Here is a 56,628-nt window from a genome sequence, read left to right on the forward strand (position 1 = left end):
CACGCTCAGACCCTGTTCCGCAAACCAGCCATGACAATCATTCATCAGCTGGATAACCCCGTCAGCACTGAACGATAAATGCTCGGCAACCTGACGGGACAACAGGGCACTGTGAAGCTTGTGATAGAGGGTAACCGGCGGTTGGCATTGATGAATCCAGCCGTGGCCGGCAAGAGGATGCCCAACTTGCTGAAGTCCGCGCAACCAGACCAAATCATCCCTGGACCAGTGCCTGCCCGGCACCACCAGCAATGTGACGGCCTGGGCAGGCAACGACAACGAGGCCAGCATGGCGCTGACCTGGGGACGGGTTTCCGGCATCACATCATGGATGCTGAGTAACGCTTTCAGACCGGTCATACCCTGCGCCATCCCACGACTTTCAGGCATGGTGACTGCTCAAGCGTCGCAGCAATGCCAGCGTTGGCGAAGGCAGGCTCGAAGGCACCGGTTTCATGGCGGCACAGTGCGCAAGCACCGATCCCCAGTGAGCAATGGCATCGTTGTTCATCACACAGGCTGCCTCACGGGCATCAAGGGCTTTTGCCTGGCGCTGGTTTGCGGACAATTCCTTGAGACGGTCCAGGGTCGCAGACAGGTTTTCCCCCTCTTCCATGATCCACAGACCACGAGCCAATGCAGGCCACTCATTGATGCCACAGGCGGGTGTAGTGATCACCAGTCGCTGTCTTGCCATTGCCTCCAGCGCTACGGTGCCGAAGGCTTCCACCGACGATGGCAGCACCAGTACCTGGCTGCGGTCAATGAGTTCCACCACCTGTGCACGGCTACACCAACCCAGCAAAGTGAGGTTGTCATGCCGTTTGCACGCTTCTTCAACCTTGCTGCGCAATGGACCATCCCCAGCCACTTCAAACTGGAGATCCGGGCGACAAGCAGCCAGCTCAAGGAAGGATTCAATATTCTTTTCCGCTGCCAGGCGGCCCACATAGCATACCCGCCGCACATCCCCAGCCAGCGGCTGAACCGGCGTCTGCACAAACTCCCGTGCCAGCGGTGTGCCGACCAACTGAGGGTTGCGCGCGCCCGCGGTTCGCGCCTGGGCAATCATGGATTCGCAGATGGTGGCCGCCGTTTCGCTGCCCTGGAACAGGGTGCGATTGACCCAGTTCAGAAAACCGCCCGCCAGACGCGCCAGACGCTTGCCCCAGTACAGTTCTACCAGGCGGTTGTAATCGGTCTGGAAGGTGACACAAACCGGGATACCCCACTTCTTGGCAATCCAGTAACCGATCATGGAGAAGATGCCGGGGCCAGGAATGACAATCACATGGGGCTTCATTTCCCATACCAGGGCACAGAGCTCCCTGATTTTTGGAAAGAACAGCCGCTGGGTCGGATCGCCGGGAATCGGCATGGAAACCCCCTGACAGGGATGGGGATCCTGCAGACAGGGTTGCACCAGCTCAACCCGCTCGACCTGGCCTTCCAGATGCGACACCAGATCCTGGAAATAGGCGCCGACGCCATTCCGACCTTTGATCGCATCCACCACAAAAAGTACTCGAAGCGTTTTGGTATCCATGGGGCGAGTATTCACCCCGGGTATGTCGAAAATGTGACACCAGGAAAACCGGTAGCATCAAGATGTGACAGAATTTTTCAGCGGTGAGACAGAGACTGAGTGATAGCGCGCCAGGAGGCGTTGGCGTCATTTCACGGGACGGGGAAAACCGAAACGCTCATACACCCAACCAAAGGTGGCGTTCAGGGTCTCCGCATCCACCCCCAGGTTTTCCAGCGAATAGGTATGAGCACTCTGGTATTTTCGGGCCTTGTGATCCTGCTCAAGCAGTCGGGTATGGAATGCCTCATCCACCTGCCAGCCAAAGACATCATAGAAGCCCAGCACCGTGGCGGCGGGCGCCTTGGTCAGTTCTTCCATCACAGACAACGATTGACGCTGTGATGGCATGGATTCCAAAGCAGACAACAGGTGCCGATAATAGTAGTCCAGCATGGCAAGAAAGCCCTGTCGCCAATAGACCGTGGTATCCCGCCCATCAAAGAGCTTCGCGCCGATAAGTATCGAGTTAATCTGTGACGGCACTGCCTGGTTCGGGCTGCGCAGGCAACCTATGAAACGGGCATCAGGAAAGCCTTCCGATAGCGTCTCCAGCCAGGGCGTAAAAGACGGATTTTTGGAGAGCAGCTGTTTGTGTTCGCCATGGAAGTAGAGATGACGTTGTATGAAACGGCGATAGGCGGTCATTACCCGCACCTTTTCCTCTGCGCTGCCATCACGGTCCAGGAATGTCAGTCGCCACAGTGCCGGTACCGGCACTACCAGCACCAGCAGGAAACAGCCCCATACCGGGATCAAACCCAGATAGTCCTCTTCCGGGTCAAGCAGCCCGGTCTTGTGGACATCATCCAGCCCCCCCAGCAGCCGTCGCTCCAGCCATCCCAGCAACCGGCCAAGAGGTCGCCCGACAGCACGATCCAGTCTGGCCAGCCCTGTCCAGAAGTAGCGCTGTGTAATGGACGGGGCAAACAGCAGTTCCCACAATGCGGTGGTGGTAAAGCCCTCATCCAGCGCTAACAACCGATGGAGAAACGTGGTGCCGCTACGCGGCACACCTACCACAAAGAGAGGTTCGCGCACCTGCACCCGCCGGAAATCGGGAAACAACACATGATCCAGCATCAAGCCAATGCCATTGATACCCTGCACCATCAGAAACAACGGCCAGAACACCAGCATGACCAGCCAGCGCTGCACTGAGCCCCCCTTTATCCTGCCCTCGTAATCCGGCAACCAGCTGGCGAGAAAGTAGCGCCCATAATCCCTGATCAGTGACAAAGTGCCTCCGCCTCTTCATGTCTTCGAGGTTGAACATGACACGCAGGTTACACCGTTAAAAAGTCACAAAAATGACACCTTGCCCTCTTGTATCCGGGTCATAGCGCTGTCATCTTTCTCGAAAACAATGTGACCATGAATATTGCGATGACACAGCCACTCAATGCATTCCATTCCCCCGCCCTGGTGGGCCACCGCGGTGCCCGTGGGGAAGCACCGGAAAATACCCTCGCCAGCTTTCAGGTTGCTGTGGAAGCAGGGGTCACGGAAATGGAGCTGGATGTACGGTTGTCATCCGATGGTCAATTGATTGTACTGCACGACAGTGACATCACCCGTACAACCGGCATGAAAGGCAATGTGCGTCAGTACACCCGTGCCCAGCTGGGCGTAATGGACGCTCGCCGTAACACGCCGGGCTGGCACAGCCCCACCGGCATCCCTTCGCTACAGGAAGTGGTGGATCTGTGCGGTCCTGACATGCGCTTCCAGTTCGAGGTCAAAGGGGCCGATCGCATCATCCTGCATCAACTGGCCCATCACCTGACACACATGATCCATGAACAGCAGCTGCAGGCCAGAGTTGTGGTCACCTCCAGCCATACCGGCTTCCTGCGCATGATGGCCACCATGGCACCGGATATTGAGCGGGGGTATGTCTGTCAGTACCGTTATCTTCAACCCACCCGGCGCGCACGGGCGCTGGGCTGCAGCTGGTTGATTGCCCACTACTCGCTGGTCACTCCGGCCTTGATGCGTCGTGCCCGCAAACGCGGACTGAAAGTCTCCGTATGGACGGTGAACGATCTCACTGAAGCCGACCGCCTGAGCCGCTTGAAAGTCGACAGCATCATCACCGACTATCCCACCAGCTTCGTCACCCACTTCCTACGCAAACACCGTTATGAGGATTCGGCCTCCGTCTGATTGTCCCCTGCCCCGGTTTCCAGCAACGGTTCCTGACTGAAAAACGCCTCTATCTCTTCCTTACGGGCCATGGCATCCCTGTAACCCATGTCGATCAGAGCCCCGGTGAAACCCGGCTCAAACAGCAGGTAACTCATGGCACTGGCTCCCGGGGAACGGGTGGCCCCCGACCCGCGGAGAAAGAAACGCAAGGTACGCGGCAATTCCTTAAGGTGCTCGGCGGCGATTTCATCGATGGGACGGGACGGATAGATTTTCAGCACATCCACTTCCCGTAAGGTAATGCCATGCTTGCGGCGGGCCCGCTCCCCCAGCGCTGAGAGGGTATGATTGATGCGCTCCAGCCGTTCCACATCCCCTTCCAGGGTGTCGACAAAAACACTGTTGAGCACATGGCCGAGCACCTGGGCCATGGACGGGTAACCACTGAGTATCCGCTGACGGCCAGCCGTGGCATTGCCGGAGACACCTATCACCAGCAGCCGCGAAGCGCCCAGATGCACCGCCGGGCTCAATGGCGCCAACTGGCGCAGAGCGCCATCGCCGTAGTAGCCACCATCCACCTTGCCGGCGGGAAAAAGGATTGGAATTGCCGCAGAGGCCAGCAGATGCTCGACCCCAATACGGGATCGCTTGCCCTTGCGACGGGCACGGACCCAGTCCGCCAGTTCCGGGGCACCCTGGAAAAAACTTTCCGATTCACCGGTGGCATAGTTGGATGCAGTAATGGAGATAGCGCGCAGGTGCCCCAGGTCAATGTTTTGCTGAATGCGCTGGAAATTGACCACAAGAGTCAACAGCCGCTGTAGGGGAAGATTATCCAGCAGGGCACTTCGATCCGGTGTGCGTCCAGTGGTAAAACCGGAAAACAGCCAACGCACGATGCCTTTGATACAGGCATAAAGATCCGTCCGGTATACCTGCTCTGCCGTCAGGTTCGCCCAAACCCGCTCAAGGCCACGTACCGCAGTGCGATAGTTTCCGGCATTGGCCGCCAGTGCTGCCGCATTGATGGCGCCAGCAGAAGTGCCGCAGATGATCGGGAAAGGGTTGGGTGTGCCACGATCCAGCAACTCGGCAATCGCCGACAGCACACCCACCTGATAGGCCCCGCGGGCCCCGCCCCCAGAGAGCACAAGCCCCCGAACCGGATCCTGTTGCGGCATTACGTCCCTCCTGATTAATGACTTCAGTATGCCGCGGGTACGACGTGGCTGCCACACCGGCGGGTAATGCTTATGTGATTCAGGGTCCTTTCTGATTTCGAGTTGCGAGAAGCGAGTTTCGAAACGCAGAAACGGTGGCTTCATAGGGGTTTTGCTCTTTCTCTTCGAGACTCGCTTCTCGCAACTCGCCCTCGTATCAGTTACGCCAAGATTCCTCTAGCCCGTCATATCGCTGTTGTCTTATGCTGGGCCACTCTCAAGGAACAAGGATCATGTGCCCCGTCACCCTCCGCCCTGCCCTTCCCAGCGATCTGGATGCGCTCACTGCACTGGAACAACGTTGCTTCGATTCGGACCGTTTATCCCGTCGCAGTTTCCAGAAATGGATCAATCGTCATCATGATGGCCTCATCGTGGCGCAAACCGATCAGCGCCAGCTGGCCGGGTACGCGCTGGTACTGTTGCAGCCGGGTACCCGTTTGGCGCGCCTGTATTCCATTGCCGTGGATCCAGCCCAGCGCGGACAACGACTGGGCGAACAGCTGATGGAAGCTGCCGAAGACTATGCCCATCAGGAACGACGACTCTACTTGCGTCTGGAAGTCCGCAAGGACAACCAGGGCGCCATCGCGCTTTATGAGAAACGTGGCTACCGTCTGTTTGGCCTGGCTCCAGACTATTACGAAGATCACCAGGATGCCCTGCGCTACCAGAAGCGGCTGCACTACCAGCCCGCCAACGACGCACAGCTTCACCTGCCCTGGGTGCAGCAAAGCACACCGTTTACCTGTGGCCCGGCCTGCCTGCTGATGGCGCTGGCGGCTTTGAAGGGACACACCCCGGACACCACCGAGGAACTGCTGCTGTGGCGAGAGGCCACCACTATCTACATGACCGCTGGCCACGGTGGCTGCCACCCCATGGGGCTGGCCATTGCGGCTCGCCGGCGTGGACTTGCAGCCACGGTGTGGTGCAACCAGAAGGGCCCCTTGTTTGTGGATTCGGTACGCGATCATGACAAGAAGGACGTCATCACCACCCTGCACCACTACTTTGTCAAAACCTGCAAGCAGGAAGGCATCGCCGTTAACTATCAGGACTTCACCGCAGACGATCTGGATAATGCCATCAGCGCCGGAAAAATTGTGCTGGTTCTGATCAGTACCTGGCGCCTGGATGGCCGCAAGGCGCCTCACTGGGTCGCCATTAGCGGCAATGATGAAGAATGCTTCTACATCCATGACCCGGACCCCGGGGAAGACCAGGTGCCGCTGGACTGCCAGCATGTGCCAATCACACGGGAAAAATTCGAGCAGATGCGTAAATACGGCCAGGCCAAATTGCGCACGGCGGTGGTGCTGGGGGGCTGAGAGTCGTTGAAAGTGTAAACTTGAAAAGCGCGAGCTTTACAGGGGGGCTTAAAGAATGCGGAATTTGCTTGTTTAGCCGGTTCAGCGCGGGCACAGCCTTTCTGTCCAGACAGGCCCGGTCCGCGCTTTTCAACTTTGAACTTTAAACGTTCAACCTACAAAAAAACCCGCACAAGGCGGGCTTTTTCTGCAAGGCACAGAACCTTACATCTTCATCACGTCGCGGCCCAGCGCAGCGGCTTTCTCGCTGTTCACTTTCTTGCTGTTCTCTTCACACTTGCCGCGATCTCCACCACAGATTTCGCAGCCTTCCTTAAGCCCCAGGTTAGCCAGGCCACCACAGGAGCCTTCCAGAGGCTTGTTCGACATAATCACGCCAATGGCCATACCGGCAAACAGGAGCCCCATAAAAATCACGGCCACTACAATAGTCATCAACATGTTACATCTCCTCCAGGATTGCTTCGAAGGCAGGCGTCATCAATTCTGTTACGCCTTCATCTGTTCTGACAATGAAAAACACCGCCAGTTCATGAGCCTTGGCAAACGCCATTCCGTCTTTCGGTCCCAGCACTGTCATTGCGGTTGCCAGGCCATCCGCCATCATGGCGCTTTCATGCAGTACTGACACCGATGCGAGCTTGTGCTGAACAGGGTAGCCCGTGCGCGGATCAATGGTGTGTGAATACAGTTTACCACCGGATTCGAAAAAATTCCGGTAATCGCCACTGGTCGCCACCGCCATGTCTCTGAGCGTCACAACCTGCTCCACCTCGCGAACCCCGGGGATCGGGCGCTCAACGGCAATCCGCCAGGGCTGGCCGTAGGGTTTAGTGCCGCGGGCACGCAGCTCCCCTCCCACTTCCACCAACCAGGAACGCAGACCATGCTTGTCCATGAGGTCAGCGATCTTGTCCACCGCAAAGCCCTTGGCAATGGATGACAGATCCACGTACACATCACCAGGTTGCAGAAGGCGAGCCCCATCAAGTAACAGGGCCTGCCAACCCACCCGGCTCATGGCTGCCTGTAACTGACTGTCTTCCGGAGGCTCGAAACGATCCGCTCCGGGCCCAAAGCCCCACAGGTTCACCAATGGACCCACGGTCACATCATAGGCACCACCCGTCATTTCAGAGATGGAAAAAGCGGCCTGCATCACCGTTACCGTATCCGCAGGCAAATCCATGATCGTCCCGCCAGGCGCCTGGTTGAACTGGCTGAGTACTGAATCCTCACGGTAAGTACTCATCTCCGCATTCACCTGCTCCAATGCGGCCTCAATATCCGCCTTGAGGGCATCAACGCTCTCATCCGGGTTGCCGGTAAACTTCACACTCCAACTGGTACCCATGGTGGGCCCGCTAAGCACAGAAAGGCGATTCTTGCTGTCGTCACAGCCGGACAGCAACAGCGTCAGGGAGAGAACCAGCAGGAGGCAGATGCGGGTCATGGTTCGGATCCGGTGGGTTGCACGAGTAGTTCAAAGTTTAAAGTTCAAACGAGGGAACCCCCGCCAGGAAATAATTTGAACGCGGGGTGCAGGGTCTGAATCCAGGCACTTCTGTAGCCACGGTTTCAACTTTAAACTTTGAGCTTTCAACTAAACCAAAAACGCCGGCCCGAAGGCCGGCGTCTCTTAATCAGCCGCCGAAATCATCCAGCAGGATGTTCTCCGGCTCAACGCCAAGGTCCTCAAGCATCTTGATGACCGACGCGTTCATCATTGGCGGTCCACACATGTAGAACTCGCAATCTTCAGGGGCCGGGTGGTCCTTGAGATACTGCTCGTAAAGCACGTTGTGAATGAAGCCAGTGAGCCCCGTCCAGTTATCTTCCGGTTGCGGATCGGACAGCGCCAGATGCCACTGGAAGTTGTCGTTCTCTTCTGCCAGCTGATCGTATTCTTCGGTGTAGAAACACTCGCGAACACTACGGGCACCGTACCAGAAGCTCATCTTGCGGTCAGAATTGAGACGCTTGAGCTGATCGAAAATGTGGCTCCGCATGGGCGCCATGCCCGCACCACCACCAATGAACACCATCTCGGCATCGGTCTTCTTGGCGAAGAACTCACCAAAGGGCCCGAATACGGTGATCTTGTCGCCCGGCTTCAGATTGAAGACATAGGAGCTCATGATACCCGGCTGGATACCCTGCGAGCCCGGAGGCGGCGTAGCGATCCGGATGTTGAACTTGAGGATGCCCTTCTCTTCCGGATAGTTGGCCATGGAATAGGCGCGAATCACTTCTTCGTTGTTCTTGCACTTCAGATCGAAGAAGTTGAAACGTTCCCAGTCACCGCGGTATTCCTCGGCGATATCAAAGTCAGAGAAATTGATATCGAACGGCGGCGCTTCCAGCTGCACATAACCACCCGCGCGGAAATCCACGTTCTCGCCTTCCGGCAGTTTCAGAGTCAGCTCTTTAATGAAAGTAGCCACGTTATCATTGGAGATAACCTCGCACTCCCATTTCTTCACCCCGAAGAACTCTTCCGGCACCTGGATCTTCATGTCCTGCTTCACGTTGACCTGGCAGCTAAGGCGCCAGCCATCGCGAATTTCACCCTTGGTGAAATGGCCTTCTTCTGTGGGCAGAATGTCACCACCGCCGTCCAGCACCTGACACTTGCACTGGGCACAGGTACCACCACCACCACAGGCGGAAGACAGGAAGATACCCTGATTCGCCAGGGTCCCCAGCAGCTTGCCGCCAGCCGGAGCATCAATGCCTTTGTCTGCATCGCCATTGATATCGATGCGTACGTCACCGGTTGCCACCAGACGGGAGCGGGCAACCAGAATTACTGCCACCAACGCCAGCACGATGGCAGTGAACATGACGACACCGAGAATAATCTCAACACTCATGATTCAACCCCTTCCTTACAGCTGCACGCCGGAAAATGACATGAAGCCCAGTGACATCAGACCCACGGTGATGAAGGTGATACCCAGGCCCTTGAGGCCGTCAGGAACATCGCTGTACTTCAATTTTTCACGGATACCCGCGAGCAGTGTGATTGCCAACGCCCAACCGGTACCGGCACCCAAACCATAAACCACGGACTCACCGAAGTTGTAGTCGCGCTCTACCATGAACAGGGACGCCCCCATGATGGCGCAGTTTACGGTGATCAACGGCAGGAAGATGCCCAGCGCGTTGTAGAGGCTGGGCACATACTTGTCCAGCGTCATTTCCAGGATCTGTACCAGCGCCGCAATCACGCCGATGTAACTCAGCAGGCCCAGGAAGCGAAGATCCAGCTTGGCCAGCTCGGGAATGCCAGTCCAGGACAAGGCGCCTTCGTTGAGAAGGTAGGTGAGCAGCAGGTTGTTCACCGGCACGGTAATGGTCAGTACCACAACCACCGCCACACCAAGACCGATTGCAGTCGAGATTTTCTTGGATACGGCGATAAACGTACACATACCCAGGAAGAAAGCCAGCGCCATGTTTTCAACAAAGACGGCGCGGACGAACAGGCTTACATAATGTTCAAACATTCCTCGTCTCCGTTAAAACGCGTCGCTGACACGGGTGTTGGGCTTCATTTTGAAGTCATCGGCTTCCACCTGGGCTGGCTTCCAGGCGCGAATTGCCCAGATGAACAGACCAATCAGGAAGAACGCGCTCGGCGGCAGCAGCATCATGCCATTGGTCATGTACCAGCCGCCGTCGGAAACCTTCGGCAGAATCTGGTGACCGAACAGGCTGCCTGCACCCAGCAACTCACGGGTGAAGCCCAGACCCAGCAGGATCACGGAGTAGCCCAGACCGTTACCGATACCGTCCAGGAAGGACGGGAGCGGCGGGTTCTTCATGGCAAAGGCTTCAGCGCGGCCCATCACGATACAGTTGGTGATGATCAGCCCCACAAATACCGACAGCTGCTTGGAAATGCTGTAGGCATAGGCTTTAAGGAACTGATCCACCACGATTACCAGCGAGGCAATAATGGTCATCTGCACGATGATCCGGATGCTCGACGGAATCGAATTACGGATGGTGCTCACGAAAAGATTCGAGAATGCGGTTACCGCGGTCAGAGCAATACACATGGTCACGGTAGTGCTCAGGTTGCTGGTGACCGCCAGCGCGGAACAGATACCGAGAATCTGCAGCGCGATGGGGTTGTTGTCGAAAATCGGACCTAACAGGATGTCCTTGGTTTTCTCCGCCATTACGCGTCTCCTTCCGGCTGGTCGCTGGATTCCACCGTGTTGCTGACGTCTATCACACTGTCCTCTTGCTGCATGCGCTGCAGGTAGGGACGGAAGCCGTTTTCACCCACCCAGAAGCGCAGCAGGTTGCTGACACCCTGGCTGGTCAGGGTAGCGCCCGCCAGGCCATCCACCTTGTGCTCGGCATTCGGCGTGTTGCTTTCCACGGTACCCTTGATGACCTGAATCTCAACTTCACCCTGGTCACCGTAAAGCTTCTTGCCATGCCACAGGGCTTTCCACTTGGGATTGTCCACTTCGCCACCCAGGCCGGGAGTCTCTGCATGCTCATAGAAGCCCAGTCCGGCAACCGTATTGGCATCCGGCTCCAGGGCCAGAAAACCGTACAGCGTGGACCACAGCCCATAACCGTGAACCGGCAGAATGATTCGGCTCAGATCGCCATTCTCATCCTTTGCTAGATAAACCTCAGCCACTTTGGCCTGGCTCTTGATGGAAGCCGTATCCACATCACCCGACAGGCGCTCGGACTGCTTGGGATCCTTGGCCGCTTTACGCTGATCGTAGGACTCAGGCATCTCAACGTAATCACCGCTGTCGATGTCAACGAACTTGCGCTCGATCAGCTCGAACTGTTCATTAACACCCTTACCGGCATCGTACATGCCTGCTGCCTGAAGAATATTCTTGCGCTTGTCGAGAAGCTTGTTCTCGTTCTGCACCGGGCGCAGGCTCACGGCGGCGGTGGCAACCACCACACCGCAGACCACACACACCAGGAAGGCAACCAGCAATGTCTTGCTGACGCTTTCGTTATTTCCAGCCATTACACTTCTCCCCCGGTACGACGCAGACGACGACGAATGTTTGCCTGAGTGACAAAGTAGTCAATCAGCGGCGCACACAGGTTACCGAACAGGATTGCCAGCATGATGCCTTCCGGGAAAGCCGGGTTGATCACCCGGATCAGAACAGTCATCACACCGATCAGGGCACCAAAGACGTACTTGCCGGTATTGGTCATGGACGCAGACACCGGATCAGTTGCCATGAAGATCATGCCGAAGGCGAAACCGCCTACGGTCAGGTGCCAGTACCATGGCATATCGAACATGAAGTTGGTGTCAGAGCCCACCGCGTTGAACACTGCAGACATGCCCACCATACCCAGAAACACACCCAGCACGATGCGCCAGGAAGCGATCTTGGTCAGCAACAATGCCGCGCCACCAATAAGGATCGCCAGGGTGGAGGTTTCACCGATGCTGCCCTGAATATTACCCAGGAAGGTGTTCATCCAGGCCAGGCTGGACGTAGCAGCCGCAGCGCCTTCATTGAGTGCATTGGCTGTCAGGCCCACCGCGTAGTCCAGGTTGCCGGAAGCGGCCAGAGACAGGGAGGTGGCGCCAGAGAAGTTATCTACGGCAGTCCATACTGCATCACCGGACATTTGAGCCGGGTATGCGAAGTACAGGAATGCGCGACCGACCAGTGCCGGGTTAAGGAAGTTCTTGCCAGTACCACCGAACACTTCCTTGCCGATAACTACACCGAAGGAAATACCCAGGAATACCTGCCACAGCGGGATCGCCGGGGGCAGGATCAGGGTGAACAGGATACCCGTGACGAAGAAACCTTCGTTCACTTCGTGGCCACGCTTCCAGGCAAACAGGCCTTCCCAGATGAAGCCACCGATGTACACGGTCAACAGGATCGGAATGTAGTAAACCGCACCGTGCAGGAAGTTCGCCAGCATGCTGCCGGGATCAAACCCGGTCAGGGCCATCACCAGATCGCTGCGCCAGCCGGCAATCGGGGTTGCCCCCAATTCGGCAATCTGCATGTTCGCCTGATAACCGGTATTCCACAGGCCAAACAGAATGGCCGGAAACGTGCAGAACCACACCGTCATCATGATGCGCTTCAGATCAAGACCATCACGTACGTGCGAGCCGGACCGGGTTACGGAATCCGGGCTGTACAGCATGGTGTCGAACATTTCATAGAAGGTGTAGTACTTCTCGAACTTGCCGCCTTCATGGAAATGCGGGGCAACCTTCTTGTCCAGGTAATTTCTCAAGCCCATGCTCAGCCCTCCGCTTCAATGGTGGTGAGGTTGTCGCGCAGGATCGGACCGTATTCATACTTGCCCGGGCACACAAAGGTACACAGGGCCAGGTCTTCCTCCAGCAGCTCCAGAGCGCCCAGCGCAGTTGCGCCGTCAGTATCCCCAACAATCAGGGAACGCAGCAGCTGGGTGGGCAGGATATCCAGCGGCATCACTTCTTCATACGCACCCACCGGTACCATTGCACGCTCGGAGCCATTGGTGGTGGTGGTGAAGTTGAAGCGTTTGCCGGGCATCAGCTTGGACAGATAGATGTTCATGAGCGAGAAGCGATTGACGCCGGGGGAGATGTAACCCAGCAATTCACGCTCATGCCCTTCTCGAAGGGCCGTCAACTGGTTGGCAGTGCGGTTCAGCCAGGCCAGCGGGCCGCGGGCGTTGTGGCCGTTATGCACGGAACCGGACACCAGACGGTTATCACCGCTCTTGAGTTCACCCTGGGTGAAATCTTCCACGCTGGCACCTACACGGGTACGCAGCAGGCGCGGCGTCTTGGCCTGGGGACCACACAGGGCAACAACACGCTCACTGGAGAGTTTGCCATTGAGGAACAGGTTGCCGATGGCAATCACGTCCTGATAGCCCAGCGACCATACCGTCTTGTTCATGCTGACCGGGTCCAGGAAATGGATCTGGGTACCCACGTTGCCAGCCGGGTGCTTGCCCGCGAAGGTTTCTTCGCGCACCTGACCGCCAGCGAAACTGGGCAGATCTGTCTTGGGACCACGGCATACCCACACCGGACCGTCAGTGAGACGGCTCAGCACGGTGAGACCGGCACGGAACGCCTGCTCGTTTTCCTTGATCACCACTGCCGGCTCCATGGCCAGCGGATTGGTGTCCAGAATGGAAACGAAAATGGAGTTCGGGGTGGACTCAAGCGCCGGCACCTTGCCGAAAGGGCGAGTACGCAGCAGGGTCCACTCACCGGAATCCACCAGCTGCTGCTGGACAGCAGCGCGGTCGATGCTGGACAGCTGGTCGATGCTGTAGGAGGTAAAGGTGACTTCATCTTCCTGATCGGCCACTTCAATCACCACGGATTGAAGTACGCGCTTGTGGCCGCGGTTGACCGCGATCACCTTGCCAGCCGCAGGAGCGGTGTATTTCACACCCTCGGTTTTCTTGTCTGTGAAGATAACCTGGCCCTTTTTGACCATGTCGCCTTCGCGGACTTCCATAGTGGGCTTCATACCCACATAGTCACCGCCGAGCACGGCAACAGAACGAACCTGGTGACCTTCCTCAATCTCCTGGCGCGGTGCACCAGTGATGGGCAGATCCAGGCCCTTCCTGATTTTAATCATAGTTACTCGCCCACGTTGCGTGTTGCTGAAGTCGAGGCAAATCTCCAGAAATCACCCGTAAACTGGGCAATCGCCGGGGATTCACGCAAAATCCGGAATTTGCACTTGGGAGCCAGCCATAGCTGGCGGCGCACATTATAAAGACGCGACTGCTTATCCGCCAGAGGCTTGGCGACCGACTTTTGTCGCATCGCACCAGTCAGGCGCGCCGAATGTGCACGTTTTTGGCGCCATAAGGTAGCCGAAAAAAAGCCCGCAGTGCTGCGGGCCCTTTTCATTGCTCAGGTTCAGTCCTTCGGATACTGCGGGTATTCCACCCCGGAGATCTGCTGAAGGATACGCAAAACCTGACAGCTGTAGCCAAACTCATTGTCGTACCACACATACAGTACGCAATGGCGCCCGTTGACAATGGTAGCCTCGGCGTCGATGACGGACGCGTGACGGGAACCGACGAAATCGGTGGAAACGGCATCCGGGCTGCTGACAAAGTCCACCTGACGCTGCAGCGGAGAGTGCAGACTCACCCAGCGCAGGTACTCATTCAGCTCTTCCAGGGTGGTTTCCTTCTCCAGGGTCAGGTTCAGGATCGCCATGGACACGTTCGGAGTAGGAACGCGGATGGAATTCCCGGTCAGCTTGCCGGCCAGAGAAGGCAACGCCTTGGCGGCGGCAGTAGCCGCACCGGTTTCGGTCAGCACCATGTTCAGCGGCGCAGCACGACCACGACGGGGGCCTTTGTGGAAGTTATCCAGCAGGTTCTGGTCATTGGTGTAGGAATGCACCGTCTCTACGTGACCAAACTCGATACCAAACTTGTCTTCCAGCGCTTTCAGCGGCGGCACGATGGCATTGGTGGTGCAGCTGGCGGCGGAGATGATCTTGTCAGCATCTTCGATGGTGTTGTTGTTCACACCATGAACAATGTTTTTCATATCACCTTTGCCCGGCGCCGTCAGCATCACGCGGGACACACCCGGACGATTCAGGTGCTGGGACAGGCCTTCCACATCACGCCATTTACCGGTGTTGTCGATCACCACGGCATTGTTGATGCCGTACTGGGTGTAATCGATGGTGTTCGGGTCGCTGGAGTAAATCACCTTGATGAAGTTACCGTTGGCGATGATGGCATTTTCTTCTTCATCAACGGCAATGGTGCCGGCAAACGGGCCGTGCACGGAGTCGCGACGCAGCAGGCTGGCTCGCTTCTGCAGGTCGCCCTTGCCGGATTCACGTACCACGATCGCTTTCAGGCGCAGACCATTGCCGGAACCCACTTTTTCAATCAGCAGGCGGGCCAGAATGCGGCCGATACGACCAAAGCCATAGAGCACCACATCGGTGGGTTCAGCCAGGGAAACCTTGCTGCTCACGGCTTCTGCCAGCTCTTCACGGACATAATCTTCAATGGACAGACCGCGGTTATCTTTCTTGTACTCCACCGCCAGCTTGCCCACATCAATACGGCAAGCACCCAGGTCCAGCTTGGCCACTTCCTGCAAAACCGGGAAGGTGTCCACGACAGACAGCTCGGAGTCCTCGATTTGCTTGACGAAACGGTGTGCTTTCAGGATCTGGATAACAGACTTGTTGACCAGGGCGCGGCTGTAAACGGTAGTGGTCACGTTCTTTTCGCGCTGCAGGCGGCCGATCATCGGAATCATGCCTTCTGCAATTTCTTCGCGGTTCTTCCAGCGGCCGAAATGGTCTTCCAGTTTGCTCACGGAGATGCCCCTCTCAGTTTGGGTTCAGGCGACGGAAACCGTTTCATGGCTCTGGAGGGCCCGGCTTCACTGGTCACCAGCGGTGGAGTTTGGGGCGCGGATGATACCGCCAAACGGCGCGTTTATCCAGCCGGGGAGTACATCGCGATGGCATATTTTGCGGGAGCGACGGCTCGTTGGCCAAACGGCGGGGAGGCGAGTTACGAAGAACGAGTGTTGAAAGGCAAAAAGGCCTGAGGCCAGCACAGGCAGGAAGGAAGGGGGTCGCTGTTCGCGACTCGCATCTCGTCACGAGAAACTTCCCAGCCCTCAGAATAGGTTATAACACGGCCCCCACCCTCTCCCGCAGCACTGGTAGCACCTCCTCCTCGAACCAGGGGCGCTGGCGCAGCCACAGGCGGTTGCGGGGGCTGGGGTGTGGCAAAGGGAAAAAACCGTGCTCAAGGGCCTTGCGGTATTCCCGCACGTTATCGGTCAGCGTCTTGCTCGCCCCTGGCAGGTAATAGCGCTGGGCATACTGCCCCACCAGCAAGGTCAGACGCAGGTCGGGCAGTTCCGCCAGCAGCGGCCCGTGCCATTGGGGCGCGCACTCCGGCCTGGGTGGCAGATCGCCCCCCTTGCCTCGGCCTGGATAGCAGAATCCCATGGGAATAATGGCAATGCGCTGCTCATCGTAAAACGCGTCCCGGTCCAGTTGCAGCCAGTCACGCAGGCGATCCCCGGAGGGGTCATTCCAGGGAATACCGGTTTCATGAACCCGGGTGCCCGGTGCCTGGCCTACGATCAGCAGGCGAGCACCCTCCCCCGCACGCACCACAGGCCTTGGCCCCAACGGCAGATGCGCTTCGCACAGCCGGCAAGCACTGACCTCTTCAAGCAGTGCCGGGAGACGTTTCATCAGGCCGGACTGTCGGACGGATGCTGACGAATCAGGCCTTCCTGTGCCACGGACGCCACCAGGGTGCCATCCTGACGGTAGATCGATCCGAAGTTCATGCCCCGGGAGCCCCCCGCGAAAGGACTGTCACTGCGGTAGAGCAACCATTCGTCAATTCGGAAGTCATTATGGAACCACATGGCATGGTCGATGCTCGCGCACTGGGTATTGGCCTGCCAGAAATTCATGCCATGAGGCAGCATGGCCGTACCCATCAGTCCGAAGTCGGAACAGTAGGCCAGCAGCGCCCGTTGCAGCATGGGACTGGCTTCGACCTTGTCCACGACCCGGAACCATACTTCACGCACCGGCGCCTTGGGTTCAGACGAAATAGGGTCCAGCGGGGTCACCGGACGAAACTCAACCGGGCGCTCAAGGAGAAAATCCTTGCGATACTGTTCCGGCAGGCGCTCAACCAGCTGCAGCCGAATTGCCTGATCCGTATCCAGGGTTTCCGGATCCGGCACTGTTGGCATGTCCGCCTGATGCGTAGCACCCTGCTCCACTTCCTGATAAGACGCCGCCAGGGAGAAAATCGGCCGGCCATGCTGGATTGCGTTTACCCTTCGCGTGGTAAAGCTCTTGCCATCACGAATCCGGTCCACGTCATAGACGATGGGCACATTGAAATCACCAGGGCGCAGAAAATAGGCATGCAGAGAATGAACAGGCCGATCCTCCGGCACAGTGCGAGAGGCGGCCAGCAACGCCTGCCCGGCAACCAGCCCCCCAAAAACACTCCGCTGACCATTGGCCTGGGTCTGGCCGCGAAACAGGTTGTTTTCCAGTTGTTCCAGGTCAAACAAATCCAGAAGCTCCCGAACTGGTGCTTTCATCTTTCACCCTCAGCGCAAAGCAAAACCACATGGTAACGCCAAAGGCCGATCTTGTTCAGTCAGGCCGGGCCGAATGTCAGAACCGGCCAGCAACGAGTCGCAACTGACTGGTTTGGAGCGGCAAGCTACAAGCTGCAACACGAATCATGATCCGTAGCCACCCATCAAACGCCCGAGCCGCGCCGCAGCGCGGGCTATCGTTACCACAGCCCCATCAGCGCGAAGCACCTCGCCTTTCAAGACACGACAAACCATCCCCGTGTTGCAGCTTGTAGCTTGAAGCTTGCTCCTCCATGGCCCCTTGACGCCGGCACGGCTACAATACGCTGCCTTAATCCCCAGCGAACAGCAGGAACCGGGACTGAATGAAGTTACTCCCCGACAGCAACCTCTTCCCCAGTGGACGTGAACATTTCAAGGACTGGTCCGGCCTCGATGCAGGCAGCATGGCCGCGGTACTGGCCGAGCTGGCGCGCAGTCAGGATCATCTCTTTGTAGTACTGGCGCCCAACACCGGGCGCGCCCAGCAGATTGCGGACTCCCTGAGTTTCTATCTTGCCGGCAGCGGCACCACCGTCATGCTGTTCCCGGACTGGGAAACCCTGCCCTACGATCACTTCAGCCCACACCAGGACATCATCAGCGACCGTATCCGCGTACTGCACCAGCTACCCACCACCCACAAGGGTATTCTGGTGGTGCCGGTGAACACCCTGATGCAACGTCTGGCGCCGCCACTGCATGTCACCGGCAACAGCTTCCTGCTCAAGGTCGGCGACCTGTTTGATATGGAAGCCACCCGCGGCAGGCTGGTGGCCTCCGGGTACCGGCAACGAGACAACGTTTACGAGCACGGCGAGTTCGCCGTGCGCGGTGCCATCATGGACATCTATCCCATGGGGGCCATCCAGCCGTTCCGCATCGAACTGTTCGATGATGAAATTGAATCCCTTCGCCTTTTTGAGGCAGAGAGCCAGCGCTCCACCGGCAAGGTTGACGACATCACCCTGCTGCCGGCGGCAGAGTTCCCGCTCAGCGCCGAAGGTATCGCCCGCTTCCGCAGCAACTTTCGCGACACCTTCGATGTGGACACCCGCCACGTGCCGCTCTACCAGGATGTCACCGACGGACTGGCCGCCCCCGGGCTGGAATACTATCTGCCCCTTTTCTTTGACCATATGGCCACGCTCTTTGATTACCTGCCAGACGATGTGCGACTGGTAGAGCTGGCGGATTGCCAGCCGGCCATCGAGCATTTCTTGGAGGATGTGGAGCAACGCTACGAATCCCGCCGCCATGACATCCACCGTCCCATTCTGGCTCCCTGGCAGCTTTACCTGCGGCCGGAAGAACTGGGCGCCGCGCTGAAGCAACATCCCCGGGCACGACAAAATGAAAGCAGCACAAACAATGAAGAGCGGGCCATCCGGTTCGATGTGGCCCCGATGCCTCCTCTCACCGCCGATGTGCGTGCCAGCAATCCCCTGGCGTTGCTGCACACCTTTTCCGACGCCCATCCGGATACCCGCATCCTGATCTGTGCAGAAACCGCAGGTCGCCGCGAAGCCCTGCTTGAGCTGATGCAGAAAATTCATATCCAGCCGGTGATGAAAGACAACTGGCCGGACTTTATCGCCGAACCCGCTCGCTGGAGTCTCACCCGCGGTGAACTGGATGCGGGCTTTTATGCCCCCGAACACCAACTGCTGGTGGTCACCGAAAACGACCTCTACGGTGAGCGGGTCTTGCAGCGCCGCCGCCGAAAATCCAGCAGTGACGACGGCGCCGCGGAGCAGGCCTTCCGTTCCCTTGGCGAGCTCACCGTGGGGTCTCCGGTGGTACATCTGGAACACGGGGTTGGCCGCTACCTGGGCCTGACCCACATGGAGGTGGACCGTCAGCAACACGAATTCCTGCTGCTGGAATACGCTGGAGGCGACAAGCTCTATGTGCCGGTCTCCTCACTCCATCTCATCAGCCGCTACGGCGGTGGAGACACCGCGCCACTCAACAAGCTCGGCACCGAACAGTGGAGCAAGGCGCGCCAGAAAGCAGCCGAAAAAATCCATGATGTGGCTGCCGAGTTACTCAACACCTATGCACGCCGTGAAGCTCGCCAGGGCCGCCAGTTCGATGTGGACATGAGCGACTACGAGCGTTTCAGCGCCGGGTTCCCGTTTGAAGAAACCCCGGACCAGCAGGCCGCCATCGCCGCTGTGGTGGCAGACATGCAGTCCAGCAATCCCATGGACCGACTGGTGTGCGGCGATGTGGGCTTCGGCAAGACCGAAGTGGCCATGCGCGCGGCTTTCGTGGCGGTAGAAAACCAGACTCAGGTGGCGGTGCTCGTGCCCACCACCCTGCTCGCCCAGCAGCATTATGAATCCTTCTCTGACCGCTTCGCCGACTGGCCGGTGAACATCGAAGTGCTGTCGCGCTTCCGCAGCGCCAAGGAAAAGACCCAGGTGCTGCAACGGCTCAAGGAAGGCAAGGTGGATATCCTTGTGGGCACCCATCAATTGCTGCAGGAAACCGTGGCATTCGACAATCTTGGCTTGATCATCGTGGACGAGGAGCACCGCTTCGGGGTGCGTCACAAGGAACGCCTCAAGCAAATGCGCGCCGAGTGCGACATTCTCACTCTTACCGCGACGCCAATCCCGCGGACGTTGAACATGGCCATGAGCGGCATGCGCGATATTTCCATCATCGCCACCCCGCCACAGAAACGCCTGTCCGTTAAAACCTTTGTGCAGCAACATAACGACACCGCCATCAAGGAAGCCCTGCTGCGGGAACTGCTCCGTGGTGGCCAGGTCTATTACCTGCACAACGACATCGACACCATGGAAAAGACCGCGGAAGACATCCGCAGACTGGTTCCAGATGCCCGCGTAGGGATTGCCCACGGTCAGATGCGCGAGCGGGAACTGGAAGCGGTGATGAGTGACTTCTATCACCGTCGCTTCAATGTGCTGGTCTGTACCACCATCGTGGAAACCGGTATTGATGTGCCGAGCGCCAACACCATTGTTATCGACCGGGCCGACAAGCTTGGCCTGGCCCAGCTGCACCAGCTCCGTGGCCGGGTGGGCCGCAGCCATCACCAGGCCTACGCCTACCTGATAACGCCAAGCCCCAAGGTGATGACCAAGGATGCACTCAAACGCCTGGAAGCCATTGAGCAAGCCACCGATCTCGGTGCAGGTTTCATGCTCGCCAGCCAGGATCTGGAAATTCGTGGTGCCGGAGAACTGCTGGGCGAGGAACAGCACGGCAACATCGAAACCATCGGTTTCAGCCTCTACATGGAAATGCTGGAGCAGGCCGTAGAAGCCCTGAAACGGGGTGAGCAACCGGACGTAGAGAAACCACTCAGCGGCGGACCGGAACTGAATTTGCGCATCCCGGCACTGATTCCCGAGGACTACCTGCCGGATGTCTTCAGTAGACTGACCCTGTACAAACGCATCGCCGGCTGCAAGACCCGCGACGGTCTCAGGGAGCTGCAGGTAGAAATGATCGACCGCTTCGGGCTGTTACCGGAACCGGTGAAAAACTTGTTTGCGGTCACCGAACTCCGGCAACAAGCCGACCGACTCGGCATCATTCGCCTGGACGCCCACGCCACTGGCGGCAAGGTGGAATTCGGCGAACGTACCCCGGTAGACCCGCTGACCATCGTCAAACTGGTTCAGTCCGGTCCCAACCGATTCAAGCTGGAAGGCGCCAACATGCTGCGATTCGTGGAAAGCAGTGAAACAGCTGAAGAGCGTATCGAAGCGGTGGAAGCCCTGCTGAAACGGCTGTCAGCGCAAAGCATTAAGAAGGACTAAGAGCGAGCTGAAAGTTCTAAGTTGAAATGCGGCCTGGTGTGGAGACAATCCGAACCCCTGTCTCCGCGCGCCAGTAACCGCAGGCGCGGACACGGCATTTATAGAACAGCAAACCCGATCCGTGCTTTTGAACTTTCAACTTTCAACTTTGAACTGAACCCGCTCCCCTCGTCACAATTTTCCCTCGCCGGCGGTTTTGCCCGGTGAATTAGGCAGCCAGAGTGGTATAGTTTGCATCGGTGTCAACGCCTGAACCTCAGGCGGCAAAAGGAGTTTTCAATGCGTCGAGCATTACTGTTGATGGTACTGGCCACAGCGGCCAATTCTGCCCTGGCAGCCGGCTGGTACAAGGTAGAGGTGCTGGTGTTTGCCCGTAACCATCCAGTTTCAGAGGAAATCTGGAATACCGCGCTACAGCCCCGTTACGCTAGCCAGTCCGTTACTATTGGCGCGCCGGAGCAAAGCGATCATGCCAACCCCGGCGATGTGGCCCGGGGCGCCTGGCAACCGCTCTCCGAGGAAGAGACCTCTCTGCAGTACATGATGGAACGCATGGCCAGCACCGGTGACTACCGCGAGCTTTACCACGCGGGCTGGCGCCAGACCATTGGCAACAAGGCTGATACCACCCCAGTGTATATTCGTGGCGGACAGACCATCACCACCGACGATGGCGAAGTCCCTGAACTGGAAGGCACCTTGCAATTCAGCGAATCCCGCTTTGTGCATGTGTCTCCACGCTTGTGGCTGAACACCGAAAACAACGGCGAACGCTTCTACGTAGACATCAGCGAAAGCCGCCGCCTCACCGGCAGCGACGTCTATTACTTCGACCATCCCATGTTCGGGATGCTGGTGCGCGTCACACGCTAGCGGGCTGCTTGCCAGATGCGGCAAAGCCAAAACGTTCATCTCCAAGCAGAAAAGAGCAGCCATTGCCTGCTTGTTTGAATCTTCTCTGACGCAGACCAGGTGCTTTAGCGACACAGATGAGCACCCGATTTGTTCCCCGAAGCCTGCCTGTCGCTTCAGCCCGCTGGCGGCCGGCAGCTCTGATGATTGAGCACCTTCACCGTATAACGCCCCTTGCGGTCGCACAGCATTACCACCTCTCCTTCTGACCTCATCGCCGCCGCACGTGCTTCTTCAAAATCCACATAGCGATGCGCCCAGGCCGGCGTTGCCACGTAGGCAGGAACCGCCAGTGGGGCAGGAACGGACCCGTGGCTGCGAAACTCACCGGTGCGGCTGTCACGTACCACATAGCCAAGAAAGTGGTCCTGATTGCGAGAAAGGTTCTGTTCCATGGTGCGGTCCTCAGCGCAGCGAATGTGGAGGTATCTTCGCTCTGACTGAAACTGCCGGGCTTGACCTCCGTCAAGACAACCGCATGTGTCACAAAAAACGAGGTATCTCAGGCGTTCACGCTAAACCGCCTTGAAAACAAAGATTGACGGCTAGAGCGCCAGCAGTTCGGTGAGAAAGTCCTGCCACAGATCATAGATCAGGAAATGCCCCAGATCAGGGAAAGAGCGGAAACGGACATTGGGGATTTCCGCGGCCAGACTGCGAGCGCCATCAATGGAAACAATGCCATCAGTCTCACCGTGCCACTGCAATACCGGGATCTGGATCTTGCCCGGATCCACCCCCAGCGGCCGCAGATGGTTCAGGTACTCTTCCATCATCACCCGCGCCCCCTGGAAATGGCTGCGATGGGTGCGGCGAATGGTGCGGGCAAGATAATCGGGGTTGTCAAAGAAGGCCTTGTCAGCACTGGATAAACCGCGAGCCAGCATCCGGTAAAACTTTTCCGGCGCTTTCTGTACGCCCCGCACCCCCAGCTTGCCAATCAGCATGAACAAGCGTGGATCACGACGGGAAATCTGTACGCACATGCGATGCAACGGATCCAGCTTGTCCACTTCGAAGTGTTCGATAGCCAGTGTAGTGCCCAGCAACCCCAGACACGAAAAACTGTCCGGATACTGAACCGCAGCACACAGAGCATAGGGCCCACCGCCACAATAAGCGGCGAGAGCCGGCTTGCTGATCTTCAGATGCTCGCAAAGAAACAGGATATCCTTGCCAAAATCCTGAAACTGAAAATTTGCCTTGTAAGTCGAAATACCATAGCCCGGCCGAACAACCATGATTACCCGCAAGCCCTTCTCACGGTACCAGGCATCGAACATGGAATGATCGGGCATGGAAGCACCCTGATTTTCCAGGGAAATCACCGGCCGTCCCTGCGGGTCACCATACTCATACCAGCTCAACACCCGGCCATCCGGCAGGGTCACCGTCTGTTCTTCGTCGTCATCCACATCCTTGGGGAGTCGGGCGACCTGCGCCAGAGCATGCCCCATGGCATGGCTGACCAGCTGCACCTGACTTGAGGCACCGACTTTGCCCATGATCGACTTCAGCTGGGAGCGTGCCGTACTGATCTTGATATTCAGCAGCTGGGCACATTGCTGAAGGTTGCCTATCTTGCAGAGCAAATGCAGGAGGCGGGATTCTGCCTCGGTGATACTGAAAAGCGAGCGCAGCAATTCCGGTGACGGGGTCACGACACTGTGGCCATCCAGCACCCAGACAATGGTGCGAACCAGACTGATCGGCCCCGGCGCATCAGACTTTCGCACCGGAAGACAAAGCAGTGAAATGCCGTTTTCCGGAGAGGCAAGCAACTGTGGTCCGCGCCCATCGGCCAGCTGGTTGACCCGCTCAAGGGATTTTTTCAGCTGACGGTCCTGAAATACCAGCTCTCGATCAGTCCTCAGGCGGACCGGTCCATCAACCAGCACCTGGCGTGCCACTGCATTGCATTCCAGCACATGCAGATTTTCACCCAACATGAGCATCGGCCAGGGCATCTGGTTGTACATGGCATTAAGCACACTGGTCCGGTCTTCCAGCGCATGCATATAGGAGCTGGAACGAACGGCACGCTCCAGATGCTCAACCAGCGCGTCCACTTCTGAGTGCTGCTGGGCGGGAAGATCCTGATTAGGACGCCCTCCGCCAGCTCTGCTTTCGTGAGTCACTGCAGCCGGTGCCGAGGAATCCGTCCAGCCGGCCATCGTACCAAGCAGATCCACCCAGTCACCTGGTGACAGTGCCGTCTCATAGATCTTGCCGATCACCTCGTGTTCGTCGCGCTTCAAGGAACCCCCTGCCAATCAATAATGATCATGGTTTTTCACAGGAAAATACGGCAAACAATCCGCAACCGGCACATAAACCCAAACACCGCCACCAGGGAGCGCTGGCGGCAATAAATCACAGCTCCACGTTGTGATAGACGTTTTGTACATCGTCCAAATCGTTGAGCATGGCCAGAAATTTCTCAAACAGCTCCCGATCATCCCCTTCCACCGTGGTGTAGGCATGGGGAATAAACTGGATCTCTTCCACTTCGAAATCGATGCCTTCAAATGCCTCGGTGAGCGCCTGACGGGCCTTGGCGAATTCGGTATTGGGCGTGAAGACAGTGATCATGCCGTCTTCACTTTCCACATCAGTCAAATCCACGTCGGCTTCCATCAGCGCTTCCAGTACGCTGTCTTCATCCTCACCGGCAAAGCGGAAAATGGCAGCGTGGTCGAACATATGCGCCACGGTGCCCTGGGTGCCGATCTTGCACTTGGTCTTGGTGAAAGCCACCCGCACATCGCCGAAGGTACGGTTGGGATTATCGGTGAGGCATTCGATGATGGCCATGGAGCCACCCGGGCCATAGCCTTCGTAACGGGCAGGTGCAAAGTCTTCACCGCCCGCACCACTGGCCTTGTCCAGCGCCTTCTCGATTACATGGGAAGGAACCTGATCCTTCTTGGCACGTTCAATCATGCTGCGCAGAGTCAGATTGGCGGACGGATCGGTCCCTCCGGACTTGGCGCAGACGTAGATCTCACGGCCATAGCGGCTATACACCTTGGCCTTCATGTCCGAGGTTTTGGCCATGGACTCTTTGCGGTTCTGAAAGGCGCGCCCCATAGTCTTGCTGCTCCGAATGTGAATGGAAGAGACAAATTCTAGGGGAAAACCGCCCATTTACCTATGCCAGAAAGCGGCATTCACCATCCCGGCTGCCTGATTCGGCCCCCCCCCCCGCCGAGCTTAGCCATTCAAATAGCGAACACCGGTTAGCGCTTCAGACGCATCCCAGAGACGTTGCGCCACTTGCCGGTTTGAGGCAATCCGCCGGGCATAGGAACGGGCGGGGTAGCCTCGCAGCTCAAAGAGCCGCCCATCCGGGCCGTAATAGCCTCCAGGCTCTACCCCATCGCTGGTGGCCGCCATGACGCCAGGCAAACAGCCCATGCTGGCTGATTGAGCCATCATCTTGTTGAAGATCTGCCCACCGAGCATGGTGTCCTGCAGGTGTGTGGCCGAGTACCCCGGATGAGCCGCAAACGCCTCAATTCTGGAGCCCGCCTCCTGCAAGCGGCGGCTCAAATCCCGGGCAAACACCAGGTTGGCCAGCTTGCTTTGACCATAAAATGCCCACCGTGAATACCCTTTTTCTGCGTTCAGGTTGTCCCAGTAAAACTTGCCAATGCGATGCATGACGCTGGAAATCTGTACCACCCGGGGGGCTGGCGCCTTCTCCAGAATTTCCAGCAACTGCCCCGTGAGCGCAAAGTGCCCCAGATGATTTGTCCCGAACTGCATCTCGAAGCCGTCTTTGGTGCGTTGCAGAGGCGGCGCCATCAGGCCAGCGTTGTTCAGCAGTACATCGATCTTGTGAAACCTGTCTTTCACCGCTTTTGCAAATGCACCAATGGAATCCAGATCGGCCAGATCCAGCGGCATGATAACCAGATTCGCCTGAGGTGTTGCCTGCCGCACCTGCCCGGCTGCATCTTCTGCCTTGGCCGTGTTGCGGCATGCCATGATTGCCTCGGCACCGTTGGCGGCAAACAGTTTCACTGCTTCCAGACCAATGCCACTGTTGGCCCCTGTCACCAGAATGGTCTTGCCCCTCAGATCAGGAATCAATCCCGGATGCCAGTTAGACCGCCCCATTGCGTTTCTCCTTGTAAAATCCTGTTGGCATCCATCTTGCGCCGTCACAGCCCCTGATGGGATGACCCAAATTGCTTTATCGCTGGTTCACCGGGCAAGGAAAGGTACAGGGCGAGCATTTAGTGACCCTTGTCACAACTCGCTTTTTTTGCTGGCTGACGAGGAACTTCAGTAGCCAGACCTGTCCCACGAAACAGGCGCCCCTTAAAACGGGCAAATGTCGCGCTTCGTTACCGGGGCGCAACGGGAGAACCTAAATGAAGAAGACAACCATTCTGCTCGCCTCACTCGTCACCGCCACTCTTGGCCTGGCAGGACCGGCAGCCGCACAGCAACCACCGGAAAAGCAACACTCCCTGGTTGCCCCCAGTCAAGCGGCCCTCCCCAGTGCCGAAGATTTTTCCCAACAGCAGCTTGAGAGATTCGTCGACACCCAGAAACAAATGGGACAGATTCAGCAGGAATATTCACGAAAACTTCAGGACCATCAGGACAAACCTGAACAGGCCATGACAATAAAGAAAGAAGCGCAGCAGGCGCTGGCTTCAGCCGTGCAGGAAAGCGGCCTGAAAGTGCAAACCTATAACCAGATCATTCGTCTGGCACAGCAGGATGCCGACTTCCGCGCGCGTCTTCAGGGTATGATGTAAACCCATGACCAGCGCTGACATCACAGCGCTGGTCACCTTTTCACAAGCCAGCCTATGACATTTCCAACGTGTAACCCTGGCCCCAAACCGTGCGAAGCGGCGAACCGGGCACCGCTGCCTTTTTCAGTTTTCTGCGCAGGTTACTGACATGCAGATCAAGACTGCGATCATGTCTCCCGCAATCCCGGCAGAGCACTGCCTGATAGAGAAAACGCTTGCTCAATACCTGTTGTGGGTGCTCAAGCAGTACTTTCAGCAAGCGACCTTCTGTACTGGTCAGGCCAAGCGTGACACCTCGATAGCTGAACTGTTCCCCGTCAACGGATAACTGCCAATCGCCCTGTTTCTGAAGCGCAAGCCCTGGTTGACGTCCCAGCTTCACACGCCTGAGTAAAACCAGAATTCTTACCCAGAGTTCCTGCTGGCTGAATGGTCTGGGGAGATAGTCATCCGCACCTGCCAGTAAGGTTGCGATTCGAGCCTGCTCGTCAGTGTGGGCTGATAGCGCAATCACGGGGGCCGTACTGATCTTGCGCAAGGCCACCAGCAAATCAGCCCCAGCCATCGGCAAGTGCCCATCCAGGTCCAGCAAGATCAGGTCAAAGTCCACCCTGGCGGATTCCGATAGCGCCATCGCCGCGTCCTGAAAGGCCGTTATGGCAACGGCCCCATCGACCAACTCTGTATCCAACTCACTTCTCTCCCCCATAAGCAGAAGATGCGGAGCAAAGGCATGAACATTACTCATCCGCAAATAGTAATCATTATCATGTGTATTTAAAACCTTAAGATTACACAATTCCCATCGCAAGCAGGGTCCTTACATTCTTTACAGTTCCTCCTCTACCCAAAGATAACAATTCTCATTACGATTCCGGGCTTCATGCTGCCGTGAGCCACACCGTGAATAAAAAACGCAAGGCCTTCTTGCTGAAACAACTCCACCAATGGCACTGGGTAAGCTCTGCGCTTTGCCTGATTAGTCTGATGCTATTCAGCGCCACGGGGATCACTCTCAATCATGCGGCTGACATTCCGGCCAGTCCCAAGCGGACCCTCCATGAAGGCCGGCTTCCGGCTCCACTGACCCATAACCTGCAAAAAACAGGTCAAGGCCCTCTCCCAGCCAACATTCGTGACTGGCTGAATCATCAATGGGGACTAGGTATCGGGGAGGAGTCTGCGGAATGGAGCAGTGACGAAATCTACTTGGCCCTGCCCCGGCCGGGCGGGGACGCCTGGCTGGCCATTGACCGCATGGATGGACAGGTTGAAGCGGAAATCACTGACCGTGGCTGGATCGCGTTCTTCAACGACCTCCACAAAGGCCGCAATACCGGTGCGGCCTGGGCCTGGTTTATCGATATTTTTGCCGTGGCCAGTCTGCTTTTTGCCTTCACTGGGCTGGGACTGATGGTGCTGCACGCCAAACGCCGCCCGGCCACCTGGCCGGTCACGCTTGCGGGGCTGGTTCTGCCCTGGCTACTCATCATTTTCTTCATGCATTAAAGGAAATCACCATGCGTGTACTTCTGACTGCTTGTCTTGCCCTGCTCGCGGGGCAAAGTTTTTCGGCCAGTTTCCAGGTTGACGTGGAAGTGCAACGGCTGCGGGTTGCCGAATACCACTCGCCCTATGTGGCCTTCTGGGTAGAAAACCCGGACCGCTCCACCATTCTGCCCCTTGGGCTGTGGTACGACGATCAGGAGAAATGGCTCAAGGATATCCGCCAGTGGTGGCGCCGCACCGGCCGCAGCCAATCCAGTCCCTACGATGGCCTGACTGGCGCTACCCGTCCGCCGGGTAAGCACAGCATTAATTTTGGTGAACTGGATGGCCTGCAGACACTGCCAGCCGGTGAATACACGCTGGTGGTAGAGGCCGCCCGAGAGGTGGGTGGTCGTGAAGTCCTCCGCCTGCCCTTCACATGGCCAGCTCAGGAGCCCCAGACACAACAGGCTGACGGAAATAACGAATTGGGATCGGTCACTCTGACCATTGATCCCTGATATCGAAGTAAACATACCCCCGTAAAGGAGAGTCGAATGCATTCCCTGTCCAGAAACGTTGTCATGGTTGCCCTGCTGGCTGCTACCCTGCCCGCCCACGCACACAAGCTGTGGTTACTGCCCAGCCATACCGCCGTTTCCGAACCTCAGTGGGTTACCGTGGACGCCAGCATTTCCAATGAGATTTTCGGTTTTGAAAGAGCGTATCCCGTTGAGAGTGTTGTTGTAACCGGGCCAGACGGCAAGGCTGCCACCGTTGAGAACATCGCAGCCATGCACACGCGCAGCGTGTTTGATGTCAGGCTGGAACAGGAAGGCAGCTATCGCATTGCCGTCGCCAAGCCCGGCTTCTTCCTGATGTACGAGGTGGACGGAGAGCGCAAGCGTGCCCGGGGCGATGATGCCGACAAGATGCTCAGCGCCCTGCCCGACAACGCAAGCAACATCAGGATCATGGAATCACATAACAGACTGGAAACCATCGTCACCCTGGGCGCCCCCAACAGCGAGCCGCTCAGACCATCCGGCAAGGGGCTCGAAATCCAATTCCTGACCCACCCCAATGATCTGTACGCGGGCGAGACGGCCAAATGGCGATTACTGGTGGACGGCAAACCTGCCAAGGGGCTGAAGGTGGAACTGGTGCCCGGCGGTACGCGGTACCGAGACAGCCAGCACGACTGGAGTGCCACCAGTGACAAGGAAGGCATGGTGGAAATCCGCTGGCCTTCTGCCGGGCGCTATTTCCTTCAGGCTGGCACCTCCGACAAGAAAACCAGCCACAAGAAAGCTGACGAACGCCGGCTGCAATACCTGGGGACATTTGAAGTCTTGCCAATGTAGAACACCAAACGCCAGATGCTGAGCGCCTGACGTAAAAAAGCGCCGTATTCGAACGAATACGGCGCTTTATCTTCCGGCCTCCAGCGTCAGGCGTTCAAACTATCCATCAGATCCCGCATGTCTTTCACCGCCTGATGCAGGCCGCTGATCACCGCCCGGGCGATGATGCCGTGGCCAATATTCAGCTCGTTCATGCCCGGGATAGCCGCAATCGGCAAGGTGTTATGGTAATGCAGCCCGTGCCCCGCATTGACAACCAGACCCAGCTCAAGTGCCAGCGCCGTGGCTTCACGAATACGCTCCAGTTCCTTTTGCTGCGCTGCAGGGGTTGCTGCATCGGCATAATGGCCAGTATGAATTTCAATGGTGGGAGCGCCACACTCAACGGCCGCACGGATCTGTGCCGCATCAGCATCGATAAACAGTGACACGTCTATCCCTGCATCTCCAAGCCGCTTGCAGCACTGCGCTATCCATTCCTGATTTCCCACCACATCCAGGCCACCTTCGGTGGTCAGTTCTTCCCGCTTTTCCGGCACCAGACAGCAATGGGGTGGCTTGATGCGCGTGGCGATAGTGACCATTTCTTCTGTGGCGGCCATTTCCAGATTCATGCGCGTCTGCAAGGTCTGCGCCAGCAGCTCCACGTCACGGTCATTGATATGCCGGCGATCTTCACGCAGATGAACAGTAATCCCGTCCGCCCCCGCCTGCTCCGCCACCAGTGCAGCCTGTACCGGCTCCGGGTAACGGGTACCCCGCGCCTGGCGCAGGGTGGCAACGTGATCGATGTTAACGCCGAGGAGGACTCTGGACATGAAATTCACCTTAGAACGCTTTTATTAGGCCCGGCATGCGCGGACTCTCGGAATATTTCTTTAGCTTCTGGCTCACAGCCCGTAGCTGATTGTCACTTCTCCCGGAACAACTCGCGGCTCTTCAGGGGCTTGTCGCCCAGATGCGGTGCCAGCAAGGCTCGGCATAACTGCCTGGCTGTTCGGCGTGTGTCCGGTTGCCAATCACCGTTGAGCATGGCCAACAGATCCGAGCCCGGGTAGCCCTGGCTGGCAGCCAGCAAACCCTGCTCCGGATCCAGCTGATAGTAGCAGTCCGGGCGCACCGGCTCGCCCTGAATATCGTGCCCCAGATCAATACCGTAGCCCAACTCTTCCAGCAGGCCGGTCTCGAATTGCCGCAACACCACATCCAGTATCTCGCCATGTTGCAGGGCTTCAAGGGTATGCTCGTAAAGAGGCCACAGATCCGGATGAGGGTCATCACGATGGAGCAGCCGTGTCAGCAGCTCGTTGACATAAAAACCGCAGTACAGCGCCTTTCCCTGCAGGCTCATTGCCGGCGCGCGGGGCTCACAGCCTCGCAGGGAATACATTTCACCTGACGCTTTGAGCTCCACCAGCAAGGGCCGAAAAGGTGACAGGCAGGGATCCTTGCGCCCGCCCCTGACAACCGCTCCGACACGCCCCAGTTGTGGCACAAACAGCTCAACAATCAGACTGGTATTACGAAAAGGCCGGCGATGCAACAGCCAGGCGGGTTGTAGCCCCTGATCAGTGCGGCTCATCATAGCCGAGGGAACGCAGGGCCCGCGCATCATCAGACCAGCCGGCCTTGATCTTCACCCACAGATTGAGCATGACCCGGCGTTCAATCAATCGTTCGATATCTTCCCGAGCCTGGGTGCCAATCTGTTTGATCCGGTCGCCCTTGTCACCAATCAGGATCTTTTTCTGGCCACGTCGCTCTACCAGGATTGCGGCCGAAATATCAGTGACTCGCGGCCCGTCTTCCCACAGCTCCACTTCCACGCTGACCTGGTGGGGAACTTCCTGGCCCAGCTGACGCACCACCTTCTCACGGATGATTTCTGCCACCATGAATCGCAGGCTACGATCCGTCAGCTGATCCTCGTCATACCAGAAATCCCCCTCCGGCAGACGCGCAACCAGGGCCTTCTCCAGTTCATCCAGGTTCTGCTCCTTCAGGGCAGACACAGGAACCACAGCATCAAAGGGGTAGCGGGCAGTCAAGCTCTCGATGTAAGGCAGCAATTCCGCCTTGTCTTCAAGGTTGTCTACCTTGTTGATGATCAGCAGCACCGGCACATCCGGTTTGCCAGGCAGCAGTGACAGCACATGCTCATCGCCAGGCGTCCATTTCAGGCCATCTACCATCATGCACACCACATCCACACCGCTTAGCGTGGAAACCGCCGCGTCATTCATTGCACGGTTCAAAGCCCGGTCCTGTCCGGTATGGATACCTGGCGTGTCAGCAAACACGATCTGAAAGTTATCCCGGGTATGAATCCCATGGATACGATGACGGGTCGTCTGGGGCTTGCGGGAGGTAATACTCACCTTTTGCCCGATCAGGTGGTTCATCAGTGTCGACTTGCCCACGTTGGGGCGGCCCACAATGGAAACCATCCCACAACGGGTAGGCGTTTTGGTTTGATCAGTCATACTGCTGCTCCAGCCAGGTCAACGCGTCTGCCGCCGCCTGCTGCTCTGCCTTACGGCGGCTGGCCCCCTGGGCCACGAAGGTTTGCTGCATCTGTTCCAGCTCACAGGTGACATCAAAGGTCTGCTTTGGCGCCAACCCCTCCACCCGGGTCACCTGGTAGGTCGGCAGTTCAAATTTGCGAGCCTGCAACCATTCCTGCAAACGGGTCTTGGCATCTTTCTGTGCATTCTGCGGATTGGTGGCCTCAAGGCGCTCAGCAAACCAGTTCAGCACCATCTTGCGGCATGCCTCTTCACCGCCATCCAGCAGCGTGGCTCCGATGATCGCCTCCAGGGCATCAGCAAGAATGGAATCACGCCGATACCCCCCACTTTTCAATTCGCCTCCCCCGAGAAGGAGGTGCTCACCAAGGCCAAGCTCCCGCCCCACTTGTGCCAGTGTCTGGCCACGAACCAGCGACGCCCGCATACGGGTAAGCTGCCCTTCTGCGGCATCCGGAAACTGTTCAAACAGGGCGACCGAAATTATCTGGCCAAGCTGGGCATCACCGAGGAACTCGAGCCGCTCATAGTTGCGGTGGCGGCTGACACTGCGGTGAGTCAGGGCCAGCGCCAGAAGCTCTTGATCTTTGAACTGATACCCCAGGCGGGGCATCAGGCGGTCCAGATTCTGGGTCACTGGCGCACGTCTTTACTGAACTCTTTCTTGAAGGTCATGACGATGCTCACGTTATAGAACATGGGCTCACGAACTTCGTAGTCGATCTCGGCTTTGAGCAGTGCCCCTTCCTTGTAAATTTCCACATCATCTGACGTAATCACTTTAACCTGATTAAGCATGAAGCGTTTGCGAATCCCTTCCCTGACTTCACCCGGGGACATCATCGCCGCCCTGCTGTCCTGCAGCGTGGTGCGGATAGTAGTGGCAACGGTGTTGTATTCCATATAAGCCGGCACCATCCGAAATGCGGCAGTTCCAAGAATCACCACAACGATCAGGATCACCATCCAGCTGATCAGGGAAAGTCCACGTTGCCGAGAGGGCATTGTCATCATTTTAATTCGCCTCCACCTTGTCTATGGCGCCATTTCGGGAAAAGCTGGGCAGTGACAAAACCGGCTTCCAGTGCATCCAGATCAGGAAGGCTTCACCCATCACCAGCCCTTCCGGCACTATACCCCAAACCCGGCTATCGTTGCTGTTGTCGCGGTTATCACCCATCACGAAGTAAGCCTTTTCCGGCACGGTCCACTCGCCATCAATGCTCATATTGGAGACTTTCTTTCCAGTGAACGGATTGACCTTGCCTTCCTGCCAGATGAAGTGATCTACCCCTCCGAGGGTTTCAATATACTCAGATTGCCAGTAACGGCCATTATCCACTTCACGAACCACATTACGGGATACCAGCTCATCGTTGATGAACAAACGGTTATCACGAATCCTGATTTTATCCCCAGGCAGGCCAACGACCCGCTTGATGAAATTCTGGTTCCGGTTCTCAGGGAACTTGAACACCATGACATCGCCACGCTCCGGCTCGCCGGTTTCAATGATCTTGGTATTGGTTACCGGCAGGCGCAGCCCATAGGCAAATTTGTTGACCAGTATAAAGTCGTTTACCTGCAGCGTTGGCAGCATGGAACCTGACGGAATAGTGAAAGGTTCTACAATAAACGAGCGAATCACCAGCACCACAAAGAAAACCGAAATCAGGGAGTTGGAGGTTTCAACGGCACTGCCAACCGCGCCCCCTTTCTGCTTCAGCTTGAGTGCCCGGTCCACACACCACACCACCACCGTAATCAGCAGCGCAAGGGACAGCCAGAAGCCAATATCAATATCCATTAATCATCCACCTTGAGCACAGCCAGGAAGGCTTCCTGTGGTATCTCCACATTACCGACCTGCTTCATCCGCTTTTTACCTTCTTTCTGCTTCTGGAGCAGTTTCTTCTTACGGGAAACATCACCGCCGTAACATTTTGCGGTCACGTTCTTGCGCAGCGCCTTCACGGTCTGGCGGGCAATAATCTTGCTGCCAATGGCGGCCTGGATCGCCACATCGAACATCTGTCGCGGCACCAGCTCTTTCATCTTTTCGCACAGGGCACGGCCGCGATAGGCAGATTGATCCAGATGACAGATCATGGCCAGGGCATCCACCTTGTCACCATTGATCAACACATCCACACGCACCAGCTTGGTGGCTTCGAAACGCTCAAAAGCGTAGTCCATGGACGCAAAGCCCCGGCTTACCGACTTGATGCGATCGAAGAAGTCGAGCACCACTTCGGCCATGGGAATGTCATAGGTCAACGCGACCTGCTTGCCCAGATACTGCATATTGATCTGGGCACCGCGGCGCTCAACACAGAGGGTGATCACATTGCCCACATATTCCTGGGGTACCAGGATATTCACCCGGGCAATGGGCTCGCGGAATTCCTCGATCTTGTTGCCTTCCGGCAGTTTGGACGGATTGTCCACGTGAATCGTCTCACCGTCAGACAGCAGAAGTTCATACACTACCGTCGGAGCCGTGGTGATCAGATCCAGATCGTATTCTCGCTCCAGACGCTCCTGGATAATTTCCATGTGCAACATGCCCAGGAAACCGACGCGGAAACCAAAGCCCAGAGCATCAGAGGTCTCTGGTTCGAAGAACAGGGAGGCATCATTGAGGGTCAGTTTGGCAAGCGCATCGCGGAAATCTTCATAGTCATCCGCACTCACCGGAAACATGCCCGCATAAACCTGTGGCTTGACCTTTTTGAACCCGGGCAGAGCCTCTACATTCGGGGTCTTGGACAGCGTCAGTGTGTCCCCCACCGGGGCACCATGAATGTCCTTGATGCTGCCACTCACCCAGCCCACTTCCCCGGCTTCAAGGTGCTTTGTCTCGGTGCGCTTGGGGGTAAAGATACCCAGCTGATCGACCACATGGGTCTGCCCGGTGGATTTAACCAGGATCTTGTCCCCTTTCTTGAGAACGCCTTCCTTCACACGGACCAGAGAGATAACGCCAAGGTAATTATCGAACCAGGAGTCGATGATCAACGCCTGCAGGTCCGTATCACGGCGCCCTTCCGGGGCGGGGATTCGTTCCACCAGCTGTTCCAGCAACTCATCGATGCCGACACCGGTCTTGGCAGACACGCGGCAGGCATCGTGGGCATCCAGACCGATAATTTCCTCGATCTCGTTGATCACCATATCTGGCTCGGCCTGGGGCAGATCGATCTTGTTCAGCACCGGCAGCACTTCCAGATCCTGCTCGATGGCGGTATAGCAATTGGCCACCGACTGGGCTTCCACACCCTGAGCCGCATCAACGACCAGCAAGGCCCCTTCACAGGCTGAGAGGGAGCGGGATACCTCGTAAGAGAAATCCACATGGCCGGGGGTATCGATGAAATTCAGCTGGTAGGTCTCACCATCACGGGCCTTGTAATAGAGCGTCACGCTCTGTGCCTTGATGGTAATGCCACGCTCCCGCTCCAATTCCATGGAATCCAGCACCTGCTCCTTGAGCTCACGCTCGGAGAGTCCGCCACAGACCTGAATAAAACGGTCTGCCAGAGTGGATTTGCCATGATCGATATGAGCGATGATGGAGAAGTTGCGAATATTCGAGATGTCAGTCATAGGGCCTGTAAGCAATCAGTCGCTGCCGCACCGGCCCTGACAGAACAGGGCCTTACACCACCGAAGTACCAGTGGCACCAGAAATCAGAAAACGGCAAACAAGGGCCGCGATTCTAGCGGATAACAGGGGGCAGTTGCACGGTACAGCCATACTGCACCGTGAAATTCTGCCCCCAAACGCCCTATTTCAGCTTAAGAGCCAGGAAACGGGGGTTCCCATCCCTGTTGATCAGCGCGGCAACCGTGCCTGTTTCCGGCAAGCTGGCCACTGCCTCAGCAAAACGCTCAGGGCTTTCCATGGGAATATTGTTCAGCGTAACCAGCAGATCCCCGGTGACAATCCCGGCCTCCCTGGCGGGCCCTTCCTTCACATCGGTGACGACAACGCCGGCCTTCAGCCCAAACTTCGCCAGCTCCGCCTCGGAGGCCGTCCGCACCTGCAAGCCAAGGGCATCCGCACCCTCCTGACCCGGCTCAGCGCCGCCGCGCATGGCCAGCGCGGGATCATCCGGCAACAGACCGATAGTCACGGTCAGGCTCTCTTCCTCACCGTCACGAATCACTGTCAGATCGGCATCCTCACCCGGTTTCACCAGCCCCACCCAACGGGGCAACTCGGAAGAGCGGTAAATCGCCTCGCCGTTAAACCCGGTAATGATATCGCCCGGCTGCACCCCTGCCTCTTCGGCTGGGGACCCTTTCAGCACCTGCGACACCAAGGCGCCACGAGGCTGATCCAGACCAAACGACTCAGCCAGATCACGGTCCACTTCCTGAATCAGCACACCCAGCCAGCCCCGGCTGACTTTGCCGTGTTCCTTGATCTGGGACACCACATCCATGGCCATATCAATGGGGATAGCAAAACTCACGCCCATATAGCCACCGGAGCGGCTAAAAATCTGGGAGTTGATACCGACCACTTCACCGCTCAGGTTAAACAGGGGCCCCCCGCTGTTGCCGGGATTGATTGCCACATCCGTCTGAATGAACGGCACATAGCTGTCGCTGGGCAGACTCCGCCCCTTGGCACTGACAATACCGGCTGTCACGCTGCTGTCGAATCCAAACGGAGCACCAATCGCCAACACCCACTCACCCACTTTCAGGTTGGCCGAAGAACCGATATCCGCCACCGGCAGGTCTTCAGCCTCCACCTTCAGCAAGGCGATGTCACTCTGTTCGTCGGCACCGATCAGCTCAGCCTTCAGCTCACGTCGATCCTGCAGACGCACCATGATTTCGTCGGCTTCAGCCACCACATGATTGTTGGTCAGTACATAACCATCAGTGGAGATCAGAAAGCCGGATCCCAGAGAACGGGCTTCCCGTTCCTGCGGCACGGAAGGCATTCCCTCCCCGCCGAACTGCTCAAAGAACTTGCGGAAAAACTCCGGAACCTGCTCCAGCTGATCACTAAGATCACCCTGCTCCTGATGGGTTACGGTGCTGATATTGACCACCGCCGGGCCTTCCTTCTCCACTAACAGGGTAAAGTCCGGCAGACCAGTAACCAGTGGCGCGGGGCGTTCAGCATCGGAGGAGGAATCGGAGCAGCCAGCCAAAAAACTGATTACCACCATCAGCCAGAACACGGCCACAGGGCGCAATCTTCGCATGGAGTTCTCCTTATTTTTTTACGGGTTGGACCTGAATCACCTGGCACTCATCATCCCCTGATGACACCAGAGCAGGTTGATATGCCTGATTATGGCCACTTCGGCGACTCAAAACACGATTAATCACGAAGCCAGCCAACAAGCCACCCATGCCCAGCAGCGCCGAGGCATCAATGGCCGTAACAGGAAGAGAGGCACCGAGCAGCGCCCCCAGAAAAAGCAGTAGCAGTGGCAAACCGTAGACCCACAGCGCACCACGCATGAGGGCACCTTCCGGTAGCCCCAGAGTGACAGAATCACCGACCTGATATTGGGATGCGGCACTCACCGGCACCCGTAAGCGCGCCCGTTGACCGGATTGTTGCTGGTTGATGAGGTGATGCCCGCAGGCCGATTTGGCCTTGCAGGCTCCGCAGGTTGAGGCACGGACTGTCTCTACCCAGACCGCATCCGGGGCCACAGCCACTACCACTCCCTGCTCGTATATCATCAGTGGCGTGCGTCCCTGACGCTAACACCCTGGATGACACGCTCGGCGGTGGACTGGGGAACTTCGCCAACCAGCGTAATGAGGTACGCTCCGCTGGGCGCGGTCAGACGGCGGCTTACTGCCACCGTTGGCCCCACTCGGCTTACGCCTTCTTCCACGGCGCCCTCGCCCACGGTTTCAACAAATACCGTAAAGGCCGCCAGACCGTCGGAATACCCTTGGGCAGCCACGGGCTTGCGTTTACCATCGCCACTGCGCCAATCCTGGTCCGCAGCCACAAACCCTGCAGGCAACCAGTCTGTTTCCACTCGCATGTGGCTGGCCTCGTGGCCCTGCCCCAGAGGCTGCAGCTTGCTCTCGCTCAGCGATGCAGGAATATCAAAATGCGCCAGGGATAGCCCCGGCGCCAGATCCAGGCTGACAAACTCAACCCGTTCCAGCGCCACGCCGCTGCCATCCACCACTTCAGACTTGAGCAGCAAACTGGATTCCTTGTCCATCCACAGACGATAGCCATAACGGTGGGTGTCCAGCGGTGCTACACGTACCCGGGTCGCCTGACGACCGGCAACGCGCCCATCACCATCCACCAGAATGTTGTACTGATCCGGCACATCATCAGCAAGACGCTGGGCAAGGGCCATCGGCCCCGCCTGCCCCTTTCGCATCCGGGTCAGACTACGATCCGGATGCACACAGATCACCTCGTCTCCCCGGCGGAGCACTTCCACCAGACGACCATCAAGGTGAGTCAATCGCTGATATTCATGGCCATCGATCACCGCGTGGCTCACTTCCATGGTGCTCACTTCTGCACCGAACTGGTAAAGAAAGCGACCGCTGTATTCGAGGGATCTGTTGGCCTGGGACATGGCCTGGAGCTGGGCGTGCGCCGGCGATTCTTCCGCCGGCGCCATCAGAGGGGCAAGTAGGGACAGGGAAAAGGCTAGAGCACGCAACTTCATCCGTTATTTGGCTCCGCTACGGGCATCCATACTGACCAGGCGAGCAAAAGGCATCATGCCCTGGCCACTATTACGCGCGGCGAAATCGCTGTGTCGCAACAGCATTTCATTAACCCGCGGCGATGTCGTCACCGGCGTTGTCGCTGTAGCGCTGGTACCGAAGGACTGAGACACCAGCGATGCCTCGGCAAAAGGACGGTTCAAACGGGAGTCCTGGGCAGCCGCCAGCGCAGGCGTAACATCACCGGCTCCACCGATATTGCCTTCCCAGGTCTGCCAGCCCACCACGGTAGCGGCAGCCACAGAAGCCGCCACTGCCAGACGAGCCATGCCTCCCAGCCAGGCCGGCCGTTTTGCCGGCGCACCTTCAGCAGATAGCGCCGCAGACAGGCTGGCATTGAAATCCACTGGCACCTTCATGGTGGAATGCCCCTGCAACACATCCTGTGCGAGCTGCCAGCGAGACAATGTCTCCAGCTCCGACTCGTCGATATCACGCATCACACGACGGGTTTCCAGCTCGCTGGTTTCTCCGTCAAGGAAGGCAGATAGCGTTTCCAAATCCCTGTTCATACTCTCACCCTTTATCGCCTCGCTGCGTGCCCAACAAGGGCCGAACAGCCGTATCAATCGCTTCCCGTGCCCGGAAGATGCGCGAACGCACCGTGCCAACCGGACAGTCCATCACTTCCGCAATGTCCTCATAGCTGAGACCTTCGAACTCCCGAAGGGTGACAGCCGTTTTCAGCTCCTGGGGCAGTGCCTCGATAGCCGAGTGAATCACTGCCTCCAGTTCTTCTGACAACACCAGAGACTCCGGGGTTCCAATTTCGTGCAGCATTTCTGCCCCCGCATATTGTTCAGCCTCCGCCGCATCAAGGTCTGACCGAGGTGGGCGCCGACCAGCGGCCACCAGGTGGTTCTTGGCGGTATTCACAGCGATGCGATAAAGCCAGGTGTAAAAGGCGCTATCCCCCCGAAAACGGGGTAGCGCACGCCAGGCCTTGATAAAGGCTTCCTGAGCCACATCCTGCACTTCGTCCGGGTCGCGTACATAACGGCTGATCAGCGCGAAAATTCTCTGCTGATACTTGCGCACCAGCACCTCAAAGGCACGCTGGTCGCCGGATTTGGCTTTCTTCACCAACTGTTCGTCTGACACCGATCCCCCGGATCTTTCGCGAAATGCGTGAGTATCTGCCTGGCCGGTTTCCCGACCCCATAACCCACTATTGTAGCAGTTGTTATCATTACGACCACATTTGAGGCTGTGGAGAGCCTTGATTTAGCAAGCTTTTCACAATACCCGCTCATTTCTGAATGTTTCCGACTCCCCAAGGGCTGATCAGTTCCAATAAACAGCAATTAAATACGCTCCGCCGACATTTCCATCATTTAGCCACCACCCGTTTCACCGCTATACTGGCGCCGATTCCAAGCCATCCACACAGGACCGCCCATGGCTACCTACCGACACGATGTACTCATCATTGGCTCCGGCGCAGCCGGACTCACTGCAGCCCTGCGGCTGCCCGATGAGTGTCAGGTTGCCCTGCTCTCCAAGGGAGAGCTGACCAGTGCCAGCACCTACTATGCCCAGGGCGGCGTTGCCGCCGTCATGGATCAGAAAGATTCCCTGGAAAGCCATGTGGCCGACACCCATGTGGCCGGCGCAGGCTTGTGCCATGACGATGCGGTGCGCTTTACCGTGGAAAACGGCCCCGACGCCATTCGTTGGCTGATTGATCTGGGTGTCGATTTCACCCGTCTGGATGGCGGTGATGACAGCAGCACCCTGCCCTACCACCTGACTCGCGAAGGCGGCCACAGCCATCGGCGCATCATTCACGCTGCCGACGCCACTGGTAAAGCCATATCCCGCACCCTGATCGGCCAGGTGAAGGAGCGGGACAATGTCACCCTGTTCGAGCATCGTGTGGCCGTCGACCTGATTCTGCAGGAACATGAAGGCCAGAAACGCTGCTGTGGCGCCTATATCCATAACATCCTTACCGGTGAAACCGATGTCATCCTGGCCCGCTCCGTGGTGCTTGCCACCGGCGGCGCATCCAAGGTTTACCTCTATACCTCCAACCCTGATGTGGCCACCGGAGATGGCATCGCCATGGCCTGGCGGGCAGGGTGTCGAGTGGCCAACATGGAATTCATGCAGTTCCATCCCACTTGCCTGTATCACCCCAAGGCAAAGAGCTTTCTGGTCACCGAGGCTATCCGCGGCGAAGGCGGACATTTACTGCTGCCGGATGGCTCACGCTTTATGCACCGGTTTGACGAGCGCGGCGAACTGGCACCCCGCGATGTGGTCGCGAGGGCCATCGATCACGAGATGAAACGACTGGGCGCAGATTGCCTTTACCTGGACATCAGCCACAAACCCGCCGACTTCATCATTGAGCACTTCCCCACCGTCTACGCCAAGTGCCTGCAACTGGGGCTGGACATTACCCGTGACCCCATGCCGGTAGTGCCCGCCGCCCACTACACCTGTGGTGGCGTGATTATTGACGAGCACGGCCAGACCGATGTCCCCGGTCTTTATGCTATCGGCGAGACCAGCTTTACCGGTCTACACGGCGCCAACCGCATGGCCAGCAACTCACTGCTTGAGTGTTTTGTCTACGGCAAGGCCAGTGCCGACCATATCAGTGCCAGCCTGGCCTCCATCCCGCTACCCCGCGACGATGCAGAATGGGATGAATCCCAGGTGACAGATTCCGACGAAGACGTGGTCATCAGCCACAACTGGGACGAGCTGCGTCGTTTCATGTGGGACTACGTGGGCATCGTGCGCACAGAAAAACGGCTGGAACGGGCACTGCACCGGGCAGAACTGTTAAAAAACGAAATCACCGAGTACTACAGCAACTACCACATCAGCAACGATCTGCTGGAACTGCGCAACCTGGTGGTCATCGCCGAACTGATCATCCGGTCGGCCCTGTCACGCAAAGAGAGTCGCGGCCTGCACTTCATGCGGGATTATCCGGACAGCATTGAGAATCCGGTGGATACGATTCTGGTACCGGGGACGTTCTAGGCAAGCCGCAAATCGGGAACTTTTTGGCATTCGCTAATCCAATTGAGCGTAGCTTGTAGCTTGTAGCCATCATCTAACCCGATTCACCCACAGCCACTGATAAATCGGCTGCAGCTGCTCCGGGGGCGCCTGGTCCTCGAACAGGTGCAGCCACCCTTTGGGCGTCTGCATGGCCAACCAGGGGCCCAGCCGTATCACGCGACCCGGCCGCTCCAGGACCTGCACTTTGTGAGTGGAGACAGTCAGCATACTCTCCCGCAATTCCATCATCCCGATGACAGGCAAACGCCAACCACGCAGCAACAGGACAATAGCCAGCAACAGCAAGCTTTTAGCCCACCATGGCCATGCCACCAGCCAGACCACCGGGGCCACGCTCAACCCCGCCAGCCATTGCAGCCAGCGAGGATAGCGGGAAGGCGCAAGCTCAACCTTTACCGTGGGCGACCAGCTTGAGGACATGTTTCACATACTCGCGCATCTCGTCATCCTGCGGCTCACTGCGGTAGGTAAACCACTCGAACATATCCGCATCCTGGCAGGCCAGCAGGCGCTCGAACCGGGCCCGGTTTTGGTCCGTATCCTGGTCAAAATGATTATCCAGGTAGGCATACAGCACCACTTCCACCTCGGAAGCACCACGCCGGCATTGCCAGCGGTATTTACGTTTCAATTCTTCATTGCTCATTGCATCCGGATCCTGCTCGGTAGCGTGTGACTTTCAGACTGCGCGCGCATTATCTATCATGCCCGCTGAATTCTCGATACTTCACTATACAGGTTCCAACAGGAGTCCCATGAGCTGGTCTGCGTTCCTCGCCAAGCAATCCCTGACACCGGCCACCGAGGCCCCCTACCTGGCGCCGGCAACCCATCTGACGCTGGTCCGCGCCCACGGTGCAGAAGCCGGCCACTATCTGCAAGGCCAGCTTTCCTGTGACCTGCGTGAGGTGGATCAGGGCGCTCATCTCACTGGCATGCACCTCAGCCTCAAAGGCCGGGGAGTGGTCAGCGTACGTATCGTTCGCGACGGCGATGACTACCTGCTGCTCACGCCCGCCGGTATGGGTGACGCCCTGATCAAGGCGCTGATGAAGTATCGCCTGCGTGCCAAGGTGGAATTTGAGCAGACTGAGGATACCCCCCTGATCATGCTGGCCGGGAAACTGCCCGCAGGCCTGCCCGAGCCAGGGCAAAGCCTGCGCAACGATCTGGGCCTGTGGCTGCGCTACCCCAACACGGACCACGCCCTGCTTATCCCTGACAGCGATCAGGCCGAAGCCGCCTGGCAACAGCTGAGCAGCGGACGTCAGCCCGCCAATGCCGATGCGGCCCTGCTCGCCGACATCGATGCCGGGGAAGGCATGGTCTATCCAGGCGCTGAAGACCTGTTTCTACCCCAGGTACTCAATTACGACGTGACCGGTGGCGTGAACTTCAAGAAAGGCTGCTATACCGGTCAGGAAGTGGTCGCACGCATGCACTTCAAGGGCAAGCTCAAGCAACGCATGCAGCGTATCGACTTAAAAACCGGGATCGACCTGCTCCCGGGAGAAACACTTAGGGATGCCGACGGGAAGGCTGCTGGCGAAATAGTCATCAGTGCCAACACCGCCACAAGCTCAGCCGCTCTGGTGGTGCTCCGCCGCGAGAGCGACGGCGTACTCTACAAAGACCACACACCGCTGAACAGCCAGCTGGGGAAACTGCCCTACACCCTGCCCTGGAAGGACTAATTGGACATCTGACGCAGCAGCAAGGCCCCGGGGATGAATGCTCAGTTCCGGGGTTTAACCAGCCAAGGCCTGGTTACCTTGCGGACAAATAAGGCCAACAGCTCAACAGACTCTGCTAGACAACCTCCAGAATCCTGGCCGAATAAGGGTGAAAGAAAAGGCACCAGTGGCACCCTCTTCCTGCCCACTACCGGACACTCTCAGGCGACGCTTTCCCTACCCAATTTGGCCAGGGGGTGCTCCGGTGCCGGACACCGGAAAAAGCCATCAATATAGGATCGAGGCACATCAGCAACACTCCGGTGGCGAAAGCCCGGCTTCCCATCCTTGTCGATCAGCAGAGCCCTTACCCCTTCGCGAAAATCCCCGTGCAAAGAACACTGCACGGCCAGGCACCATTCCATCCGGAACACCTCCGCGAGGGACAGATAGGTGGATCGCTCCAGCTGCTCCCAGACCAGATGCGCCGTTTGCGGGCAACCCTTTTCGAGATTACCCAGCGCCCGGTCCAGCCAGCTGTCGCGCTCAGTAGCCGATAACAACTGCTCGACAACGACCTGGAGATTTTCGCCATCACACAAGACATTGATCAGGGGAAGGTGCTCGATCAGAGGATGCGGCAGAGCCTCCATATCGGCAGCTTGCTCCTTGAATTGACGGTATAGCACGGCCTTATTATCACGAGGTTCCGATGAAAAACGCTGTCCGGCCAGAGATGCCAGCAGCGCGTCAGCATCATCTTCCACCATCCGGTCCGCGAGACCGATTTCCACAGCCTCGCGTCCATTGAGGTGCACACCGGTCAGGCCGAGAAACAGCCCGGCCTTGCCAGGCAACCGGTTGAGAAACCAGCTGCCGCCAACATCCGGGAACAGACCAATGGTGATCTCCGGCATGGCCATGCGAGAGCGCGGCGTCACCAGGCGGAAATCGGCGCCCTGCAACAGCCCCATACCTCCGCCCATGACAATACCATCCCCGTAAACCACCACCGGGATGCGGGAACGGTGCAGACGATAGTCCAGCGCGTATTCTTCAGCAAAGTACTGCTCGGTAAACGGATTACGCCCCTCTCCGGCATGCTTCACCATGGACTTGTGCATCTGGACGATATCACCACCCGCACAAAATGCCTTTTCGCCGGCACCATCCAGCCAGAGCGCAACGATATCGTCTCTTTGCTCCCACTCATCGAGCTGGCGATCCAGTGCCTGGATCATATCCAGCCCAAGCGCATTCAGGGCCTTGGGGGCATTCAGGGTAGCCCGTGCAATAACTTGGCCACAGGCGGTAGGCAATTCGGAAAACAATACGCAATCAGACACTTTCTCTCCAAAGCCGGCTTAACGGCGCCATTCAATGGCCATGGATACTAACAAAGGCAACCGATACCTTCATTGGTGATTTGCGACGGCGCCTGAGCAAGACCATCCAAAACAGAAGGGAAACCCTGCGCTCCACTGGCCGCCTTCGAGGTAGGGAAAAAAGTAAAAAAAACGGGTACCCAAGGCGGGTACCCGTTAAAAGACACCACTAAGGGGTTAGCGGTGTGCGCTACAACACTGTTTGGATTACTCGCCTTTCTTGCGCGAGCGTTTAGCCGTTGGAGCCTTCTCTTCAGCACTGTCCAGGGCCTGAGTCAGCTCCTGCACCCGCTGTTCCAGCTCTTCGACTTCGCGCTTGTTCGGCAAGCCCAGGCGGGACAATGCCTTGTTCAGCCGATCATCGAAGGCTCTTTCCATTTTTTCCATGGTTTCGCCGGTGTGATGGCGAACCCGCTCTTTAATTTCTTCAACCCGGGACTCTGTCTTGTCCTTGGTCTGTTTTTCCACTTCACGCCCCGCCTCAACGAGAGCATCGAAAAAACCGCTGCCCTCTTCTTCAGCGCGAGCGAAAGCGCCCAGACCGGCCAGCCAGATCTGGTGGGTATATTTGCGAATATCTCTGGAAGCACCAGTCAGTGCTTTCAGCGGGTTCGCTCGCCCGTCTTTCTCATTGTGATTCTGATTTTCGTCGGACATGGTCCAAACTCCCGAAGGCAATTCCACGAGCGAATGCAGCGGGAACAACACACAACATCTTCAACGCGTGGAATAATTATAGGAAAGGCTTGAAACGGAAAGCCGGAGAGTTGTCGAACAATCCGGCAAATTTTGTTTATGTGATCAATTTCTCAGCGAATTAGCGATCCACATCATCATCTGACTCATCCAGGGAGGATCGTCGTACCCCACCGATCAACCCCATACCCCGTGCAAGATCCCTGGCCCGATCACGAATTACCTCCCGCGACCGTCCGGTTAGCAGATCCACAAACCGTTTACGGAGGTTCTCCTCAAGGCGTTGGGCACCTTCTTCCAGACGAACATCGATCTTTCGCTCCACCCTGGGCCCCACAACGAAGTGCCCGAGGACCGCGACAAGAATCAGTGTCAGCAAAGAGGAAGCCCCTGCTGCTGCAAACAACAGCCACCCCAGGGTGGCAATGTCGATCTGCAGCGAGTCCATCAGGCGGCCCCGAACATGAACAGCAACTGGAAGAGACCCGCAGTCGCCCCCAGGAAGCCACCCACCACGATCAAGATCCACTCATCTTCCTGAAAGGCCGGGCGCAACAGATCCTGGAACTCTTCCGAGCTTAGAGCCTGCATCCGGTCAGACATGATTTTCTCTACCAGCGCGCCACGTTCGCGGTTGAAGCCCTGATCTTCAAACGGCTCCACAGCCAGATCCACAGCCTTCTCTTCCACTGCTTTCTTGAGATCCGCATACCCTTCCGGGCCCACCGTCAGCTGCGCTGCAGTGCGAACAACACCGCCGTTCAATAATGGCTTGAGATGACGTTTGATCAGCGCCTTTGTGCGGTCCCCCCGAGGGCCGTTCACCACCTGGTACATGATATTTCGCAGGGTGATAACTTCCTCGGTGGAAAGACGTGCAAACGTCTCCGCCACATCCTTCTGCCGTTTCAGGAACAGTCCCTGCACGCGGAAGGGGCCCACCTTGACCGGGTTCAACGGACGGAAGATCAGGTTCAGCGCCAACCAGTTGGTTGCAACGCCGACGATGAAACCAAACAACGGAAGCACCCAGTTTTCCGGCATCAGGATAAAGACCGGCACCTGGATCAGGCCGAAAAGAAAGCCGAAATACAAACCTGAGTTGGTCACAAAACGAAATTCCGGATCACCTACCTCACGGAACATCTGAACCATTAGCTGTTTATCCTCCGCCATCTGGGAAATAACCATGTGCTTCATGTCCACCAGGTTATCCAGATTACGGCTGATATCATCCACCACGCTGTCCATCACCGAGGGAATCGCCCGTCGCGCACGGCTGTAGACCCGCTTGCGTACCAGCAATGGGAGATTTTCCCAGAGCACGGCATTACGCTCGGTCATGACTTCGTCAGTGTATTCTTCAATACGAGATTGGATGGTGCGGGTCAGGTGGGCAGAGATTTTCTCCGGCTCCATTTCCCGAAAAAATTCGTCAAGACTACCCAACTTGGAAAGTGCCTTGTCGACCACGATCCCGGCCATCTTTTCGACCTTGGACGGGATGATCCCCTGCCAGCCGAAGAATGGCCGCACCCCAACGAATTCCAGGGGATAGAAGGTCATCTGAACCGCCATCCAGTTGGTGGTCCAGCCAACAGCACCTGCAATAAACGGAATACTGACGTACTTCCAGAAATCCGGGTACGCAAGCAAAGATTCCAGCATTTAGTAACTACTCCCCTCCAAGGGCTGCCGCACAGTAACAGGCGCAACAGAATGTAAACAGATTGCGTGTTCACCCATCCCGGTCAAATAAGCCAATGTTGTCTTGTTATGAAAATGCATAGTATAGGGAGCCGGGTTTCCAAATATAAGCAAGATAACGTAATTTTTGGCAACAGAAAGAAGACTCAACTAAACAAACCGGCCTCATACAGCACAGGAACCGTCAGAATCTATGGCCCAAACCGGTAGCTTTCCACAGTTAATTGTGCTTGGCGGGCTCGAAAGTGCACTTAATCAGGCGCTCACTGCCACCCCCGCCGGACAGCAGCATCTTGCAGATCTGCATGGCACCGTTGTGCGCATCCGCGCCGAGCGCCCCATGTGGGTACTGTACGTGCTGATCTACGAAGACGGTATTGAGCTACTGCCCGAGTATGAAGGGAACGTCGATGTGCGCATCCGTGGCCCACTCGGCGGCATGCTGCACTGGTTGTTTTCCAGCAACCCGCTGGAGGATCAGGAAGAATTGCGCGTTACTGGCCATGAAGACCAGATTCGTCAACTCACCGCCCTGATTGATCAGTTCAGCCTCTGGCCCCTGATACGCAACTGGCTGGACGACCATGTTCGTCTCAAGGAACTGCTGGCAGTGCTGCGCCGGGAGGACCCGGTGTGGCTTGAAAAACTGGCCACCCTCCCGGAACAGATGGGTCAGCTGGCCGAACAGGTTGCACACCAACAGTTATTGCAGGAAGACATTCTCGAGGAATTGCAGCAGCTGCGCGGGGAACTGCGTAGAAACCGCAAGCTGGATTTGTTCTTTACCCTCACAGGCACCCTGCTGGTGCTGCTCTCCGTTCTCAAAGCCGCCGATCTCTGGTCCCTGACCTGGCACGCCCTGCAACAGGACATGTTGTCCCTGGCCATGCTCAGCCTTGGCATCGCCTGCCTGGTGGCGCGCTTGCTCCCGGCAAGAAACTGACTGCGGACCCTGCCTCAACGTTCAGTGAGTCGAAGTTCCTGCACACCGCGCCCTACCCCTTACGATCCTTGCGCGGCCCCCCGAAGATCTGATTCAGTCGATCGCTGACCAGCTCCGCGCCACTGCGTGCCAGGCTGCGGCTGGCGCCTTCCAGCATCTCCTTTGAGGGCAGGTTTCTCACCCCCTCCACCAGGCCACGACGCACCCCCTCCTCAACCCGCTCTGAAATCACCCTGGCCGCTGACTCCACCTGTTCATCCAGTTCGCGCTGCAGGGTATTGCGCAAGCGAGGCTGAAAATAGAAATGCCCCCAGATGGCCACTACCAGCAGAGTCAGCAGCGAACTCAACACCGCGCTGACGATAATTGCGAAGATACTCATGATATGCCTCTTGCAGCCCGTGAATGCAGCTGAAACCCCTGAAATCAGGTGCTACAGCGTTACAAATCCCGGCATTGTTGTTAAATAAAGTATGCACTGACTGCCAGCGTACAGGGAACCGACTAGGATCATTGTGGGCAGGACGCCATACACTCGCAGGGAAAGCATCTTACCGTTTTGGATTCAGGTGCCAATGACTGCCGCGACAGCCCAAAGTCTTGCAGAGAGTCACAACCAGCTAGCCATTAAGCAGGCACTGTCTTTATGCCAGCGCCATCATCACCCGGTGACCCTGCTCGCCATGGATGTGGAAGAGCCCGACAGCCTGCTTGCCGACATCGGCGAAACACGCATGGAAACACTGATACGTGTACTCGCTGAACATCTGCAGCAATTCAAGAGATGTGAAGACCTGCTCGTCATCAACCCGGACAGCCACATCATGCTGGTTATCCTCCCGGCGACAGACATTCATGGTGGGTACTGCCTTGCACAGCGGCTGATATCACGCTTGCGCGGCGAAGAGATTCAGCTGGATGAGTTCCAGATACCGATATCGCTACGAATAGCGTTGCATGGCTGCGAAAATCTGGACAACTCCGAGTCACAACCGTTGATTGACGCCACCCTGAAGCTTCTGCAAAACCCCGACAACAATCAGCAACTGATCCTGTCTGACACTGCCAGACAGAACCTGGACACCCCCTCTGTGCCGGCCAAAAACAGCCTGGCCGCAAGCCTGGTAGCCCAGGCCAGTCAAACAAGCGATGAGGACTTACTCGACACGCTCAAACCCGCATTCTCCAGGCTGCCGGAACACGAGCGGATGAGGGTGGTGGATCATCTGCTGGAGCTCTCCACCCGGCTTGAGTCAGGGCTTGCGAGCCACTAGCACCGCACGGCGCGGCGCCGGATAACCCTCTCGGGTCAGGGACGGATTCTCTGCGTCCAGGAAATCGGGCAGCGACTGGAAGCGCATCCAGTCCGTGGCGCGCTGCTCGTCAAGGGTAGTCGTGCACTCATCCACGCAGCGAATATCCTCAAAGCCGCAGCGCTGCAGCCAGATCTTGAGCATGGCCACGGATGGCAGGAAAAACACATTTCGCATGGCGGCATAACGGTCTTCCGGCATCAGCACTGTGCGCTCATCGCCTTCCACTACCAGAGTTTCCAGCACCAACTCGCCACCACTGACCAGTGCGCCTTTCAATTCAAGAATATGATCCAGCGGTGAGCGGCGGTGATACAACACCCCCATGGACAGCACCGTATCAAAGTTCTGCTGTTCCGCCGGCATCTCCTCCATGCGTACTGGCAGGAACCACACCGGCGTTGTCGGCGCGAACCGTTTCACTGCCAGATACTGCACCAGAAACAGAATGGTCGGATCGATACCCACCACCTGGGCGGCACCCTCCGCCGCCATCCGCCAGCAGTGGTAACCACTTCCACAGCCCACATCCAGTACTCGCCGCCCCGCCAGGGGGGAAAGGTGTGGCGCCACTCGCTGCCACTTCCAGTCCGAGCGCCACTCTGTGTCCACCGCAACGCCGAAGAAATCGAACGGCCCCTTGCGCCAGGGTATCAACCCCTCAAGTGCAGCCCTCACGGCTTTTGGATCCTGTTCACCCGCGACGCCTATGCGCAGTGCATCCGCGCCTAGCTCACACTCCGCAGGTCCTGCTGGCAATGCCTCCAGCGCCGCCATCCAGCGCGGCAAGTCGCCATGAGGGCGTTCAATCAACCGTTCACGAGTCAACGACAGCAGCGTATGACGTGGGGCATCCGCAAAAGTCTCGGCCAGGGCGGTATCGCAGTCCTGCAAATAAGTATTCAGATTCATGGCTTGATCATTCGTGACTGTCACACTGGAAATGCGCCTCAGCGCACCGCCAGTAACGACATGAAGTTGAAACAGCGGAACCAGACATGGATATGACGGTACCCCGCTGCGCGAAGCCGCGCTTCATGATCCGCCAGCGTCTCGGGGATCAGCACATTTTCCAGCGCTGTTCGTTTCTGGCTGATTTCCAGATCCGAGTAGCCATTGTTGCGCTTGAAGGCATGATGCAGTTCGGTCTGCAGGGCATTCTCCTCATCATCCTCGAAGCGAATCTTCTCGGACAACACAAGAATCCCCCCCGGGGCCGTGGCCGCTGCGAGTCGCTTGATGAAGCCATCACGATGCTCAAGAGGAATAAACTGCAAGGTGAAGTTGAGTACCGCCATGGAACAGGGCTCGAAGGCCATTTGCGCCACATCCCCTTCTACCAGCGAAACCCGCTCGGCAAGGCCAGCATGATCCAGCAGCATGGAGGCCTGCTTGATCATGGCCGGGGAGTTGTCCACGGCAATCACGGGATTGCCCTGCTGCTCGGTCAGCGCGGCCATGGCGGTAGTAGCTGCGCCCAGAGAGCAGCCCAGATCATAGAGGCTGGTGTCTGGCTGGGCATAACGGGCCGCCAGCACCCCGATCATGTCGATGATGGTCGGATAACCCGGCACAGAGCGACGGATCATGTCCGGAAAGACACGGACCACGGTCTCATCGAAGGAGAATCGCCCTACCTGCTGATGAGCGGTGGCGTAAATGTTGTCCAGCTGATCCGACATGAGGGCCCCGGTTAATGCATTGCGGACGGGATTATAGCCGCTGAGACTTCAGGGATGTAGAGGATAACCAGGGAGTGACAAATGGCACGGGGTTGCAAGATGCGACCGACAAGGCGCAGGCGCGATGAAATTACGGTCTGTTCATGACCCAGCCCGCACACAGACATTTCTTCGCGAGTTAAGACGCTGGCAATGTGCAAATACCAATTCGCGCTGAACCTTGCCGCTTGCTTATGCCACATAACGCAAAAACGCCCGGGCAATGCCGGGCGTAATGCCTGCAACAGCAGCATTGCAGGGAAGACCAGAAAGCAGCGGGGTTATTTGAGGCTCAGCAACAGGTTCGGGTTGAAATCCTCATCAGCCAGATCGCTGAGGTAGCTTTCCACGAAGTCCCGGGTTTGCGCATCGCCTTTCGCCGCCAGCACTTGCATGGCATCAGACAAAACGAGGGTTTTCCCATTGAGTTCCACCTGCGATGAAGACAGGCTAAGTCCCATATCGATCACTGCGTATTCCAGGTTTTCCGCCTGCCGGGAAAGGACCATACGGGACAACACCGTCTGCCCTTGGCCGCATTGCAGGGAAAGCAGCTCCTCGCCACCGGACAACGTCATTGCGTCCCGCTCAATAAGGCCATCTACCAGCACCCCAAAGGCGCTGTCTTCACCAGCTGCCTGACACAATTGCCCGACTACTGCCTGATCAATCTGAGCCTGTGACGTGGATGCACAAGCCAGGAGCACTGCACTTGCAAGAATCCTCATGACGCTTTCCTCTGCTTTCTGGTTAGTCATTGAATTTGTTACGGGGCGAATTATACGAACAAATAATTACACAGTGTAACTACTATGAGGCAAAAACATTGATCTTTTATGACGTATGGCAATGCGAAATTCGGGCCAAATTCATATTTTTGTAATGCCTGAGGCTGATCTTGGCATTGAAAACCGGAGTTTGGCGCATGAATCGAGGCGCCGCTGTACAGAGACGACAGAAACAGGCATGTAACTTGCCTGCTCACAAAGAAGTAAATAAATAATGCCGAAATGGCTACCACCCCAGCACGGAGGCTGGCAAACAGGAAGCACTCTCCATGTCATTCACCACAACGGATACCGCGCAGTTCCCCCGAATCTCAGCAAGGCGCTCGCCCATGATCAGCCCAGTAACACTCCTTGCCGTCACTCTGACTCTCAGCGGCCTGGTTATCGCTGTACTCGACATTCGCTGGTCGCTACAGCTGGTCAGCCTGAGTTGTGTCTATTCTGGTGCACTGCTGGCCAGTCTGGGGCTCGTCGTGCATTTGATGCGCGGCCATCTGGCCTGGGCCGCCGAAGGCGGCATGTTACTGACGTTGGCAGTTCTGGTACTCTGCAGCCCTTTGCTGCCCGCCAACATGCAGGACTATCTCGAATATTTGATGCCTTGAGAGGGGCTCCCGGGAAGAGCTCTGGCTGAGTAGGGGAAAACGTGCACCAGCCGTTAGCCTCCACTGGCTTTGAGGCCGAGATACTCGGAAAGTACACGGGACATGGCTGCCAGTGAAAGCGGCTTGATAATCTGTCCGTCCATACCAGCGCGACGAATTGCGGAGGCCTGTTCGTCAACCGCATGGGCACTCAGGGCAAGGATCAAGCTCGCAGAGCGTCCTTCCCGCTGCTCAACCTGACGCATGGCTGCCGCGCTCCGAAAACCGTTCATCTCAGGCATATCCAGATCCATCAGCACCAGATCAAAAGGCTCCTCGCTGGCCTCAAATACCTCCAGGGCCTGCCTGCCGTTATTGGTCATTTCCACCTGTTCCACCCCCAGCTTCTCCAGATAACCACGGGTCACCAGCTGGTTAATGGGGTTGTCTTCAGCCACCAGCACATTCAACTGTGAAATGGACGCTACCGCTTCCTGACGGATCGGCGCCCCACCCACTGTTATGCCCCCGGAAAAGAGGTGGAGCAGCTCGTGAACGGTCAACACTGATCGCCTCAGCAAACGCACTTGCTCTGGTAACCAGTCCGGCACTTCACTGCGCATACCCAGCATCAAAATCACCGACGTTTCCGGGCTGCTCGCTTCCAGCCATGCCATAACCTCCCGCAACGCCTCACTGGAGGGCAGACCATTGATCAGCAAATGCCGGCCATACTTTTCCGGCATCTGGCCAAGGTCTGGCGCGGTTGGCAGGGAATGCACCTTTTGAAAACGCGCATCGTCACCAACCCAGTCAGCCAGATTACCCTGTACATCCCAGAGCAGGGACGAAGGCGCAGCCATTTCGGCCATGGGTAACGCGGCCTCATCCACGTGCAACTGAATGCTGAAACTGAATCTGGCGCCCCGCCCTGGTGCACTGTCTACCCGGATATCCCCGCCCATCAGGCTCACCAGCTCATGACTGATTGACAAACCCAAGCCGGTCCCGCCAAAACGGCGTGAGGTATCCGGTGAAGCCTGAGAGAAATGCTGGAACAGGCGAGACTGCTCTTCCTGACTCAAACCAATCCCCGTATCAGTGACCGCAAAGGTCAGCAGAGGATCCGCTCCCGGGGAGTACCGACAGCTCAGGGACAACACGACCCTGCCCCCACGGGTAAACTTCACCGCATTGGCAAGCAGGTTGATCAGCACCTGACGTAGCCGCACCTCATCCCCGACAACGGTAGACGGTGTGCCGGAGTCCACATCCAACAACACCAGCACGCCATTATCACTGGCGGAGAGCTGGAACATCTGGGCGCATTCCACCAGCACACCTGGCAGATCGAAGGGTTCGTTGACCAATTCCAGTTTGCCGGCTTCAATCTTGGCGAAATCCAGCACATCGTTAATCAGCGCGCTCAGGGTTCGCCCTGCACTGTCGATCAGGGCAATATACTCACGCTGCCGGGGGGAGGGGTCTGTTTCCCTCAGCAATTCCGCCAGCCCGATCACCCCATTCAGCGGTGTACGGATTTCATGGCTCATGCGGGCGAGAAACAGATCCTTGGCCTGACTTTCTGCACGGGCGCTAATGGCACGGGAATTATTGCGATAAACCATCATCCCAAGCCCCAGCACCAGCAGATAGACCAGCACCACCCCGGCAATCAGGAGGATGGTTTCATTGACCTTGTCTTCCCGGGAAGCCTCCAGCAACTTTTGCGCCAGCTCCATAAGCATGTCAGACATACCATCCAGCGACTGGATGGCGTGGCGACTGCGGTCGTAGGCCTGCTCCCAGGTAAGGGTGACTTGGGGTGCCAGAATCAGATCCTGTTCAGTCCAGTCGAGAAAATCCTGAATCTCCTGACGCACAAGTCGCCATTGCTGCTGTAGCTGCACCGCCCCGGTTCGCGCTGCCAGCGCCTTGATCTCCCCATCAATAATGGTCAATTCCCGTTGCAGCTGCTGCCAGGCACTCTCCATGCGGCGGGCATCGTTATCTCCCAGATAACCACCACGCAAGCTGACGTAAAGTGCCAGGGCCCGGATCAGGCCGATATTCTCTTCGCTCTTGCGAAAAGAACTGAGCGGCAGCGACAACACTTCATTGGGCTGCAGTCCGGGACCAATGGACATGTCGGAAATATAGAGAATGGTAGACAGCGTGCTCGCGACCCTGTCCGCCACCTGATTGACGTTATCAAAGGGACCAGATACATCCTCAATGGGGATGCCGGTCTTCACCGTTAACCCGGCCCAGCTCTCGCTGATCAGGCCGGCTTGATCGTTCAGGGCAGGCAGGTTACGTTCGCGCAGGGATTCAAGAAAAGCATGCATACGGCTTGCCGTGCGAGCACGACTGAGCTCATAGCGGGACAGGATTTCCGCATCTTGGGTATGAATGGCAACCGGAGCAAAATCCCGCATGTCTTGCAGCGGGCGCAGCGCAGCCAAGCCATTTTCAAACAACATCAGATCCTGGCGCATGCTCGCATTGGCTTCCAGAATCTGCATCCGGTGCTGCATAATCAGCGCCAGAGCAATCAGAAACGGAACCGTCACAATGGCAAACAACATCGCCATGGCCGTTCCCGTATGCAATCCATTATGTGATGGTCTTTCCATCGGCCAGTCCCGAAAAGGGCTACTATTCCATCTTGCCACTTAGCTGCGACACCAAGACACTGCATTCCTGATGACAACAATACCTTGCACCAGTCGACGCCCCAAAACTGTAAAAGTTTGCTATTTGTTGCTTATTACAGCCGGTCTCGCGCTCTCAGCCTGCCAAAACGCCCGGCAAACAGAGCGTGAAGCCGAGACGCACCACTACGCCAGGAAACTGCCACCGCTGACTGTGGAACAGTCCGACGGCAAAACCGTGCCTTACTCCATGCCAGCAAACCGCACAGATCTGTCGCGCTTCCAGCTTCCCCAGACCCTGTCCGGACTCAAACTTGACGGAGAAATTAGCTCGGATACCGCCCGAACCTTCCGTTACGTGGATGACTCCCGGCAGGAGAACCTGCAAATAATTCTCACCAACCTGCCGGCCGGCTGGGACACCATGGATCCCCAACGTGCTGTCGCCAGCTATTACAGTGAAGCCCGGCAACGGCGTGTCCAGAAGGCCCTGAGCAACCCGGCAAATGCGCTATCCATCCTCAGTGAGAATCTGATGGATCTCGAAGGCGAACCTGCCGCCCAGGCCCAGATGCGCTGGATCGAGCCCAACCGTCCCATCCAGAACCAGTCTCTGTTGATCACCCTGGTGGATGGAACCTTTATCCGCATCAGCAACGCCAGCTATCAGCAAAGCACCCGCTGGCTGCTACAACAGGCCAAACGCACCCTGGCGGAATTCAAGGCCGCACAAAACTAGCTTCAGGTTGCGACATCAGGCGGTGCTGTCCGTGCTGTACGCGCCCTGGTCGGCTCCGTGCGGCGATCTCATCAAGACAATGTAACGTGCCCGGGAACAGCAGAGAAACAGGAATTTTTCCAACTCACTCTATCCCGCTTGTCGCTCGCAGCCAAAGCCTCTGGCCTGTATATTTCTCTTTTACCCCGGACACTACACCTCATCTTTCGTCGCGGCTCCGGCGCTCCCCCCCATGACCGCCCGGCATTCGCGTTGCAGCTTGAGGCTCGCAGCCTGTCCCTCGTAGCTCACAACTCGAAGCCAGTAACTCATGACGACCCCCTCCTTTGCGCCCATCCG

Annotated in this window: 58 protein-coding genes (2 of these 58 running past the window's edge); 15 read left to right on the forward strand and 43 right to left on the reverse strand. The window is 57.3% G+C overall.

Annotated features, from left to right (window positions below; genetic code table 11):
- From GQF00_RS04070 to GQF00_RS04080, 3 genes are all read right to left on the reverse strand, one after another.
- Positions 1-390, reverse strand: partial view of a polysaccharide deacetylase family protein gene (locus tag GQF00_RS04070; protein ID WP_237440367.1) — the 5' portion only. 369 nt of this gene lie to the left of the window's left edge; 390 of the gene's 759 nt are visible here — the first part of the coding sequence; it begins with the start codon at positions 388-390; its stop codon lies off the left edge, out of view.
- Positions 383-1,546: a glycosyltransferase gene (locus tag GQF00_RS04075; RefSeq protein WP_161317847.1), complete on the reverse strand. Its 1,164-nt coding sequence runs from the start codon at positions 1,544-1,546 to the stop codon at positions 383-385. The genes GQF00_RS04070 and GQF00_RS04075 overlap by 8 nt, the downstream gene beginning before the upstream one ends.
- 126 nt (positions 1,547-1,672) lie before the next feature.
- Positions 1,673-2,824, reverse strand: coding sequence for a sulfotransferase (locus tag GQF00_RS04080; protein WP_161317848.1), 1,152 nt, complete (start codon positions 2,822-2,824; stop codon positions 1,673-1,675).
- Between the two features lie 135 nt (positions 2,825-2,959).
- On the opposite strand from GQF00_RS04080, the gene GQF00_RS04085 reads away from it, so the two are divergent.
- Positions 2,960-3,751, forward strand: a complete 792-nt coding sequence (locus GQF00_RS04085) for a glycerophosphodiester phosphodiesterase (protein WP_237440368.1) — start codon at positions 2,960-2,962, stop codon at positions 3,749-3,751.
- Here GQF00_RS04085 and GQF00_RS04090 read toward each other — a convergent pair.
- Positions 3,727-4,917 (reverse strand): patatin-like phospholipase family protein, encoded by a 1,191-nt coding sequence (locus GQF00_RS04090; protein ID WP_161317850.1) that lies wholly within the window; start codon positions 4,915-4,917, stop codon positions 3,727-3,729. The two genes, GQF00_RS04085 and GQF00_RS04090, sit on opposite strands and share 25 nt — an antisense overlap.
- Positions 4,918-5,189: 272 nt before the next feature.
- Here GQF00_RS04090 and GQF00_RS04095 point away from each other — a divergent pair, with 272 nt between their 5' ends.
- On the forward strand, positions 5,190-6,287 hold the full coding sequence (locus GQF00_RS04095) for a GNAT family N-acetyltransferase/peptidase C39 family protein (protein ID WP_161317851.1): 1,098 nt from the start codon (positions 5,190-5,192) through the stop codon (positions 6,285-6,287).
- Between the two features lie 204 nt (positions 6,288-6,491).
- On the opposite strand, the gene nqrM is transcribed toward GQF00_RS04095, so the two are convergent.
- The 11 genes from nqrM to tesB all read right to left on the reverse strand — a co-directional run bounded on the left by nqrM (position 6,492) and on the right by tesB (position 17,409).
- The gene (gene nqrM / locus GQF00_RS04100; RefSeq protein ID WP_202560336.1) at positions 6,492-6,728 is read right to left on the reverse strand and encodes a (Na+)-NQR maturation NqrM; all 237 of its coding nucleotides are present in this window, start codon (positions 6,726-6,728) and stop codon (positions 6,492-6,494) included.
- 1 nt (position 6,729) lies between these two features.
- The gene (locus GQF00_RS04105; protein WP_161317852.1) at positions 6,730-7,740 is read right to left on the reverse strand and encodes an FAD:protein FMN transferase; all 1,011 of its coding nucleotides are present in this window, start codon (positions 7,738-7,740) and stop codon (positions 6,730-6,732) included.
- Between the two features lie 190 nt (positions 7,741-7,930).
- On the reverse strand, positions 7,931-9,160 hold the full coding sequence (nqrF, locus tag GQF00_RS04110) for an NADH:ubiquinone reductase (Na(+)-transporting) subunit F (RefSeq protein WP_161317853.1): 1,230 nt from the start codon (positions 9,158-9,160) through the stop codon (positions 7,931-7,933).
- A 15-nt stretch (positions 9,161-9,175) separates the two neighbouring features.
- Positions 9,176-9,796: an NADH:ubiquinone reductase (Na(+)-transporting) subunit E gene (gene nqrE / locus GQF00_RS04115; RefSeq protein WP_161317854.1), complete on the reverse strand. Its 621-nt coding sequence runs from the start codon at positions 9,794-9,796 to the stop codon at positions 9,176-9,178.
- A gap of 12 nt (positions 9,797-9,808) precedes the next feature.
- A complete protein-coding gene (locus GQF00_RS04120) occupies positions 9,809-10,474 on the reverse strand; it encodes an NADH:ubiquinone reductase (Na(+)-transporting) subunit D (RefSeq protein ID WP_161317855.1) in 666 nt (221 codons plus the stop codon).
- Positions 10,474-11,301: a Na(+)-translocating NADH-quinone reductase subunit C gene (locus tag GQF00_RS04125; protein WP_161317856.1), complete on the reverse strand. Its 828-nt coding sequence runs from the start codon at positions 11,299-11,301 to the stop codon at positions 10,474-10,476. The genes GQF00_RS04120 and GQF00_RS04125 overlap by 1 nt, the downstream gene beginning before the upstream one ends.
- Positions 11,301-12,560, reverse strand: coding sequence for an NADH:ubiquinone reductase (Na(+)-transporting) subunit B (locus GQF00_RS04130; protein WP_161317857.1), 1,260 nt, complete (start codon positions 12,558-12,560; stop codon positions 11,301-11,303). The genes GQF00_RS04125 and GQF00_RS04130 overlap by 1 nt, the downstream gene beginning before the upstream one ends.
- 2 nt (positions 12,561-12,562) lie before the next feature.
- The gene (locus GQF00_RS04135; RefSeq protein ID WP_161317858.1) at positions 12,563-13,909 is read right to left on the reverse strand and encodes a Na(+)-translocating NADH-quinone reductase subunit A; all 1,347 of its coding nucleotides are present in this window, start codon (positions 13,907-13,909) and stop codon (positions 12,563-12,565) included.
- A 287-nt stretch (positions 13,910-14,196) separates the two neighbouring features.
- Entirely contained in the window at positions 14,197-15,636 is a 1,440-nt protein-coding gene (locus GQF00_RS04140) for a glyceraldehyde-3-phosphate dehydrogenase (RefSeq protein WP_161317859.1), read from the reverse strand.
- Positions 15,637-15,955: 319 nt separating this feature from the next.
- On the reverse strand, positions 15,956-16,534 hold the full coding sequence (locus tag GQF00_RS04145) for a uracil-DNA glycosylase family protein (protein ID WP_161317860.1): 579 nt from the start codon (positions 16,532-16,534) through the stop codon (positions 15,956-15,958).
- A complete protein-coding gene (gene tesB / locus GQF00_RS04150) occupies positions 16,534-17,409 on the reverse strand; it encodes an acyl-CoA thioesterase II (protein WP_161317861.1) in 876 nt (291 codons plus the stop codon). The genes GQF00_RS04145 and tesB overlap by 1 nt, the downstream gene beginning before the upstream one ends.
- 365 nt (positions 17,410-17,774) lie before the next feature.
- Between tesB and mfd the strand changes: the two genes are divergently transcribed.
- Both mfd and GQF00_RS04160 read left to right on the forward strand, forming a co-directional pair.
- The gene (gene mfd, locus GQF00_RS04155) at positions 17,775-21,245 is read left to right on the forward strand and encodes a transcription-repair coupling factor (RefSeq protein ID WP_161317862.1); all 3,471 of its coding nucleotides are present in this window, start codon (positions 17,775-17,777) and stop codon (positions 21,243-21,245) included.
- Between the two features lie 279 nt (positions 21,246-21,524).
- Entirely contained in the window at positions 21,525-22,118 is a 594-nt protein-coding gene (locus GQF00_RS04160; protein WP_161317863.1) for a CsiV family protein, read from the forward strand.
- Positions 22,119-22,273: 155 nt separating this feature from the next.
- On the opposite strand, the gene GQF00_RS04165 is transcribed toward GQF00_RS04160, so the two are convergent.
- The 4 genes from GQF00_RS04165 to GQF00_RS04180 form a co-directional block, all read right to left on the reverse strand.
- Positions 22,274-22,552: a hypothetical protein gene (locus GQF00_RS04165; protein ID WP_161317864.1), complete on the reverse strand. Its 279-nt coding sequence runs from the start codon at positions 22,550-22,552 to the stop codon at positions 22,274-22,276.
- A gap of 150 nt (positions 22,553-22,702) precedes the next feature.
- Positions 22,703-24,415, reverse strand: coding sequence for an alpha/beta hydrolase (locus GQF00_RS04170; RefSeq protein WP_237440369.1), 1,713 nt, complete (start codon positions 24,413-24,415; stop codon positions 22,703-22,705).
- Between the two features lie 115 nt (positions 24,416-24,530).
- The gene (locus GQF00_RS04175) at positions 24,531-25,247 is read right to left on the reverse strand and encodes a YebC/PmpR family DNA-binding transcriptional regulator (protein WP_161317865.1); all 717 of its coding nucleotides are present in this window, start codon (positions 25,245-25,247) and stop codon (positions 24,531-24,533) included.
- Between the two features lie 123 nt (positions 25,248-25,370).
- Positions 25,371-26,279, reverse strand: coding sequence for an oxidoreductase (locus GQF00_RS04180; protein ID WP_161317866.1), 909 nt, complete (start codon positions 26,277-26,279; stop codon positions 25,371-25,373).
- Positions 26,280-26,536: 257 nt separating this feature from the next.
- On the opposite strand from GQF00_RS04180, the gene GQF00_RS04185 reads away from it, so the two are divergent.
- A complete protein-coding gene (locus GQF00_RS04185; RefSeq protein ID WP_161317867.1) occupies positions 26,537-26,929 on the forward strand; it encodes a DUF4168 domain-containing protein in 393 nt (130 codons plus the stop codon).
- Positions 26,930-26,981: 52 nt separating this feature from the next.
- Here GQF00_RS04185 and GQF00_RS04190 read toward each other — a convergent pair whose 3' ends face one another.
- Entirely contained in the window at positions 26,982-27,740 is a 759-nt protein-coding gene (locus tag GQF00_RS04190; RefSeq protein ID WP_237440370.1) for a response regulator transcription factor, read from the reverse strand.
- 92 nt (positions 27,741-27,832) lie between these two features.
- On the opposite strand from GQF00_RS04190, the gene GQF00_RS04195 reads away from it, so the two are divergent.
- From GQF00_RS04195 to GQF00_RS04205, 3 genes are read left to right on the forward strand one after another with little or no spacing between them, the layout of a single operon-like run.
- Positions 27,833-28,438 carry a PepSY-associated TM helix domain-containing protein gene (locus tag GQF00_RS04195; RefSeq protein WP_161317868.1) on the forward strand — a complete coding sequence of 202 codons (606 nt, stop codon included), beginning with the start codon at positions 27,833-27,835 and terminating at the stop codon, positions 28,436-28,438.
- A gap of 11 nt (positions 28,439-28,449) precedes the next feature.
- Positions 28,450-28,938, forward strand: coding sequence for a DUF2271 domain-containing protein (locus tag GQF00_RS04200; protein ID WP_161317869.1), 489 nt, complete (start codon positions 28,450-28,452; stop codon positions 28,936-28,938).
- Between the two features lie 36 nt (positions 28,939-28,974).
- Positions 28,975-29,781 (forward strand): DUF4198 domain-containing protein, encoded by an 807-nt coding sequence (locus tag GQF00_RS04205; RefSeq protein ID WP_202560337.1) that lies wholly within the window; start codon positions 28,975-28,977, stop codon positions 29,779-29,781.
- Between the two features lie 86 nt (positions 29,782-29,867).
- Here the strand turns inward: GQF00_RS04205 and pdxJ are convergent, their stop codons facing one another.
- From pdxJ to rpoE, 12 genes are all read right to left on the reverse strand, one after another.
- Positions 29,868-30,599, reverse strand: a complete 732-nt coding sequence (gene pdxJ, locus GQF00_RS04210) for a pyridoxine 5'-phosphate synthase (protein ID WP_161317870.1) — start codon at positions 30,597-30,599, stop codon at positions 29,868-29,870.
- A gap of 92 nt (positions 30,600-30,691) precedes the next feature.
- A complete protein-coding gene (recO, locus tag GQF00_RS04215; protein ID WP_237440371.1) occupies positions 30,692-31,366 on the reverse strand; it encodes a DNA repair protein RecO in 675 nt (224 codons plus the stop codon).
- Positions 31,350-32,264, reverse strand: coding sequence for a GTPase Era (gene era, locus GQF00_RS04220; protein ID WP_161317872.1), 915 nt, complete (start codon positions 32,262-32,264; stop codon positions 31,350-31,352). The genes recO and era overlap by 17 nt, the downstream gene beginning before the upstream one ends.
- On the reverse strand, positions 32,257-32,919 hold the full coding sequence (gene rnc / locus GQF00_RS04225) for a ribonuclease III (protein WP_202560381.1): 663 nt from the start codon (positions 32,917-32,919) through the stop codon (positions 32,257-32,259). The genes era and rnc overlap by 8 nt, the downstream gene beginning before the upstream one ends.
- 20 nt (positions 32,920-32,939) lie before the next feature.
- Entirely contained in the window at positions 32,940-33,320 is a 381-nt protein-coding gene (locus GQF00_RS04230; RefSeq protein ID WP_237440372.1) for a DUF4845 domain-containing protein, read from the reverse strand.
- 1 nt (position 33,321) lies between these two features.
- Positions 33,322-34,113: a signal peptidase I gene (gene lepB / locus GQF00_RS04235; protein ID WP_161317874.1), complete on the reverse strand. Its 792-nt coding sequence runs from the start codon at positions 34,111-34,113 to the stop codon at positions 33,322-33,324.
- Positions 34,113-35,912: a translation elongation factor 4 gene (gene lepA / locus GQF00_RS04240; protein WP_161317875.1), complete on the reverse strand. Its 1,800-nt coding sequence runs from the start codon at positions 35,910-35,912 to the stop codon at positions 34,113-34,115. Before lepA ends, lepB begins: the two co-directional genes overlap by 1 nt.
- A 182-nt stretch (positions 35,913-36,094) precedes the next feature.
- Positions 36,095-37,531: a DegQ family serine endoprotease gene (locus GQF00_RS04245; RefSeq protein WP_202560338.1), complete on the reverse strand. Its 1,437-nt coding sequence runs from the start codon at positions 37,529-37,531 to the stop codon at positions 36,095-36,097.
- 10 nt (positions 37,532-37,541) lie between these two features.
- Complete coding sequence (locus GQF00_RS04250) at positions 37,542-38,021, reverse strand: SoxR reducing system RseC family protein (protein WP_161317876.1); 480 nt, start codon at positions 38,019-38,021, stop codon at positions 37,542-37,544.
- Positions 38,021-38,986 (reverse strand): MucB/RseB C-terminal domain-containing protein, encoded by a 966-nt coding sequence (locus tag GQF00_RS04255; RefSeq protein ID WP_161317877.1) that lies wholly within the window; start codon positions 38,984-38,986, stop codon positions 38,021-38,023. Before GQF00_RS04255 ends, GQF00_RS04250 begins: the two co-directional genes overlap by 1 nt.
- 3 nt (positions 38,987-38,989) lie before the next feature.
- The gene (locus GQF00_RS04260) at positions 38,990-39,559 is read right to left on the reverse strand and encodes a sigma-E factor negative regulatory protein (RefSeq protein WP_161317878.1); all 570 of its coding nucleotides are present in this window, start codon (positions 39,557-39,559) and stop codon (positions 38,990-38,992) included.
- 4 nt (positions 39,560-39,563) lie between these two features.
- Positions 39,564-40,148, reverse strand: a complete 585-nt coding sequence (gene rpoE, locus GQF00_RS04265) for an RNA polymerase sigma factor RpoE (protein ID WP_161317879.1) — start codon at positions 40,146-40,148, stop codon at positions 39,564-39,566.
- Positions 40,149-40,445: 297 nt separating this feature from the next.
- Between rpoE and nadB the strand changes: the two genes are divergently transcribed.
- On the forward strand, positions 40,446-42,044 hold the full coding sequence (gene nadB, locus GQF00_RS04270; RefSeq protein WP_161317880.1) for an L-aspartate oxidase: 1,599 nt from the start codon (positions 40,446-40,448) through the stop codon (positions 42,042-42,044).
- Between the two features lie 69 nt (positions 42,045-42,113).
- On the opposite strand, the gene GQF00_RS04275 is transcribed toward nadB, so the two are convergent.
- Together GQF00_RS04275 and GQF00_RS04280 are read right to left on the reverse strand one after the other, a co-directional pair.
- Complete coding sequence (locus GQF00_RS04275; RefSeq protein WP_237440373.1) at positions 42,114-42,506, reverse strand: hypothetical protein; 393 nt, start codon at positions 42,504-42,506, stop codon at positions 42,114-42,116.
- On the reverse strand, positions 42,472-42,732 hold the full coding sequence (locus GQF00_RS04280) for a succinate dehydrogenase assembly factor 2 (protein ID WP_161317881.1): 261 nt from the start codon (positions 42,730-42,732) through the stop codon (positions 42,472-42,474). Before GQF00_RS04280 ends, GQF00_RS04275 begins: the two co-directional genes overlap by 35 nt.
- Positions 42,733-42,841: 109 nt before the next feature.
- On the opposite strand from GQF00_RS04280, the gene GQF00_RS04285 reads away from it, so the two are divergent.
- Positions 42,842-43,780 (forward strand): folate-binding protein YgfZ, encoded by a 939-nt coding sequence (locus tag GQF00_RS04285; protein WP_161317882.1) that lies wholly within the window; start codon positions 42,842-42,844, stop codon positions 43,778-43,780.
- Positions 43,781-43,980: 200 nt separating this feature from the next.
- Here the strand turns inward: GQF00_RS04285 and GQF00_RS04290 are convergent, their stop codons facing one another.
- From GQF00_RS04290 to GQF00_RS04305, 4 genes are all read right to left on the reverse strand, one after another.
- Positions 43,981-45,105 (reverse strand): enoyl-CoA hydratase/isomerase family protein, encoded by a 1,125-nt coding sequence (locus tag GQF00_RS04290; RefSeq protein WP_161317883.1) that lies wholly within the window; start codon positions 45,103-45,105, stop codon positions 43,981-43,983.
- Between the two features lie 246 nt (positions 45,106-45,351).
- Entirely contained in the window at positions 45,352-45,801 is a 450-nt protein-coding gene (locus GQF00_RS04295) for a phasin family protein (RefSeq protein ID WP_161317884.1), read from the reverse strand.
- A 160-nt stretch (positions 45,802-45,961) separates the two neighbouring features.
- On the reverse strand, positions 45,962-46,288 hold the full coding sequence (locus tag GQF00_RS04300; protein WP_161317885.1) for a hypothetical protein: 327 nt from the start codon (positions 46,286-46,288) through the stop codon (positions 45,962-45,964).
- Positions 46,288-47,508 carry a DUF445 domain-containing protein gene (locus GQF00_RS04305; RefSeq protein WP_161317886.1) on the reverse strand — a complete coding sequence of 407 codons (1,221 nt, stop codon included), beginning with the start codon at positions 47,506-47,508 and terminating at the stop codon, positions 46,288-46,290. The genes GQF00_RS04300 and GQF00_RS04305 overlap by 1 nt, the downstream gene beginning before the upstream one ends.
- A 232-nt stretch (positions 47,509-47,740) precedes the next feature.
- Between GQF00_RS04305 and GQF00_RS04310 the strand changes: the two genes are divergently transcribed.
- On the forward strand, positions 47,741-48,490 hold the full coding sequence (locus GQF00_RS04310) for an SCP2 sterol-binding domain-containing protein (protein WP_161317887.1): 750 nt from the start codon (positions 47,741-47,743) through the stop codon (positions 48,488-48,490).
- Positions 48,491-48,542: 52 nt separating this feature from the next.
- On the opposite strand, the gene GQF00_RS04315 is transcribed toward GQF00_RS04310, so the two are convergent.
- Positions 48,543-48,872: a hypothetical protein gene (locus GQF00_RS04315; RefSeq protein ID WP_161317888.1), complete on the reverse strand. Its 330-nt coding sequence runs from the start codon at positions 48,870-48,872 to the stop codon at positions 48,543-48,545.
- A 193-nt stretch (positions 48,873-49,065) separates the two neighbouring features.
- Between GQF00_RS04315 and GQF00_RS04320 the strand changes: the two genes are divergently transcribed.
- Positions 49,066-49,764, forward strand: coding sequence for a diguanylate cyclase domain-containing protein (locus GQF00_RS04320; protein ID WP_161317889.1), 699 nt, complete (start codon positions 49,066-49,068; stop codon positions 49,762-49,764).
- Here the strand turns inward: GQF00_RS04320 and cmoB are convergent.
- From cmoB to GQF00_RS04335, 3 genes are all read right to left on the reverse strand, one after another.
- Positions 49,744-50,715, reverse strand: coding sequence for a tRNA 5-methoxyuridine(34)/uridine 5-oxyacetic acid(34) synthase CmoB (gene cmoB / locus GQF00_RS04325; RefSeq protein ID WP_161317890.1), 972 nt, complete (start codon positions 50,713-50,715; stop codon positions 49,744-49,746). The two genes, GQF00_RS04320 and cmoB, sit on opposite strands and share 21 nt — an antisense overlap.
- Positions 50,716-50,753: 38 nt before the next feature.
- Positions 50,754-51,485 carry a carboxy-S-adenosyl-L-methionine synthase CmoA gene (gene cmoA, locus GQF00_RS04330; RefSeq protein WP_161317891.1) on the reverse strand — a complete coding sequence of 244 codons (732 nt, stop codon included), beginning with the start codon at positions 51,483-51,485 and terminating at the stop codon, positions 50,754-50,756.
- Positions 51,486-51,805: 320 nt separating this feature from the next.
- Positions 51,806-52,252 (reverse strand): hypothetical protein, encoded by a 447-nt coding sequence (locus tag GQF00_RS04335; RefSeq protein ID WP_161317892.1) that lies wholly within the window; start codon positions 52,250-52,252, stop codon positions 51,806-51,808.
- Between the two features lie 389 nt (positions 52,253-52,641).
- Between GQF00_RS04335 and GQF00_RS04340 the strand changes: the two genes are divergently transcribed.
- Entirely contained in the window at positions 52,642-52,917 is a 276-nt protein-coding gene (locus GQF00_RS04340) for a hypothetical protein (protein ID WP_161317893.1), read from the forward strand.
- A gap of 53 nt (positions 52,918-52,970) precedes the next feature.
- Here GQF00_RS04340 and GQF00_RS04345 read toward each other — a convergent pair whose 3' ends face one another.
- Positions 52,971-55,490 (reverse strand): ATP-binding protein, encoded by a 2,520-nt coding sequence (locus tag GQF00_RS04345; RefSeq protein ID WP_237440374.1) that lies wholly within the window; start codon positions 55,488-55,490, stop codon positions 52,971-52,973.
- A 166-nt stretch (positions 55,491-55,656) separates the two neighbouring features.
- On the opposite strand from GQF00_RS04345, the gene GQF00_RS04350 reads away from it, so the two are divergent.
- Together GQF00_RS04350 and mnmC are read left to right on the forward strand one after the other, a co-directional pair.
- Positions 55,657-56,289: a hypothetical protein gene (locus tag GQF00_RS04350; RefSeq protein WP_202560339.1), complete on the forward strand. Its 633-nt coding sequence runs from the start codon at positions 55,657-55,659 to the stop codon at positions 56,287-56,289.
- A 310-nt stretch (positions 56,290-56,599) separates the two neighbouring features.
- On the forward strand, positions 56,600-56,628 hold the start of the coding sequence (gene mnmC / locus GQF00_RS04355; protein WP_161317894.1) for a bifunctional tRNA (5-methylaminomethyl-2-thiouridine)(34)-methyltransferase MnmD/FAD-dependent 5-carboxymethylaminomethyl-2-thiouridine(34) oxidoreductase MnmC. 1,834 nt of this gene lie beyond the right edge of the window; 29 of the gene's 1,863 nt are visible here — the first part of the coding sequence; it begins with the start codon at positions 56,600-56,602; its stop codon lies off the right edge, out of view.

Source organism: Alcanivorax sp. DP30 (assembly GCF_009882945.1).
Classification (GTDB): domain Bacteria; phylum Pseudomonadota; class Gammaproteobacteria; order Pseudomonadales; family Alcanivoracaceae; genus Alcanivorax.

Excerpts from the sequence above, each read along its gene's own strand:
- GQF00_RS04285 (WP_161317882.1), top strand. The coding sequence starts at position 42,842 with ATGAGCTGGTCTGCGTTCCTCGCCAAGCAATCCCTGACACCGGCCACC.
- nqrE (WP_161317854.1), bottom strand. The coding sequence starts at position 9,796 with ATGTTTGAACATTATGTAAGCCTGTTCGTCCGCGCCGTCTTTGTTGAA.
- nadB (WP_161317880.1), top strand. The coding sequence starts at position 40,446 with ATGGCTACCTACCGACACGATGTACTCATCATTGGCTCCGGCGCAGCC.
- tesB (WP_161317861.1), bottom strand. The coding sequence starts at position 17,409 with ATGAAAGCACCAGTTCGGGAGCTTCTGGATTTGTTTGACCTGGAACAA.
- GQF00_RS04250 (WP_161317876.1), bottom strand. The coding sequence starts at position 38,021 with ATGATATACGAGCAGGGAGTGGTAGTGGCTGTGGCCCCGGATGCGGTC.
- GQF00_RS04130 (WP_161317857.1), bottom strand. The coding sequence starts at position 12,560 with ATGGGCTTGAGAAATTACCTGGACAAGAAGGTTGCCCCGCATTTCCAT.
- GQF00_RS04185 (WP_161317867.1), top strand. The coding sequence starts at position 26,537 with ATGAAGAAGACAACCATTCTGCTCGCCTCACTCGTCACCGCCACTCTT.
- GQF00_RS04245 (WP_202560338.1), bottom strand. The coding sequence starts at position 37,531 with ATGCGAAGATTGCGCCCTGTGGCCGTGTTCTGGCTGATGGTGGTAATC.
- GQF00_RS04340 (WP_161317893.1), top strand. The coding sequence starts at position 52,642 with ATGATCAGCCCAGTAACACTCCTTGCCGTCACTCTGACTCTCAGCGGC.
- GQF00_RS04275 (WP_237440373.1), bottom strand. The coding sequence starts at position 42,506 with ATGTCCTCAAGCTGGTCGCCCACGGTAAAGGTTGAGCTTGCGCCTTCC.
- GQF00_RS04205 (WP_202560337.1), top strand. The coding sequence starts at position 28,975 with ATGCATTCCCTGTCCAGAAACGTTGTCATGGTTGCCCTGCTGGCTGCT.
- nqrF (WP_161317853.1), bottom strand. The coding sequence starts at position 9,160 with ATGAGTGTTGAGATTATTCTCGGTGTCGTCATGTTCACTGCCATCGTG.
- lepA (WP_161317875.1), bottom strand. The coding sequence starts at position 35,912 with ATGACTGACATCTCGAATATTCGCAACTTCTCCATCATCGCTCATATC.
- GQF00_RS04295 (WP_161317884.1), bottom strand. The coding sequence starts at position 45,801 with ATGTCCGACGAAAATCAGAATCACAATGAGAAAGACGGGCGAGCGAAC.
- cmoB (WP_161317890.1), bottom strand. The coding sequence starts at position 50,715 with ATGAATCTGAATACTTATTTGCAGGACTGCGATACCGCCCTGGCCGAG.
- nqrM (WP_202560336.1), bottom strand. The coding sequence starts at position 6,728 with ATGTTGATGACTATTGTAGTGGCCGTGATTTTTATGGGGCTCCTGTTT.
- GQF00_RS04125 (WP_161317856.1), bottom strand. The coding sequence starts at position 11,301 with ATGGCTGGAAATAACGAAAGCGTCAGCAAGACATTGCTGGTTGCCTTC.
- GQF00_RS04310 (WP_161317887.1), top strand. The coding sequence starts at position 47,741 with ATGGCCCAAACCGGTAGCTTTCCACAGTTAATTGTGCTTGGCGGGCTC.
- GQF00_RS04145 (WP_161317860.1), bottom strand. The coding sequence starts at position 16,534 with ATGAAACGTCTCCCGGCACTGCTTGAAGAGGTCAGTGCTTGCCGGCTG.
- GQF00_RS04120 (WP_161317855.1), bottom strand. The coding sequence starts at position 10,474 with ATGGCGGAGAAAACCAAGGACATCCTGTTAGGTCCGATTTTCGACAAC.
- cmoA (WP_161317891.1), bottom strand. The coding sequence starts at position 51,485 with ATGTCGGATCAGCTGGACAACATTTACGCCACCGCTCATCAGCAGGTA.
- GQF00_RS04300 (WP_161317885.1), bottom strand. The coding sequence starts at position 46,288 with ATGGACTCGCTGCAGATCGACATTGCCACCCTGGGGTGGCTGTTGTTT.
- GQF00_RS04345 (WP_237440374.1), bottom strand. The coding sequence starts at position 55,490 with ATGGCGATGTTGTTTGCCATTGTGACGGTTCCGTTTCTGATTGCTCTG.
- GQF00_RS04255 (WP_161317877.1), bottom strand. The coding sequence starts at position 38,986 with ATGAAGTTGCGTGCTCTAGCCTTTTCCCTGTCCCTACTTGCCCCTCTG.
- GQF00_RS04315 (WP_161317888.1), bottom strand. The coding sequence starts at position 48,872 with ATGAGTATCTTCGCAATTATCGTCAGCGCGGTGTTGAGTTCGCTGCTG.
- GQF00_RS04320 (WP_161317889.1), top strand. The coding sequence starts at position 49,066 with ATGACTGCCGCGACAGCCCAAAGTCTTGCAGAGAGTCACAACCAGCTA.
- GQF00_RS04335 (WP_161317892.1), bottom strand. The coding sequence starts at position 52,252 with ATGAGGATTCTTGCAAGTGCAGTGCTCCTGGCTTGTGCATCCACGTCA.
- era (WP_161317872.1), bottom strand. The coding sequence starts at position 32,264 with ATGACTGATCAAACCAAAACGCCTACCCGTTGTGGGATGGTTTCCATT.
- GQF00_RS04090 (WP_161317850.1), bottom strand. The coding sequence starts at position 4,917 with ATGCCGCAACAGGATCCGGTTCGGGGGCTTGTGCTCTCTGGGGGCGGG.
- GQF00_RS04180 (WP_161317866.1), bottom strand. The coding sequence starts at position 26,279 with ATGGGGCGGTCTAACTGGCATCCGGGATTGATTCCTGATCTGAGGGGC.
- GQF00_RS04165 (WP_161317864.1), bottom strand. The coding sequence starts at position 22,552 with ATGGAACAGAACCTTTCTCGCAATCAGGACCACTTTCTTGGCTATGTG.
- GQF00_RS04230 (WP_237440372.1), bottom strand. The coding sequence starts at position 33,320 with ATGATGACAATGCCCTCTCGGCAACGTGGACTTTCCCTGATCAGCTGG.
- rnc (WP_202560381.1), bottom strand. The coding sequence starts at position 32,919 with ATGCCCCGCCTGGGGTATCAGTTCAAAGATCAAGAGCTTCTGGCGCTG.
- GQF00_RS04305 (WP_161317886.1), bottom strand. The coding sequence starts at position 47,508 with ATGCTGGAATCTTTGCTTGCGTACCCGGATTTCTGGAAGTACGTCAGT.
- GQF00_RS04095 (WP_161317851.1), top strand. The coding sequence starts at position 5,190 with ATGTGCCCCGTCACCCTCCGCCCTGCCCTTCCCAGCGATCTGGATGCG.
- GQF00_RS04085 (WP_237440368.1), top strand. The coding sequence starts at position 2,960 with ATGAATATTGCGATGACACAGCCACTCAATGCATTCCATTCCCCCGCC.
- GQF00_RS04280 (WP_161317881.1), bottom strand. The coding sequence starts at position 42,732 with ATGAGCAATGAAGAATTGAAACGTAAATACCGCTGGCAATGCCGGCGT.
- GQF00_RS04105 (WP_161317852.1), bottom strand. The coding sequence starts at position 7,740 with ATGACCCGCATCTGCCTCCTGCTGGTTCTCTCCCTGACGCTGTTGCTG.
- GQF00_RS04075 (WP_161317847.1), bottom strand. The coding sequence starts at position 1,546 with ATGGATACCAAAACGCTTCGAGTACTTTTTGTGGTGGATGCGATCAAA.
- lepB (WP_161317874.1), bottom strand. The coding sequence starts at position 34,113 with ATGGATATTGATATTGGCTTCTGGCTGTCCCTTGCGCTGCTGATTACG.
- GQF00_RS04260 (WP_161317878.1), bottom strand. The coding sequence starts at position 39,559 with ATGAACAGGGATTTGGAAACGCTATCTGCCTTCCTTGACGGAGAAACC.
- GQF00_RS04200 (WP_161317869.1), top strand. The coding sequence starts at position 28,450 with ATGCGTGTACTTCTGACTGCTTGTCTTGCCCTGCTCGCGGGGCAAAGT.
- GQF00_RS04175 (WP_161317865.1), bottom strand. The coding sequence starts at position 25,247 with ATGGGGCGCGCCTTTCAGAACCGCAAAGAGTCCATGGCCAAAACCTCG.
- GQF00_RS04135 (WP_161317858.1), bottom strand. The coding sequence starts at position 13,909 with ATGATTAAAATCAGGAAGGGCCTGGATCTGCCCATCACTGGTGCACCG.
- GQF00_RS04160 (WP_161317863.1), top strand. The coding sequence starts at position 21,525 with ATGCGTCGAGCATTACTGTTGATGGTACTGGCCACAGCGGCCAATTCT.
- recO (WP_237440371.1), bottom strand. The coding sequence starts at position 31,366 with ATGATGAGCCGCACTGATCAGGGGCTACAACCCGCCTGGCTGTTGCAT.
- mfd (WP_161317862.1), top strand. The coding sequence starts at position 17,775 with ATGAAGTTACTCCCCGACAGCAACCTCTTCCCCAGTGGACGTGAACAT.
- pdxJ (WP_161317870.1), bottom strand. The coding sequence starts at position 30,599 with ATGTCCAGAGTCCTCCTCGGCGTTAACATCGATCACGTTGCCACCCTG.